This is a genomic window from Bordetella sp. BOR01 (genome assembly GCF_019218885.1).
In the GTDB taxonomy this organism is placed as follows: Bacteria; Pseudomonadota; Gammaproteobacteria; order Burkholderiales; family Burkholderiaceae_B; genus Bordetella_A.
The window spans coordinates 1,355,613-1,411,502 of record NZ_JAHUWT010000003.1 but is presented as its reverse complement, the minus strand read 5'-3'; the positions used below and the strand labels follow the sequence as shown (position 1 = coordinate 1,411,502).

Genomic DNA, 55,890 nt, shown 5'->3' with positions numbered 1-55,890 from the left:
TTGAACGGGCGTGGGGCAGTGCCGATCCCAAGCCGCCGCTGCCCTTTCGGCGAGGTATCACAGAGACGCGTCAGGCCCCGTCCGCAAGGGGATATCCGCTTTCATCCGGCCGGGTGCGCAGCAAGGCCTGCTTGAGCCGCATTGCCGGTTCGAAGCCGGCGGCTTCTTTCAGCGTGAAAAACGATAATTGCGTGCGCCCCGTATCCAGTTCGCCGCCGCGTAATGCGCGGATGCCGTGGCTATCCCGGTATCGGGCGATCAGGCGGTCGGGGCCGATGCTGACGAACGGGCCGGCGGCCACCATATGCACGCCCGTATGGATCGACGTGCACACAAGCTGCGGGCGCGGCGCGGCCAGGCCGCTGTTCAGGAACAGGCGCTGGAAGGCCGCATAGGTGCGCGAGCCGCGATGCGGCACCACCCAGGGGCATCCGGCCAGTTCGGCCATGCGGACCTGCTTGCGCGTCGCCAGGGGATGGGCGGCCGAGGCGAACACCTGCATCCGGCCCGACCACAAAGGCTCGACATGAATCCTGTCCAGGTTCACGGTGGACGCGATGGTTTCGTCCAGCCAGCCGATCACGCAATCGAGCTCGCCGGCCGCCAGCGCCGCGATCAGTGTCACGGCCTCGGCCTCTTCGATGTGCATATAGGGCAGGGCATCCTGCGCCAGCAGGCGTGCCAGTGCCTGGGGCAGCGAGCTGAACCCCACCAACTGCACGCACCCCACGCGCAGCATGGGCGCGCCTGCGGGCTGCTGGGCCGCGCCGATGGCGGCATTGACGGTGGCCATGGCAATGACCAGGCGGTCGCGCGCATGGCGCCCCGCCATGGTCAGCCGGCCGCCGCGCGCATCGCGCTCGACCAGCCGCGCGCCGAATACGTCTTCCAGCTCGCGCAGCAACAGGGTGACAGCGGGCTGGCTGATGCCCAGCTCGCGTGCCGCGGCACCCAGCGAGCCTTCGCGGTCGATCACTTCAAGCAGGCGCAGGTGCCGCAGGCGCACGCGGTCCAGCCGGTACGCGGCAGACCGCGAGACCGACCAGGCATCAGGCTGGGAAGGATGCAGGCCACTCATACGAAAATTATATGAGCTAATGAGATCTTCATAATTGATGCTTAACGCTGTGCTGCTGATAATCCTTGCGTATACCGCCGCAGCCTTCAACAGGCCCGACCAGATGGCGGCAACCACAAGGAGACACCATGCGCGTACCCCCACCCCCCACACGGCGCCAGTTCCTGCAAGGAACGGCGCTGGCCACCATGGCCCTGGCGGCGGGTGTGCGGGCAAATGCCCAGCCCGCCTATCCCGGCCAGCCCATCCGGCTGGTCGTGCCCTTCTCGCCCGGCGGCGCGGTGGATATCTATTCCCGCATCATGTCGCCCGAACTGAGCAAGGAACTGGGCCAGACCATTATTGTGGAAAACCGCCCGGGTGCCAGCGGCAACATCGGCGCCGAACTCGTCAAGCGCGCGGCGCCCGACGGCTACACCCTGCTGGTGGGCAACATCGCCATCCTGGGCATCAACCCGGTGGTCTACAAGAACAACCCGATCGATCCGCTGGCCGACCTGGCGCCCATCACCAAGACGGTGAACGTCAATTACGTGCTGGTGGTCAACCCGCAGGTTCCGGCGCGTACCGCTGCCGAACTGATCGCCTATGCCAAGGCCAACCCCGGCAAGCTTACTTACGGGTCGTCAGGCACCGGCAGCATGCAGCAGATGGCCGCCGAGCTGTTCCAGTCGCGCACCGGCACCAAGCTGCTGCACGTGCCCTACAAGGGCACTGGCGCCCTGGTGGGCGACCTGGTGGCGGGACACGTGGACATGATCTTTGCCGACCAGGGCTCGATGATGCAGCAGGTCAATGCCGGCAAACTGGTGGTGCTGGGCGTGTGCGGCCTGACGCGCCGGCCCGAATACCCCGACATCCCCACCATTGCCGAAGCGGCCAATCTGCCCGGTTTCGAGGCCGTGGCCTGGCAGGGGCTGGCCGGCCCGGCCGGCTTGCCCGCCCCCATCGTCGACAGGTTGAACCAGGCCTTCAACAAGATCCAGGCCGAGCCCGCCATCAAGGCGCGCCTGGCCGAAGCCGGCCTGACCACTGACGCGGGCACGCCCGAAGCGTTCCGGCAGTACATCGGCGACGAGCTGAAGAAGTGGCGCAAAGTGGCGACCGACATCGGTATCTCGGTGGAGTAAGCGGCGCACCCCATGACCGTACAGAAAGTCGAATGCTGGGTGTACCGCGCGCCCATAGACCAGCCCGTTGCCGCGGCCGTGGGCAGCATGACCAACCGCCCCGCCGTGTTCCTGCGCATCAGTGCCCGCGACGGCGCCTGGGGCTGGGGCGAGGTGTTCTGCAACTTTCCCACCGTGGGCGCCGAGCATCGCGCCCGCATCGTGCGCGAGATCATCGCGCCGCTGGTCGAAGGCACGCCCAGCGACCAGCCCGCCGCCACCTGGAACCAGTTGACGCAGCGCCTGCGCCGCATGGCCCTGCAGGCCGGCGAACCCGGGCCGTTGGCGCAGGCCATTGCCGCCATCGACCAGGCGCTGTGGGACATGCAGGCCCGGCGCGCCGGCCTGCCGCTGTGGCGCCTGCTGGCCGATACGCCGCAAGCCGATGGCCGCGTGCGCCTGTACGCCAGCGGGCTGGGGCCCGAGAACGTCGCCGGCACCGCGCTGGCCCGGCAGGCGCAGGGCTATACCGCATTCAAGTTCAAGGTGGGCTTCCAGCCCGATAAAGACATTGCCGACTTCCAGGCCATGCGCGACGCGCTGGGCCCGCAGGCGCAGATCATGGTCGACGCCAACCAGGCCTGGGAAGCCGACACCGCCGCCCAGCGCATTGCCGCGCTGGAACGCTATGACCCCTACTGGATCGAAGAACCGCTGGCGGCCGACGAACCCCTGGATGTATGGCGCAAGCTGGCCGACAGCACCCCGATAGCTCTGGCGGCGGGCGAGAACATCCGCGGGCAGGCGGACTTCGAAGCGGCCGCCAACAATGGGCATCTGCGCTTCCTGCAACCCGATGTCGCCAAGTGGGGCGGGATTACGGGCTGCCTGGCGGTGGCCCGTCATGCCGAACAGGCGGGGCTGGTGTTCTGCCCGCACTGGCTGGGCGGCGGCATCGGACTGGCCGCATCCATGCAACTGCGCGCGGCGCTGGGCCCGGCGGGCCTGGTCGAAGTGGACGCCAACCCCAATCCGCTGCGCGAGCGGGTCTGCCCGCTGGGCAAGCTGGAAAATGGCTGGCTGCGGCTGCCCGATACCCCTGGCATCGGCATCGAGCCAGACCTGGCGGCACTGGAACCCTACCGCGTGGCCTAGGTATCGAGCCTGGCCCGCCGCCTGGAACTAGAACGACTTGAGCGCCGTGCGGCTGTACTGGTTATTGGCGTCGACCAGGGTCGAGAGCAGCTTCATGAAGATTTCCTGGTTGCGCGGCGTCAGCGGCTCGAGCAGGCGCTGCTGGGCGCGCGCCATGCCCCCTTGCAGCAACCCCATGATGCGCAACCCTTCCTGGGTGATCACCGCCTGCCGCGAGCGCTTGTCGTTGGGATTGACGCGCCGCTCGACCAAGCCGCGCTCCTGCAGCCGCTTGATCACATCGGCCGTGGTGGTGCGGTCCAGGCCCAGTTCCATGCCGATGGCGGTCTGGTCCAGCCACGGGCTGAGCGACAAGGCGGTCAGCACCCCGTATTGCACGGGCGTGACGTTCTGCGTCTTGCACTCTTCGTAGAACAGCGCGTAGTGGATCTGGTTCAGGCGGCGCACCAGGTAGCCAGGGCGCGACCACAATACCTGCTTGGCCGGGTCGAACACCGTATTGTCGGCAATCCGGGTCGTCCCGCGCGCCTTTCTGGCCTGGTGGTTGTCTCGTTCCGGCATGGGAAACATCGCCTTATATTGTTAGTACACTGAATATTACACCACCACCATGACAAGGCCAGGACCCGCTATTTGCGCCAGAACATAGGCATGAACAACACCACGACGGTCAGCAATTCCAGCCGGCCGATCAGCATCGCGAACGTGCACACCCAGGTCTGGAAATCGGTCAGCACCTGGAAAGTGCCCATCGGCCCCACCGGCCCCAGGCCCGGGCCGGTGTTGTTGACACTGGCAAGCACCGCCGAGAACGCCGTGATGGGTTCCAGGCCCGACACCAGCATCAGGCTGGTCAACACGCCGATCGACAAACCATACACCAGCATGAAAGCCAGCACCGATGCCATGACGCGCTGGTCGACCAGGCGGCCGCCCATGCGTATGGGGCTGACGGCATGCGGGTGCAGCATGGTGACGAGTTCGTTGCGGGCCTGCTTGACCAGCAGCACCGCACGCACCATCTTGATGCCGCCGCCGGTGGAGCCCGCCGATGTCACGAAGCCCGACAGCAACAGCATGGTCAGCGGCGCCACCAGCGGCCAGGCGGCGTAGTCGACGTTGGCAAAACCCGTGGTGGTGGCCACCGAAATCGTGTTGAACATGCCGTAGCGCAAGGCCTGCAGCGGCTCGGTATAAACGCCGCGAACATACAGGTAGCCCGAGATCGCCAGCCCCGCGCCCAGCATGATCACAAGATACGGCACGGTTTGCGGGCACACCAGGTAGGCGCGCAGGCGCCCTTGCCGCAGGGCGCTGAAATGGGTGGCGAAATTGATCCCGGCCAGGGTCATGAAGACCATGGCCACGACTTCGACAGACACCGAATCGAAATAGACAAAGCCTTCGTCGCGCGTGGAAAAACCGCCCAGGCCCATGGTGGTGGCGGTATGGCACCAGGCATCGAACCACGTCAGCCCCACCCCCCGGTAGGCCACCAGGCACAGCAGCGACAGGCCGAAATACACCGCGTACAAGGCCTTGGCCGTGCTGGCGATGCGTGGCGTCAGGCGCTCGTCTTTCATGGGGCCGGGTGTCTCGGCCCGCACCACCTGGTGGCCGCCCACGCCCAGCAGCGGCAAGATCGCCACCGCCAGCACCAGGATGCCCAGGCCGCCGATCCAGACCAGGGTGGCGCGCCACAAATTGATGGACGCGGGCAGTTGATCCAGATTGGTCAGTACGGTGGCACCGGTGGTGGTCAGCCCCGACATGGCCTCGAAATAGGCGTCGGTGAAGGACAGCGGCAGCCCGGCCCGGTCGAAATAGATCAGGAACGGAATGGCCGCCAGCAACGGCAGGCAGGTCCATACCACCGACACCAGCAGGAAGCCGTCGCGGGCATGCAGTTCGCAGCGCCCGCGCCGCGTGGCCAGCCAGACGGCACCGCCGCCGCCCAGGGCCAGCAGGAAGCCATCGAGAAAGGCGGTGAAGCCGGCGTCGTCGCCCACATAGGCCACCAGCAGCGGCAGCAGCATGGTCAGCGCGAACACGACCATGGTCAGGCCGGCCACGTAGAAGGTTGCCAGTAGCCGCCTCATGCGATCCGCCTAGCGTGCGTGGCCGGTTGGCGCATCAATGGATCCGTCCGCAAGTCAGAAGAAAGAGGCCGATACCTGGAACAGCTTCTCGACGCGCCGCATCATCTGGCGCGACGGCACGAATACGATGACGTGGTCATCGGTCTGGATGACAGTGTCGTCGTCGGGCATCAGGATTTCATCGCCGCGAGCCAGGGCGCCGATGCTGGCCCCCTTGGGCAGCCGGATGTCGCCCACCGCGCGCCCCACCACCTTGGAACTGCTGCGGTCGCCATGCGCCACGGCCTCGATGGCTTCGGCCACGCCCTGGCGCAGCCGGTGCACGGCGGCAATGTCGCCGCGGCGCACGTGGCGCAGCAGTTCGCTCATGGTGGCCTGCGATGGCGACACGGCAATATCGATATGGCTGCCCTGCATCAGTTCGCCATAGGCCTGGCGGTTGATCAGGGCAATGACCTTGCGCGCGCCCAGCCGCTTGGCCAGCAGCGACGACATGATGTTGTCTTCGTCGTCGCTGGTCAGCGCCAGCCAGGTATCCATGTCGCCGATGTTCTCGCGTTCGAGCAGTTCTTCATCGGTGCCGCTGCCGTGCAGCACCAGCACGCTGCTGGGCAGTTCGGCCGCCAGGTATTCGCAGCGCTTCGCGTCGCGCTCGATGATGCGCACGCTGTAGCTTTCGTCGGCCAACTGGCGCGCCAGGCGCAGGCCGATGTTGCCGCCGCCGGCGATCATGACGCGATGCACGGATTTCTCGGCCTCGCGCAACTGCCGCACTGCGCGGCGGGCGTGGCGGGAATCGACCACCAGCACGACCTCGTCGCCGGGGGCGATGACGGTGCCATGGCCGGCCTGCAAGGGCCGGCCGTCGCGCACGACATCGACCACGCGGGCGGCCACGTCGGGCCATACGTCGCGCAGCTGCGCCACGGGATGGTGCGCCATGGGGCTGCCATGCCCGACCCGTACCGTGACCACGCTGATGCGGCCATCGGCGAATTCCACGACCTGCAGGGCCTCGGGGAACTCGATGAGGCTGTGCAAGTAGGTGGTAACGCTGCGCTCGGGACTGATCAGCGCATCGATACAGAAGCCTTCTTCGCCCATCAGCTCGGGATGTTCGGCGAAATCGGGCATGCGGATGCGGGCGATGCGCCGCGGCACGTTGAATAGCTGCCGCGCGATCTTGCAACCCACCATATTGGCCGCATCAGAGGCCGAACAGGCAATGAACAGGTCGGCATCGGCGGCGCCGGCGGATTCCAGCACGGCAACCTGGGTGCCATCGCCATGCACCACGCGCAGGTCGAAACGTTCCTGCAAATAGCGCAGATGATCGACGTTGGTGTCGATGACCGTGATGTCGTTCTGTTCCGACACCAGGTTTTCGGCCACGCTGGTACCCACGCGGCCGGCCCCCATGATGAGGATCTTCATGTGCCTCGCTTGCGCGCGGATTCGATGCCCAGTTGCTTGAGCTTGCGATACAGGTGGGTGCGTTCCAGCCCGGTGCGCTCGGATACACGCGTCATGCTGTGGTTCTCGCGCGCCAGGTGGTATTCGAAATAAATGCGTTCGAACTCGTCGCGGGCCTCGCGCAGGGGCTGGTCCAGGGGGATGGAGCCCAGCTTGCCGCTGGACAGCGGAGCGGCCTCGGCCACGGCCGGTGCGGCGGCCAGCGCGGTGGGGGGATCGAGTTCGTCTTCGAGCGCCACCGCCAGCGCGGCCGGGGCCAGCGGCGTCGCGGCTGGCGTGGCATGCGACACGCGCCCGCGCGCCAGGCCGGCGGCAATGGTCTTGAGCAGGCGCTGCAGCGTGATCGGCTTTTCGAGGAAATCCATGGCGCCGATGCGCGTGGCCTCGACGGCCGTGTCGATGGTGGCGTGGCCGCTCATCATGATGACAGGCATGTCGAGTAGGCCCTGCGAGCCCCATTCCTTCAACAAGCTGACCCCGTCGGTGTCGGGCATCCAGATATCGAGCAGGACCAGATCAGGGCGCATGCGCAAGCGCGCTGCGCGCGCTTCTGCCGCGTTTTCAGCCAATTCGACCGTGTGACCTTCGTCGTAAAGAATCTCCGACAAAAGTTCGCGAATGCCGACTTCGTCGTCAACCACCAGAATTCTGGCCATAAACCATCCACCTATTGCGTAGCCGCATTATCCTTTTCTTGCGCGGTCACGTCCATAGTAACGGCCCTGGACGCCAGCCGGGTCAGCAGTATCGAGACCCGCGCCCCGCCTTCCTTGCGGTTGGCAAGATCGATTCTGCCACCATGCTCTTCGATGATTTTGCGCACAATGGCCAATCCTAACCCAGTCCCGTGGGCCTTTGTGGTGACATACGGCTCGAAAGCCCGCTGCATGACCTTTTGCGAGAACCCAGGGCCAGTGTCGGCCACGGTGAAGCGCACCGCCGGCTGCGCCTCGCCTTCGCCATCGGGGCCGCCCATCAACTGCGTCACTACGCGCACGCGCCCTTGCTCGCCCTGTTCGGCGATGGCATCGCGCGCATTTGATAGCAAATTGTGGATGACCTGCCGCAGTTGGGTGGGGTCGCCTTCGATGTTGGGCAGGCCGGGCTCGAGCTCGACATCCAGGTTCAAGGCCGGCGTGCCCGGGCGTGCGGCCGTCTTTTCGCCGGGTTCCCAGCCATAAAGCGCCAGCACGTCGGCCACCAGGGCATTGAAATCGATCGATTGCATCACGGCCGGCGGCGTGCGGGCATATTCGCGGAAATCGTCCACCATCTGCTTGAGCGAGCCCACCTGGTTGACGATGGTATTGGTGGACCGCTCGAGCATCTGCCGATCGGCCGGCTGCAGGCGATCGGCCAGTTTCATGGCCAGCCGCTCGGCCGAGAGCTGGATCGGCGTGAGCGGATTCTTGATTTCGTGCGCCAGACGGCGTGCCACCTCGCCCCAGGCCACGGTGCGGTTGGCCGAGATGACTTCGGTAATGTCGTCGAACACCACCAGATAGCCGTTGCCGCGGCCATCCACGCGCAAGTGCGTGCCACGGGCCAGCAGCGTCAGGGGTTGCTGCACTTCGCCGGAATCGGCCGCGGGCGCCAGCGTGATCTCGAATTGCTGCTGCCAATGCAGGCGTTCCGAGCCCACCGCGGCATGCTGGGCAAAGGCCTGGCGCACGACCTGGATGAACTCCAGCATGCCGTCCACGGTTTCCAGCGGCCGCCCGATGACCGAACGCAGGTCGGCCTGCAAAATGGACTGCGCCCCCTGGTTGACCGTGGTGACGCGGAACCCTTCGTCGAACACCAGCACCCCGGACGACAGGTTCGACAGCACGCTTTCCAGGTAGACATTCGAGCGCTCGAGCTGGCGCCGGTTGCTTTCGACCATGTGGCGCGCCTCATCGAGCTGGCGTGTCATGGCATTGAAAGAACGGGTCAGCTGGCCCACTTCGTCGCGCTCGGGCGGCTCGGGCAGCGGCCGGTAATCGCCCACGCCCACCGCCTGGGTACCCGCGGCCAGCCGCAGCAGCGGCCGCACCAGGCGCTTGGACAGCGACAGCGCCACCGCGATGGCGGCGAACACCGCCAGCAACAGCGTCAGGGTCAGGGTGATGCCGTACAGCTTGCGCAGGCCCAGCCGCGACAGGGCCAGTTCTTGATAGTCGCGGAACCCTTGCTGCACGCGATTGGCGTTGTCGGCAATCTGCTCGGGCACGGGCTGCAACAATTGCAGCCAGCGCGGCTCGGACGGCAGCGCGGTCAGGCTTTCGAACCGCGCGGGCGCGCTCAGCGGGATCACCACGCGCAGCAACAGCCGGTCTTTGCCGCCGGCCACGTCGATGTCATCGGCCTCGGCAGCCGAATAGCCGCGCCCCAGGCGCAACTGGTTCAGCACCGTGGCGGGCGGGATCTCGGGCAGCAACTGGCCGTACTGGTCGGTGGAAAACGCCACCAGGCGGCCGCTACCCGTAAAGACCATGACATCGCGCACCCCGCTGGATTCGCGCAGCCGGGTCAGGGCCAGCGGAATATCGCGGTCGGCCGTGTTGTTCAATTCGGCCGCCATGGCGCGCGCCTTGGCATCCATGTCGGCCAACAGCGAATCGAGCGCCGCGCGCCCCAGGTTCAGGCCCGATTCGAGCGCGCTGTCGACCCGCACGTTGAACCAGGACTCGATCGAGCGCGACATGAACTGCACCGACACGGTGTAGATCAGCGCCCCCGGCACCACGCCGATCAGGGCGAAGGCCAGCGCAAAGCGGGCTGTCAGGCGCGCGCCGAACTGGCGGCGCCGTATCTGCCGCAGCAGCCGCGTGGTCAGCGCCGCCACCCAGATGAACAGCGCCAGCGCGAAAACGCCGTTCAGGATCAGCAGGGTGTCGTAGTAACGGGCGAAGCGCGAGGCATTGCCGGTGGACCAGGCCAGCAGGCCCAGCAGGGCCAGTCCGCTGATCGCCCCGATGATCAGCGCAACGCGCAGCAACATCCTCATGAGGGATCCTGGGGCTCGGCCAGCGAGAACGAGAAGTCGGTCCACGGAGTGGCCAGCGACCACGAGCTGCTGTTGAGCGCGTTGACCTGGAATGGCCGCGCCAATTGCGAGGTGTCCAGGCGCAGGCGCATTTGCCCGCTATAGGACACGTCGTAATCGAGCTCGGAAACATCGACCAATTGCCAGCCCCGGATGTGGCGCACCATGTCCATGGCCTGGTCCAGCGAGGCTACCGGCAGGCTCAACTGGCCCGCGCCGGCCCGCCATTGGCGCGTCAGGGCGTTGTAGACCACGCGCCAGGTCAGGGTGGCGTCGACCACGGTATCGTCGAACCACCACCAGCGCGACCGGCTGATGACGACATCGGCCGTGAAATACAGGGGCAGCCCGCGTTCGGCCGCGTCGCGCAATTGCTCATTGAGCTGGAAATCGACTTCGGCGTTGATTTCCAGCTTGCCGTCGCGGATGAGGGGTTCGATACGCGTCACGCGCGGTTCATCAGCATAGGCCTGCCCGCCCGCCCCCAGGGGAAGCAGCAGGAATGCCAGCAGTAGCGCACAACATAGGCGGGAAATCATCGATATTGGTAACTCGACAGGGGTATTCAGCTATTCTTGGCGATTCATGACTGCTTGGCAAACAGCGCATAGAAAAAGCCGTCATGCTGGGCCCGGGGTGTTGCGCCAATAGCAACAGGCAACAATTGGCCGGGGGCATCCAGGCGCCTGGCGTCGGCATGGCGGCGCGCAAAGGCCTCGGCCTGCCGCACACCTTCGGCCGGAAACACCGAACACGTCACATACAGCAGCCGCCCCCCCGGGGCCACGGTGCGCCACAGCGCATCCACGATGCGGGCCTGCAGCGCGGCCGTGCGGGCCACATCGGGCGCGCGGCGCAGCCAGCGGATGTCAGGATGGCGGCGCACAATGCCCGACGCCGTGCAGGGCACATCGGCCAGCACGGCATCGAACGGCCGGCCATCCCACCAGGCATCCAGGTCGGCCGCGTCGGCGGCCGCCAGCGTCACGCGACCCGAGCTCAACCCCAGGCGGTCAAGGTTCTGGCCCACCCGCTGCAGGCGCGCGGCGTCGGCGTCCAGGGCCAGCAGGTCCAGGTCGGCCAGTTCCAGCAGATGGGCGGTCTTGCCGCCTGGCGCGGCGCAGGCATCCAGCACGCGCTGGCCGTCGCGCGGCGCCAGCAGCGGGGCCGCCAGTTGCGCGGCCGCGTCCTGCACCGACCACCAGCCCTCGGCAAAACCGGGCAGTTGCGTCACCGGCCGGGCCTGGGCCAGCACCAGCCCGGCCTCGCCCACCGGCTCGGCCGCGATGCCGGCGGCCTGCAAGGCCTGGCGCACCTGGTCGCGCGTGGCGCGCCGCGGGTTCACGCGCAGGATCAGCGGTGCCGGCACATTGGCCGCGGCCAGGATGGCCTGCCATTGGTCGGGGTAGGCGGCGCTCAGCTGGTCGACCCACCAGCCCGGGTGGTTCCAGCGCACCTCGGGCTGGCCGGCCACGGCGGCCTCGAGCGTCGCGCGTTCGCGCAAGAAGCGGCGCAGGCTGGCATTGAGCAGGCCCTTGTAGGCCGCCAGGCCGCGCTGGCCGGCGGCGGCCGCCACGGCCTGGTTCACCACCGTGTGCGGTGCATAGACCGGCATGCCGGGCACGGCGGGGGCCTCTTCGGCGAGGCCGTCTTCGTCCTGCGGCATCCACAGCAAGGACAAAGACACTTGCAGCAGCGCGTCGAACAAGGCCCCCGGCGAACGCTGCACCAGGCTGCGCGCGATGGCGCCGGCCCAGCCCAACCGGCGCATGGCATGGAACGACACTGCCTGCGCGGCGGGGCGCAGCGCCTGGGGCACGCCGGCCAGGGCGTCGGTCAGTGAACGGCCGTCTTCCACCGCCTGCACGGCGCCGGCGGCGGCCAGCAGCACGGCTGACAGCGCCGGCCGGGGCGGCGGAGAATCAGAAAGACCTGAAGCAGGGGAAAGCAGGGGCATGGAAAGCTACGCGGTGATGCAACCCCGCTATGGTAGCCGCTGACTGGACGAATCCGCCGCGACGCCTCACACTGGAGGCGCCCCTTGCAAACCCGCCAGCCTGCCGTTGTTCGCCATGACGCTTGCCACCCTGCTGTTGTTCGCCCTGGCCTCGGGCATCACCATCGCCACGCCCGGCCCCACCGTGCTGCTGGCCATGAGTAACGGTTCGTACCACGGCGTGCGCGCAGCCGCCTGGGGCATGGTGGGTGCCGTGCTGGCCGACATGATCCTGGTGGCCGTGGTGGCCTCGGGGCTGGGCGTGCTGCTGGCGGCCTCGGAAGCCGCCTTCCAGGTACTGAAATGGGCCGGCGCGGCCTACCTGGCCTACCTGGGCTGGCGCCTGCTGCGCACCGATGCGGCCGCCGCCCTGCCGGGCCGGCACGGCACCGCCGCCCCGGGCGTGCAGGCCCTGTTCCTGCGCAGCTTCCTGGTCGCCATCACCAATCCCAAGGCGCTGCTGTTCATGTCGGCGTTCCTACCGCAGTTCATCCAGCCGGCCGCGCCGCTGCTGCCGCAGTACCTGGCGCTGGCGGCCATCCTGGCGGTGCTGAACCTGGCCGCCATGCTGGCCTACGCGCTACTGGGCGCGCGCATGATGCGGGCCCTGAACAGCGGTGGCCTGCGCTGGATGAACCGCTTGTGCGGCGGCGCGCTGATCGGCATGGCCGCCACCCTGGCACTGTACCGGCGCAGCGGGCCGTAGCCCCCGCCGGCCTGGGGTCGGCAAAGCGCATCTCTACCTGAACTCAAAGGCTCATCAGCATCTGCTCGATCAAGGGCTTTGAATAGGATGGATTTGTCCGCAGAAGGTTTTTACCTGCAGGGGCCATCCTAGAATGAGGACACATGATGACCACCGGCGCACAACTGGCTACGCCCAATAAGCGGCGTCCGCCTTTACGCTCGGCGCGTATTTGTATAAAATTTTATACATATTTGGCGTATGCAGCACGAGAAGGAGATTCATTGGGTTGGATCCGCCTACGACGACCTCGTTAAATTCCCCGACGATCCGCGCCGAGATGCCGGTTTCCAGTTGAGCAAGGTCCAGGCGGGCCTGGAGCCTGAGGACTGGAAGCCGTTCGATGACGTGGGTGCCGGAACGCGGGAGATCCGCATCCGCGACGCGAGCGGCATCTTCCGGGTGATGTACGTCGCCAAGTTCGAGGAAGCCGTGTATGTCCTGCACTGCTTTCAGAAGAAGACACAAGCGACCAGCACGCGGGACAAGGACATCGCCACGGCGCGCTATCGTGCCGTGGTCAACGCAAGAAGAGACAGGCCATGAAAATCGACACCGACATTCGCCATGTCACGAAACCGGGCACGAACCTGTTCCGCGAACTGGGGTTCCCGGCCGAGGAAGCCGCGCGGCTGCAAGCCGCTTCGCGCCAGCAAATCAACGACACGCGGCTGCTCAAAGAGCAACTGATGTCGGAGTTGGCCGAGTGGATTGCGCAGCATCACTTGAAGCAGGCCGAGGCCGCCGAGATCCTGATGGTGTCGCGCCCGCGTGTGTCTGATGTGGTGAACAAGAAGACAGCGAAGTTCACCATCGACACGCTGGTAGAGATGTTGAGCCGGGTTGGGAAACCGGTTCGGCTGGCGATTGGCTGACACACGCCACGGCCTTGTTAGAAATGACCGGTCAGATAAATGCTTGGCTGCCTGCGTCAGGTAGGGGCTAACGCGGTATCCAACCCAATGTCCGCGACATCACACAGCCCGGAATTCTGCGACAAGCTAAAATTTGAGTTTGGCTTCGTATCTCTGGGCACCCCACTTCGCTCGGTCCGGGCCACACACGGAAGCCCACATGAAAACCCCTTCTAATTCAACGGATCACAAAAACCATACTCCAAAAGTGGGTTTCGTCAGCCTCGGCTGTCCGAAAGCCCTGGTCGACTCCGAACGCATCCTGACCCAGCTGCGCACCGAAGGCTACCAGGTCACGCCCGAATACAACGACGCCGACGTGGTGGTCGTGAATACCTGTGGCTTCATCGACAGCGCCAAGGCCGAATCGCTGGAAGCCATCGGCGAGGCCATCGCCGAGAACGGCAAGGTCATCGTCACCGGCTGCATGGGCGTCGAAGAATCCGTCATCCGCGATGTGCACCCCAGCGTGCTGGCAGTGACGGGCCCGCAGCAGTACGAAGAAGTCGTGCGCGCGGTGCACCGCGCCGCGCCGCCCAAGACCGACCACAATCCGTATGTCGACCTGGTGCCGCCGCAGGGCATCAAGCTGACGCCGCGCCACTACGCGTACCTGAAGATATCCGAAGGCTGCAATCACCGTTGCAGCTTCTGCATCATCCCGTCGATGCGGGGCGACCTGGTCAGCCGGCCGGTGGGCGATGTCCTGAACGAGGCCGAACGCCTGGTCAAGGCGGGCGTGAAAGAACTGCTGGTGATCTCGCAAGACACCAGCGCCTACGGCGTCGACTTGAAGTACCGCAGCGGGTTCTGGAATGGCCGGCCGGTCAAGACGCGCATGACCGAGCTCTGTGCGGCCTTGTCCGAACTGGGCGCCTGGACGCGCCTGCATTATGTGTATCCCTACCCGCACGTCGACGAGGTGATCCCGCTTATGGAACAGGGCAAGATCCTGCCCTACCTGGACATCCCGTTCCAGCATGCCAGCCCGCGCATCCTGAAGGCCATGAAGCGCCCGGCCTTCGAAGACAAGACCCTGGCGCGCATCAAGCGCTGGCGCGAGCAATGCCCCGACCTGACGCTGCGCTCGACCTTCATCGTGGGGTTCCCGGGCGAAACGGAAGAAGATTTCCAGTACCTGCTCGACTGGATGAGCGAGGCGCAACTGGACCGTGTCGGCTGTTTCCAGTATTCGCCCGTCAATGGGGCGCCCGCCAACGAACTGGCCGGCGCGGTGCCCGACGACATCAAGCAGGATCGCTGGGACCGCTTCATGGCGCACCAGCAGGCCATCTCGGCGGCACGCCTGCAAACCCGGGTGGGCCGCGATATCGACGTCCTGATCGATGAAGTGGACGCCGATGGCGCGGTGGGCCGTTCCAGCGCCGACGCGCCCGAGATCGACGGTAACGTGTATGTCAGCAGCGAACGCACGCTGCGGCCGGGCGATATGGTGCGCGTGCGCGTCACCGGCGCCGACGAATACGACCTGTACGGCGACTCAGTCTGAGGCCGGATGCCTCAGTGTCAGGCTGCCTGCGGCCGCCTGACACCGGCACACCGCTTTAATTCTTGGCGAGGAAGTCCGACAAATCGTCGGCGTGCTCTTCCTCGACCGCTAGAATCTCTTCCAGCAGCCGGCGCGTGGTGGGGTCTTTGTCGCCCACGTAGTCCACCATCTGGCGATAGCTGTCGATGGCAATACGCTCGGCGATCAGGTTTTCCTTGATCATTTCCTTCAGCGTATGGGCCTCGACGTATTCCGAATGGCTGCGCTCCAGCAGGCCCACCGGCGACAGGTTGGGCTCGCCGCCCAGTTGCACGATGCGCTCGGCAATGCGGTCGGCGTGGCTGAGTTCCTCGGTGGCATGCTCGGCGAACTCGGCTGCCACGGGCTCGGCGTTCAGGCCGCGGGCCATGAAATAGTGGCGCTTGTAGCGCAGCACACAGACCACTTCGGTGGCCAGCGCCTCGTTCAGCAGCTTCAGCACCGTTTCGCGATCGGCGCGGTAGCCGTCGGTGACGGCACCCGATTCGATGTCCTGGCGCGCCTTGGCGCGGATCGCGGCCACGTCCATGTTGAACGAAGCGCCTTTGGCGGACTTGATTTGGGGGGTAGCTTGTTGCATATCGCTGGCTCCTTGTTATGTGGCATAGGGCAAGACGACTACGGCGCCCAGTGCGCCTGCCAACCCAGTGTATAGACCCCGCCGTGCCCACGCTGTGTCCAAACATTGCCCCGCCCGTCCTGGGCGGGGCCGCCAAGTTGCGTAAACTAGTTACTGAACGCCAGGCAGGCGTTCGATGTATTTTGTAACGGGTGCATATCTTTCGATCATGAAACTACAGAACATCTGCGTTTATTGCGGTTCCAATGGCGGCCGTATTCCCGCGTACGCCGATGGCGCGCGCGAGCTGGCCCGCGAACTGGTGCGGCGCGATATCGGTTTGGTATACGGCGGCGCCAGCGTGGGCATCATGGGCATCGTGGCCGATGCGGTCATGGCCGAAGGAGGCCGTGTCATCGGCATCATCCCCGAGCCGCTGATGCGCAAGGAACTGGGCCATGGCGGCCTGACCGAGCTGCACGTGGTGCAGTCCATGCACGAACGCAAGACCATGATGGCCGAACGGTCCGATGGTTTCGTGGCGCTGCCCGGTGGCGCCGGCACCCTGGAAGAAATCTTCGAGACCTGGACCTGGGCCCAGCTGGGCATGCACCAGAAGCCGTGCGGCCTGCTGAACATCGCCGGCTACTACGACCAGTTGGCCGGGTTCCTGGATCATTCTGTGCAAGAGTCGTTCATGCGCGCAGAGCATCGCGCCATGCTGGTCGTTGAAAGCCAGCCCGCCGCATTGCTGGACCGATACGCCGCCTACCAGCCGCCCACCGTGTCCAAGTGGATCGATCCGGGCGAACACTGACACCGAAACTTCGTCCATCGCGACCTTCGCCATCCATGCCAACAGCCACGGTCACCCCAGCCAGTACGGCGTCCTTGATGCGAAACTATCTTCACGCCAAGGACGAAAACCGCCCTCTCTATATGGCGCGCGCCTTCGCCGCCGACGCAGTGCTGAAAATGACGCTGCGTACCCAGGCCATCGCCTTTCCGCCCGAGGCCCGCGGCCTCGACGCCATCACCGAAGCCCTGGTGCGCACTTTCGGCCAGACTTACGAGAACGTGTTCACCTTCTACCTGGACCATCCGGGCGAAGACGCGGTGTTGCCGGACTACATCTGTGACTGGTTCGTGGGCATGACCGAAAAGGCCACCGGCCAGGTACGCGTGGGCTGTGGCTGCTACGAATGGGAATTCCAGGCCTCGCCGCACCTGGCACGCCGCCTGACGATCACCATCGAAGCCATGCAGAGCCTGCCCGCCGACACCGCCCCGGCCGTCTTTGGCTGGTTGACGGCGTTGCCTTACCCCTGGACCGATGCGCAACGCGTGGTCAACAGCGCCCCGCCCATCGAGGCCCTGGCGCCGGTGATGCACTGGATCCGCCGCGCCGACCGCGATGCTTACCCGGTGGACGGAACTGCTTGAAATACGATCTTGCGGCATTCGATTTCGACGGCACGCTGGCCGACACCCTGCCCTGGTTCGAATCCATTCTGGATGGCGTGGCCGACAAATACGGCTTTCGCAAAGTCGACGCGGCCGAACGGGCCCGGCTACGCCAGCGCAGCGCCCACGAGATCCTGAAATACCTGGGCATCCCATTGTGGAAAATGCCGGCCATCATGGCGCACGTGCGCCAGTTGATGCGCGAGATGGATCCCGGCGTGCGATTGTTCGATGGCATGGCCGACGCCCTGACGCAGGTGCGCGCCACGGGCTTGCGCCTGGCGGTCGTGAGCTCGAATTCGGCCGCCAACGTGCAGCGGGTGCTGGGCCCGCAGGCCACGCAGTGGTTCGACGACTTCGAATGCGGTACCGATATGTTCGGCAAGGCCGCCAAGCTCAAGCGCCTGCTGGCGCGGCACCGGGTGGCACCGCAGCGCTGCGTCCTGGTCGGCGACGAAATGCGCGACATCGATGCCGCGCGCAAGGCCGGCGTACGCGCGGCCGCAGTGGCCTGGGGCTACAACCACCCCGACGCGCTGAGCACCCACGCCCCCGACGACCTCATCCTGACCGTGGCCGCCCTGCCGGCCATCCTGACGCGAGCCTGAGCCTGAACCCGACCATGCATATCGACGACGCCCATCGCATCACCGACCCCGACGCCCTGCTGGCCCTGTACGGCCAACCCAGCGAAGCATCGATCATGAAGGAAGTGGATCACGTGCATCCGCACTACCGCGCCTTCATCGAGGCAGCGCCGTTCGCCGTGCTGGCCACCGTGGGCCCCGCCGGGCTGGACGCATCGCCCCGGGGCGATCCCGCCGGCTTCGTGACCGTGGCCGACGACAAGACCTTGCTGATCCCCGACCGGCGCGGCAACAACCGCATCGACAGCCTGCGCAATATTCTGGCCGATCCGCGCGTGGCGCTGCTGTTCCTGGTGCCCGGCGTGGGCGAGACCCTGCGGGTGAACGGCCGCGCCAGCATCAGCACCGATCCGGCGCTGCTGGCGTGCTTCGCCATGCAAGACAAGCCGCCCCGCTCAGTGCTGGTTATCGAAGTGGAAACCGTGTTCTTCCAGTGCTCGCGCGCGCTGGTGCGTTCGGCGCTATGGGACCCTGCCACGCAGGTCGAGCGCAGTGGCCTGCCCACCGCGGGACGCATCCTGGCCGACCTCAGTGCCGGCACGTTCGACGGCGAAGCGTATGACCGTGCCCTGCCAGGGCGGGTGCGCGATACCTTGTATTGACAGGAATCCGGAAGCGGCGCGACTGGGCGGTACGCAGCGCCCCATCAAGCGGCAGGCTGCCAGCCCCGCACGAACACGTCCACGGGCTGGCGCTTGCCGCCGGCTTTCTGCAATTCCAGCAAACGCAGCACGCCCGCGCCGGTGGCGATGTCGATGCCTTCGGTGCCTGCGTGCAGCACGCTGCCCGGGGCAGCGGCCACCGGCGATTCCAGCGCTTGCGCGCGCCACACTTTGACGGGATCGTCCAGCCCGGGCAGGCGCAGCGTGGCGCCCGGTACCGGATTGAACGCGCGCACCCGCCGCGCCAGCAGCGTGGCGGATTGGGTGCAATCGAGCGCGGCTTCGGCCTTGTCCAGCTTGGCGGCATAGGTCACGCCGTCGGCGGGCTGCGGCCGGGCCGGCAAGCGCCCGGCCTGCAAGGCCTGCAGTGCCTGCACGATGGCCTGGCCGCCGGCTGCGGCCAGCGCGTCGTGCAATTGCGCCGCGGTGTCTTCGGCCCCGATGGGCACGCGGTGCTCGAGCAGCATGTCGCCCGTATCCAGGCCCTGGTCCATTTGCATGATGGTCACGCCGGTTTCCGTATCGCCTGCCTCGATGGCGCGCTGGATCGGTGCGGCGCCGCGCCAGCGCGGCAACAGGCTGGCATGGATGTTCAGGCAGCCGCGCGGCGGCAGCGCCAATGTCCAGGAAGGCAGGATCAAGCCGTAGGCGGCCACCACCATGAGCTCGGGGGCGGCCTGTTCCAGTTGAAGCCGGGCCTGCGCGGCGTCATCGGGATAGCGGCCGTCCAGCCGCAGGCTGCGGGGCTGGGCCACCGCGATGCCGGCCGCCAGGGCGGCCTGCTTGACGGGGCTGGGCGTCAGTTTCAGGCCACGGCCGGCCGGCCGGTCGGGCTGGGTCAGGACCAGGGGGATATCGTGGCCGGCGGCCAGCAGCGCATCAAGCGCGACACGGGCGAATTCCGGCGTTCCGGCAAAAACCAGGCGCATGGGGATCAGGCCCGCAGCGCTTCGCGCTCGGCCTTCTTCAGCTTGGTCTTGATGCGGGTCTGCTTCAGGTTGGATAGGTATTCGACGAACACCTTGCCATCCAGATGGTCGAGCTCGTGCTGCACGCACACCGCCAGCAGGCCGTCGACCTCGGCCTCGTACGGCTTGCCGTCGATGTCCAGCGCCCGGTAGCGGATACGCGCGGCGCGTTCGACCTCGTCGTAGATGCCCGGCACCGACAGGCAGCCTTCTTCGTACGTCTGGCGCTCGTCGCTTTTCCAGGTGATCTCGGGGTTGATCAGCACGCGAAGTTCGGTGCCGGCCTCAGAGACATCGATGACCACCACGCGCTCGTGCACGTCGACCTGCGTAGCCGCCAGGCCGACGCCGGGCGCTTCATACATGGTGTCGGCCATGTCGCGCACCAGTTTCCGGATGCGGTCATCCACCACCGCAACCGGCGTGGCCTTCTTGTGCAGGCGCGGGTCGGGATAATGAAGGATAGGAAGCAAAGCCATGGCGAACGAAAATGGGGAAGCTGATGGGCCAGCAAAGGCTTAATGATAATTCATTAGAAGTTTGATTTCTAATAGTTTCCGGCTAATCCGGCCATTGCCGGGCGCAGGCTGCGGGCGGTTTTGGTCCCGCCGCCGCCTGCGCCGCGCGGGCCTCGTGCGACACTAGCGCACCGCCTTGCAAGACCCTTAGCCAGAACCATGCCGCTTACGCATTCCCACGCCGAACTGTCCGCCTGGCTGCGCCTGTCGCTGGAGCCCGGCCTGGGGCCGGCCACCGCCTACCCGCTGTTGTCGGCGCTGGGCCTGCCGGAACAGATCTACGCCTTGGGCGCGGCGGCCCTGGCCCGCCATGTGCCACAAGACCTGGCGCGTCAATTGGCGGCATCGGCCCCCGCCGACATGCAGGCGCAGATCGATCTCGCCCTGCAATGGGTAGAGCAGCCAGGCCGGCATGTGCTGACCCTGGCCGATCCGGCTTATCCGCAAAGCCTGCTTACCACCGCCGACCCGCCCATCCTGCTTTACGTCAATGGCAACCCGGCCCACCTGAGCCGCCCGGCGCTGGCGGTGGTGGGCGCGCGCAACGCCACGCCGGGCGGCTGCGACAATGCCCGCGCGTTCGCGCGCCACCTGGCCAGCCACGGCTGGTGCGTAGTCAGCGGCCTGGCGCAGGGCATCGACGCGGCGGCCCACGAAGGCGCGTTGCAGGCCGGCACCGAAGGCGCGGGTACCGTGGCCGTCATGGGCACCGGCATCGACCGCGTGTATCCGGCGCGTCACCGCGAGCTGGCCCACCAGATCGCCGCGCAGGGCGCGCTGGTTTCCGAATTGCCGCTGGGCATGGGCGCGCTGCCACATCACTTCCCGCGCCGCAATCGCCTGGTGGCCGGGCTGGCGCGCGGCGTACTGGTGGTCGAGGCAGCCCGGCAAAGCGGTTCGCTGATCACCGCGCGGCTGGCCGGCGAAAACGGCCGCGAAGTCTTCGCCATTCCGGGCTCGATACACTCGCCGCTGTCGCGCGGCTGCCATGCCCTGATCCGCCAGGGTGCCAAGCTGGTCGAAACCGCCCAGGACATCACCGACGAACTGGGCGGCGGGCAGCCCGCCATGCGCCAGGACACGCCCGCCGCCCCCGCGCCCGCCGGGACCGACACCCCGGTGCTGCAGGCGCTGGGTTACGACCCGCTGCACCTGGACGCCTTGCAGGCACGCACCGGGCTGGACATCGCGGCGCTGAATGTACAACTGCTCGAGCTCGAACTGGCCGGGCGCGTGGCCCGGCTCGATGGCGGACGGTTCCAGCGCCTGAAATAGCGGCGGCGCTACTATTATGGTTACCCCTCTCGGCGCGTCCGCCCGGCGCGACCCGCCTTTACTACAGGAAGAGACATGTCGCTGCCTACCCGAGTCAAGATCGTCGAGGTTTCGCCCCGCGACGGCCTGCAGAACGAAAAAGAACTGATCTCCACCGACATCAAGGTCGAACTGGTCGACCGCCTGACCGCTGCCGGCTTTCCCAATATCGAGGCCACGTCGTTCGTATCACCCAAGTGGGTGCCGCAAATGGCCGATGCCACCGACGTCATGGCCCGCATCCAGCGCAAGCCGGGTGTGATCTATTCGGTGCTGACTCCCAACATGAAGGGCCTGGAAGGCGCGCTGGCGGCCAAGGCCAACGAAGTGGTGATCTTCGGCGCGGCCAGCGAGGCGTTTTCGCAGAAGAACATCAATTGCTCCATCGCCGAATCCATCGCCCGCTTCGAGCCGGTGGCCCAGGCCGCGCGGGCGGCTGGCGTGCGCGTGCGCGGTGCCATCAGTTGCGCGCTGGGCTGTCCGTACCAGGGCGAAGTGCCCGTCGATGCGGTGGTAGACGTGGCGCGTCGCCTGATGGCCCTGGGTTGCGACGAAATCGACGTGGCCGACACTATTGGCGTGGGCACGCCGCAACGCGTGCGCAACGTGATGGCCGCGGTAACCCAGGTGGCCGACCCGGGCCGCGTGTCGGCGCACTTCCACGATACCTATGGCCAGGCCCTGGCCAATATCCTGGCGGCGCTTGAAACCGGCATCAGCATCATCCACACCTCGGTGGCCGGCCTGGGCGGCTGCCCATACGCCAAGGGCGCCACCGGCAACGTCGCCACCGAAGATGTGCTGTACATGCTGCGCGGCCTGGACATCGACACCGGGATCGATCTGGATGCCGTGGTCGACACCGGCCAGTGGGTGTCGGCCCACCTGAACCGCAAGGGCGGCAGCCGGGCGGGCAATGCCATCGCGGCCAAGCGCGCGGCCTGAGCGCGCCAAAGCCACGTAGAATGCGCGCCAGGCACGGCCATCCGGCCGCCGCCTGCATTGCGCCATCGGGAATCGTCCGCCATGACTTCACTTTTTTCTGCCCCCTCCACGGACGAACGCGACGCCCTGCTGCGCGAGATCGGCCCGCTGCCGCTATCGGGCCAGGCCTGGCCCGACTGGGTGCGCATCCTGGCCTGGGTGATCCTGGCCATCATCGGGGTGCAGATCGTGTCCTCGGCTATCCGCCTGGCGCCCGGGCAGGTCAGCACTGTGCTGGGGGTCATCGTGGTGCTGTGCTTCCTGGGGCTGGTGCTGGTGTCCTGGCACATGCAGAAGTCCATCACCACCATCGACGAGACCGGCCTGCGCCAGACCTGGATCACGCGGCGCGAAGTCGCCTGGCAGGAAGTGCAGTTCGCCAAGTTCGTGCCGCTGCTGTTCTCGAAGCGGCTGGTGGTGTTCACGCAGCGCGGCCGCCCGGTGGTGTTCCAGGGCGGCACGCGTGAACTGCAAATTGCCTTCGCGAAGATTTCGCTGCTGTACCGGCGCAAGCGCTAGCGCCGCGGGCGCCCGGTAACGGGCGCCCCTGTCAGGCTGCCAGCGACACCGATACCGGCGCGTTGGCCTCGCAGGCATCCAGCGCCTGGGCCAGGCGCTGGATGCCCTGGGTGATCAGGCCTTCGTTCATCGTGGCAAACGACATGCGCATGGCGTTCAGGTCGGCCTGCTGCGGGTCGGCGTAGAACGCCTTGCCGGGCACGTAGACGATGCCTTGCTCGATGGCATACGGCAGCAGCCGCGTGGCATCGACCTCGCCGTTCAGGCGCCCCCAGAAGAACATGCCGCCCTCGGGCTTGCGGAACGTGACGCGGCCAGCCAGGTATTGGTCCAGCGCTTGCGCCAGCGCGTCGCAACGGGCCCCGTAGGCGGCGCGGATGCGCGGCACGTGCTGCTGGTAGCGGCCGTTGGCCAGGTACTGCGCCACCACTTCCTGGATCCAGGCCGACGAAGCCATGTCGTCGGCGGCCTTGGCACCCACGCAGCGGCGGCGCACCTCGGCCGGGGCCACCAGCCAGCCGATGCGCAATGCCGGCGCCATGGTCTTGGACATGGTCGAGATATACACCGCCCAGTGGCGTGCCTGGCCTTCGGCCAGCGCGGCAATGGGCGGCACTGGTTCTCCCGCGAAGCGCAATTCGCCATAGGGGTCGTCTTCGACGATCAGGAACTGGTGCTTGACGGCCAGTTCCAGCAGGCGCAGGCGGCGCTGCCGGCTGATGGTGGCACCGCACGGGTTCGAGAACGACGCCACCACACAGACGATCTTGGGCTTGAGCCGGGTGGCCATGTCGTCCAGCGCGTCGATATCGATGCCGTCCGGCCCGGACGCCACGGGGTGGACCGTGGCGCCGGTGTAGCGCAGCGCCTGCACCGAATTGGGAAATGCCGGGCTTTCGATGAAAGCATGGTCGCCCGGCTGCAGCATCACCCGGCTGACCAGCGCCAGCGCCTGCTGCGATCCGCCGGTAACGGCCAGTTCGGTATCCGGGTCGCACACCAGCCCCCGCTCGGCCGTCAGGCGTCCCAGTTCGGCGCGCAGGCTGGCCTGCCCGTCGATGTTGGAATACTGCAGGCAGGCCCCCAGGCGGGCCAGTACCTGGTTCGACGCGGTGGTCAGGCCGTCGATGTCGAACAGTTCCTGGGCGGGATAGCCGCCCGCCATGGAAATGCTGCCCGGGCGCATCGCATACGACATCAGCGAGCGAATGGGCGAGGCGGCGGGCGTTTGGAAGGGGGTGGCGAACGCGTAGCTGGGTGCTGCGGAAGACATGATGGAAGGCGGGGCCGGCTAGGAAGAAGAGAGCATCGGCGTGGCGGCGGGTACCGTGACTGCGCCGACGGCATAGAACTTTGGAATATAAGCAAATGCCAGACGATTCTATGCCTGCCCCCAAAGGCGGTCAACGCACTGGCGGCCCGTTGCCCCGGCCGGGTGCGCGGGCGGCGATTATGATGGGCTTTTTGTATGGAATCCCCCACAGGCATGAGTTCCGACGACGCTATGACAGCCCGCGTGGCACAGTTGCGGCAGCGCATCGAGGCGGCTTGCGCACGATCCGGCCGCGCACCGGACAGCGTAGCGCTGCTGCCGGTCAGCAAGACGTTCGGGCCGCAGGCGGTGCGCCAGGCGGCCGCGCTGGGCTTTCGCCGGTTCGGCGAGAACAAGACCCAGGAAATCCGCCAGAAGGCCGGCCCGCTGGCCGACCTGGATATCCAATGGGTAATGATCGGCCATCTGCAAACCAACAAGGCCAAGGATGCCGCGCGCGACGCGGCCGAAGTGCAATCCCTGGACCGCCTGGACCTGGCCTATGCCTTGCAGCGCCGGCTGCAGGCCGAGGACCGCGCCCTGGATGTGCTGGTGCAGGTCAAGACCTCGCCCGAGCCCAGCAAACATGGGCTGGATATCCAGGCAGTGCCGGACTTCCTGCGCATCGTGGCCAGCGAATGCCCGGCCCTGCGGGTGCAGGGGCTGATGACGCTGGCAATGCAGTCCAATGACACCGCGGCCGTGCGGGCGTGCTTTCGGGCGTTGCGGGAATTGCGCGACCGGTTGCGGGCAGAGAGCATGGCCGGCGTGCGGCTGGATCGGCTATCGATGGGGATGAGTGGGGATTTCGAGGTCGCTATTGAAGAGGGGGCGACTGAAGTGCGGATTGGTAGTGCGGTGTTTGGGGCGCGGGGCTATGTCTAGTTGCGTTTGAGGGCTTGTTCTGGTGATGGGGTGGCGTGAGCGCCTTGCCGCTGGGACGTGTCGCGTTTTTGCATCCTGGGCGCCGCTTTTGAGAAGAAGAAAAGCGGGCGGGGCCGGCCCATTCCAGCCACCCTGCGCGGCTGGAATGGGCCATTCGTTTGATGGATGCGTGAGGCGGGCCGTGCTGGAGGGGGTGCTCAGTGCTTCATGTTCATGCCGTGCATGCCGGGGTTGTGGCCGATGGGCTTGACCTTGAATTTGACGGCGACTTCGCCGGCGTTCTGGAACTTCAGCGTGGCGGGCACTTCGGTGCCCTCGGCGAACGGCTGCTTCAGTTTCAGGAACATGACGTGGTAGCCGCCCGGCGCCAGCTTGACCTCGCCATTGGCCGGCACCGCGATGCCGTCGGGCAGGTGGCGCATGCGTGCCACGCCGTTTTCGGTTTGCACCGTGTGCAGTTCGACCCGCTCGGCCGCATCCGACGTGACGGACAGCAACTGGTCGGCGGTCTTGGCGTCGTTGTCGATTTCCATGTAGCCGGCGCCGTTGGCCTGGCCGGGCGCAGTGGCCCGCACCCACAGGTCGTCGATCTCGATCTGGCCAACCTTGAAATCGCTGGCCCAGGCCGACGTGGCAGTGCACAGGCCCAGCGCGGCGACCAGCGCCCACTGACGGATTTTCATGAGAGACACCTCCGATGCTGCCGGCCCGCGATCGAGCCTGGCGGGTTAACGCCGCCGGACCAGGCTGCCGGCGGCCGCCAGGACCGAATCGGTCAAGGCTTCCATAGCCTGCGAGTTTACCCGCCAGTGCTGCCAATAGAGCGGCACGTCTTCCGTGGCGCGTGCGCGCAGGGGCACCAGACGACCAGCATCAAGGTCGTCGCGAATCATCGGCAGCGGATTCATGGTCCAGCCCAGGCCGTCCAGCGTGGCCTGCACGAAGGCGCGCGACGAAGGCAGCCACCACACCGGCGGCTGCCACGCGGCATTGCCCATCACCTTGCGCGCGAAGCGCGCCTGCAGCGCGTCTTTGCGGTTGAATACCAGCACCGGCGCGCTGGCCAGCGTGCGGGCATTGACGCCCTGCGCGAAGTGCCGCGCATGGAACTCCGGCGTGCAGCTGGCCACATAGCGCATGCTGCCCAATGCGTGGATGCGGCAACCCTGCACCGGGTCGGCCAAAGCCGTCACGGCGCCCAATACCGAGCCGTTGCGCAACAGGGCGGCGGTATGGTCCTGGTCTTCGGATTGCAAGTCCAGCGTAGCGCGGCTGTGCGCGGCGAACAACCGGGCCGCGTCCATGAACCAGGTTTCCAGGCTGTCGTGGTTGACCGCCACCGCGATGCTGGCGTACGGCACGGCATCGCCTTCCAGGCCCAGGCGATCGAGCGCGTCGTGCTCGAGCAACGCGGCCTGCTCGGCCAATTGCACCAGCACTTGCCCATCGGGCGTGGCCACGGCCGGCACGGTGCGCTGCACCAGCAGGCGGCCAATGCGGGCTTCCAGTGCCTTGATCCGCTGCGAGACGGCCGACGGCGTCACATTCAGCGCCGCCGCGGCACGCTCGAAGCTGCCTTCGCGCACCACCGCGGCCAGCGCCCGCAGATTGCCATGATCGAGTTTCATACATTAGATATTCTTAATCAGCTTAAATAAAATTAGCTGTATTTCATATTCCAGGCAAGTCAGAATGCAGTCTCTGGCCGCGGCGAATTGCCGCGGCGCTGTTTTTTTCGGACCGCCTGGCCATGTTCACGCTTGCTTCGTTTCCCACCTTGTTGACTGCCTGGGCCAGTGGCACCGCCACGGGCCTGGGGCTGTTCGCGGTGGTGGGCGCGCAGAGCGCGTTCATCCTGCGGCAGGGGCTGATGCGCGCGCACTTGCTGAGCGTGCTGGCGCTGTGCGCGGCAATAGACGCGGTGTTCATCTTTGCCAGCGCATGGGGGCTGCAAGCGGTGGCCGCGTGGTTCCCCTGGCTGACGCACGCCATATTGTGGTTCGGCGTGGCGTTCCTGGCCTGGTATGCACTGCAGTCGGCGCGGCGCGCGCTGCGGGCGCAAGGCGGCCTGGTGGCGGCGCGCGAGGCGGTGCCGTCACGCCGCGCGGCGCTGCTGGGCGCGGCGGGCTTCACCCTGCTGAACCCGCATTTCTGGCTGGACATCATGGTGGTGGGGTCGCTGGCGCACGGCTTCGACCAGGCCAGGCTGGCCTTCGCGGCCGGGGCGCTGACGGCCAGCCTGCTGTGGCTGGCCGTGCTCGGCCTGGGGTCGCGGCTGTTCGCCCCGTGGTTTGCGGATCCGCGAGCGTGGCGCATCCTCGACGGTGTCATCGCCGTCCTGATGGCGGCGCTGGCGGCGCGGCTGGCCTATAACGGGCTGGGTTGATACGCCGCTGGCGCCTGGGTGGCACCCCTGGTCCTGATGCCTTTTGTCTTTGTCCGGCATTTGATATCATAACTGATATATCAAATCAGCATAATAAAGATAAGGAGACATCAGAGATGAAACGGAACCTGGCGGTATCGCGGCGAGAGGCGTCGCAAATGCTCCTGGCCCTGGGCCTGTCGGCGCTGTCGCCTGCGTTGTACGCTCGTCCTGAATGGCCTGGCCAGCCGATTCGGCTGGTTCTAGGCTGGCCTCCCGGCGGGGGCGCCGATGTCATGGCTCGCATCGTGTCCCAGGCGCTCAACGAACGAATCAGCCAGCCGGTATTGATTGAAAACAGATCGGGCGCCAGCGGCAACATCGCGACAACCCAGGTCGTGCGGGCCCCGCCCGATGGCTACACCTTCCTGCTTGGTCCGTCCACCCAAGTAACGGCCAACCCCTTTCTTTTCAACATGGATTCCAGTGCGGTGAATAGCCTGGAGCCGTTTGCCGCCCTGGGACGATTCCAGCTGTATCTCATTCTTAGAAAGGACTTTCCCGCGCAGAACCTCAAAGAGCTGATTGCCCATGCTCAGGCCAACCCCAGAAAAGTGACGTATGCCTCAGCCGGCCCCGGGTCTCCGCCCCATCTGGTGGCGGAAATGTTCTTGAAACAGGCGGACGTGACTGCGCTCCACGTTCCCTACCGCGGCTCGGCGGCGGCATTGCAGGCGGTGCTTGCCGGCGAAACTGATTTCGCCATCGATCCGGGAATCTCTTTTCCCCACGTCCATGCAGGAAATCTCAAGCTCCTTGCCATTACCAGCAAAGAACGCAGCGCCGCCTTTCCCAATGTACCGACCATGATCGAAGCGGGGCTCTCCGCGATGGATTTCGATACCTGGATCTGTCTTTGGGCGCCCCGGCAGACGCCGCCGGAAATTCTCAAGCGGTTTTCCAACGAACTGCGGGAAGTCCTGGGCACGGAGTCAGTCAAGGCGCAATTCTCAAAACTCGGCGGAGAGGCCCGCTACATGGATGGCGCTGATATTAGCCAGACCCTGCACCGAGAGGCCGATGCGTTTTCGACACTGATCAAGGAACTGAATCTGAATCTGGCCTGAATCCGGCCACACGCCCTGTTGTATTGGTTGGCCACAGCCATGTGGACTACATCAAAAGGATGAAGAGTGACAACGACAACCAAACAAGTAGCGGAATACGTGCATGGCATGAACGTCGAACAGTTCGATGCCGAGGTGGTGAACAAGGCCAAGGCACTCTGTGTCAGCGCCCTGGGGATGACTGTCGCAGGTTCACGCATCCACGCAGGGCAAGTGCTGGCAAGCTACGCGCGCGGCCACGGCGGGCATCCGCATAGCAGCGTTCTGGGCGCCGGATTCCGTACCTCGGCGGAACTTGCCGCCTTCGTCAATGCCACGGCCGCGCACAGTACCGAGCTGGAAGACGACAGCTGGCCCGAGTCCATGTACACCTGCCATATCATTCCCGCCGTGTTCGCCTTGGGCGAAGAGCTCAAATCAACAGGGAAGGACATTCTCGAAGCCTTCGTCCTGGGATACGAAGTCCAGGCACGGCCCGGCATGATCCTCACAGACAGCGGCGCCACCGGCAGGGGATGGCTGACGGCCCCTCATCTGGGCACCATCGGCGTGGCCGCCGCCGCGGCAAAGCTGTTCAAACTGGATGCCAAGCAAACTCAGATGGCGATCAGCCTGGCCGTTTCCCAGGCCAGCGGCTCGACGCGGCAGATGGGCACGGGCGCCCATCTTTACGAGGCTGGGGTCGCCGGCAGAAACGGCATCAATGCGGCGAGGCTTGCCAAGTTGGGACTGACCGGTGTCCCCGACATTCTGGAAGGTGTCAGAGGATACTTCGACGCACTGGCAGGCCAGCCGGATATCGACTTCGAGCTTGGCACCGGCAAAGATTTTCGCGTGATGCAGATCGGCTTCAAGAAGTACACCGCCTGTTATCTCATGCAACGCATCATCGACGGTGTGATTGAGTTGGTCAATCAGCACGATATCGCCGCCGACGACGTAGAAACCGTTGCCGTGGAAGTGAACCCGACCTTCCCCGAGATCATCAAGTTTCCGGAACCGAAAAATGGGGAAGAATCGCGGTTCAGCCTGCATCATTGCGTGGCCGCCGCACTCATGCGCGAGGAAATTTCGGTCCATACTTTCACCGATGAAGGGGCCCGTGATTCCCGGCTGAAAGCGCAGTGGCACAAGACGAGAATAATCGTCAACCCAAGCTGGGAACGGGCGATATTGGGGAAAATGAACCCGTTGACGATCACCACCAAGGACGGGCGCCAATACCATAGAGTATGCGTTACATCGCATGGCGATCCGGAAGATCCCCTTTCCGACGATGAGGTCAAGCACAAATACCTGACTTGCGTCGAGGGCATCATCTGCACAGAGCACGCACATCGCGGCGCCGAGCTGATATTCGAGCTCGATACCTTGAACGATGTATCCGAGCTCATGCGGCTGTTGACCTTCCCCTCTTCTAAAGACGGAACGCATACTGATTGCAATGGTGACATGCATGGCTGACAGCAATCGAACCGGGTTCGTGGGCCTGGGCAACATGGGCGGGCCCATGGCGACCAGTATTGCCAAGGCCGGAAGGCACCCGATGGTCTACGATCTGCGCAAGGAAGCCGTCAGGACGCAGGTGTCGCACGGCGCGGTCGCGGCAACATCCCTGGCCGAATTAATACAGGAATGCGACATCATCGGAACCTGCCTGCTCCACGATCACCAAGTGAAAGAGGCATTCCTGGGCGAGAACGGCATCGTCGCCCTGGGCCGCCCAGGGCAGATCGCCATGATCCACAGCACGGTCCTGCCCCAGACGGTGCTTGCGATCGCCGCTGCCGCAAAAGAAAAAGGAATCGGCATCGTCGACGCGCCGGTCAGCGGGGGCGGAGCACGTTCTCGGGAAAGCGCCCTGGAAGGCACCCTGACCCTCATGGTCGGCGCGGAAGATTGGGCGTGGGAAAAAGCGCGGCCGATTCTGGAAATCGTCGGAGCGAATGTGATCCGGGTGGGGGCTCCGGGTGCAGGCCAGGTCGTCAAGCTGGGCAATAACATCATGGCGCTCTGCAACCAGGTCCTGCATATGGAGGCCATCCGCTTTGTCCAAGCGTATGGCGTGACCCGAGAAGCACTGGATACAGTCGCAAGAGTCAGCTCGGGCGACTCCTGGGCTGTCGCCAATTACGAATTCTTCGACAAATTTGGTGTCGACCACACGATGGCTGGCCCAGAGTTGTCGCATGTGCTCGGAAAGGACATTCGCTATGCCGTCGCCGTAGCGCAAGAACAGGCGACTTACCTGCCTGCCGTCGCCCTCTGCTCACAACTGTTGCCTGGCATGTTCGAGGAACGCTGGGCCAACAACAAGCGCCGGGGATCGCAATAACTCACCAGCCGCCCGCTACTCATACGAACGCACATCGTCGATCACCTTCCCGTCGTTGGGCAAGCTGCCCGCGTCCACCCATTGCACGTCGGCCCGCAGCTTGGTGATGTCTCGCACGGATTCGGCGATACGCTCGGCCAGTTCGTCGGATTGCCCCTGCGCCTCGACCTGCAGCACCATCCGGTCTGAGCCCATTTGCCCGCTGACCACCAGCCGCGCCCGGCCGATATCGGGGTGGCGGGCCAGCACCTCGGCCACCTGCGACGGATGCACGAACATGCCGCGCACCTTGGTGGTCTGGTCGGCCCGGCCCATCCAGCCCTTGATGCGGATATTGGTGCGGCCGCACGGCGACGCACCCGGCAAGATGGCCGACAGGTCGCCCGTGCCGAAACGCACCAGCGGATAGTCGGGATTCAGCGTGGTAACGACGACTTCGCCCACTTCGCCGTCAGGCAACGGCGTGCCCGTACCGGGGCGCACGATTTCCAGGATGATGTCCTCGCCCACCACCAGGCCCTCGCGCGCCTCGGTCTCGAAGGCGATCATGCCCAGGTCGGCGCTGCCATAGGCCTGGTAGCCATCGATGCCGCGCGCGGCCAGCCAATCGCGCAGCGACGGCGGAAACGCCTCGCCCGACACCAATGCGCGCCGCAGCGAGGGCAAGCGCACCCCCAGTTCGTCGGCCTTTTCCAGGATGATCTTCAGGAAGCTGGGGGTACCCGTATAGCCGCTGGGCGCCAGGTCGGCAATGGCGCGCACTTGCTGCTCGGTCTGGCCGGTGCCCCCGGGGAACACGGTGCAGCCCACCGCATGAGCCGCGGTTTCCATCATCGACCCGGCCGGCGTGAAGTGATACGAGAAGCAGTTGTAGGCCAGCTCACCCGACCGGAAGCCGGCCGCATACAAGGCGCGCGCAAAACGCCAGTAGTCGGCGCGCGCGCTCTCGGGTTCGTAGATGGGGCCGGGTGAGGCAAACACGCGCACGGCCTGGCCCCAGCCGATGGTGGAGAATCCGCCGAAAGCCTTGGCGGGCCCGGCCGGGCCCGTGCCCGCGCGGCTGCGCTGCTGCCGTTCCAGCAGTTCGTGCTTGCGCAGTACAGGCACGCTGGCCAGCGCCTGGCGCGTAGCCACGCCGCGCGGGTCGATACCGCGCAACTGCTCGGCAATGGCATGGGCGCCCTCCATGGCGCGTTCGACAGCGCCGGGCAGCGCCGCCATCAGGTCGCGTTCGCGCTGCTCGGGCGCGCGGGTTTCCAGTGCATCAAAAAACGCAGGCATGGGATCGCACTCTTCGGAATGCCGGATAGGCGGAATAAGGGGCCGAAAAAATCAGGCCAGCCAGCGCTTGCGACGCCGGTAAAACTTGTGGTCGCGGAAGTTCTTGCGCTCGCCGCTGGAAATACCCAGGTAGAACTCCTTGACGTCTTCGTTGCGCCCCAGCTCGGCCGCCGCGCCATCCATCATGACGCGGCCGTTCTCCAGGATGTAGCCATAGTCGGCATAGCGCAGGGCAATATTGGTGTTCTGCTCGGCCAGCAGGAAACTGACCCGTTCGCGCTGGTTCAGGTCGCGCACGATCTCGAAGATTTCCTCGACGATCTGCGGCGCCAGCCCCATCGACGGCTCGTCGAGCAGGATCATGTTCGGGTTGGCCATCAGCGCGCGGCCGATGGCGGTCATCTGCTGTTCGCCGCCCGAGGTATAGCCGGCCTGGCTGGTGCGCCGCTGCTTCAGGCGCGGGAAATACTGGTAGACGCGCTCGAGCGCCGTCGCCATGTCGCCGCGGTTCAGGTCGCGTGTATAGGCGCCAGTCAGCAGGTTCTCTTCGATGGTCAGGTGGGCAAAGCAGTGGCGGCCCTCCATGACCTGCACCACGCCGCGCCGCACCAATTCGGCCGGCGACAACCTGTCGATGCGCTGGCCGCGATACTGGATAGAGCCCTTGGTAACGTCGCCGCGCTCGCCCTTGAGCAGGTTCGACACCGCGCGCAGCGTGGTAGTCTTGCCGGCGCCGTTGGCGCCCAGCAGCGCCACGATGCGGCCTTCAGGCACTTGCAGCGACACCCCTTTCAACACCAGGATGACGTGGTTGTAGATGACTTCGATGCCGTTCACATCGAGCAGCATCTGGTCGGGTTGGACAGCGGTGGCAGCGGTCATGGCAATTCCTGCGCGGAAGGCCGCCGGCGCCAGGGCGCCGGCGGCCGGTTCACATCAGCCTTCGCACTTGCGGGGCGTGATGTTCTTCTCTTTGGCGTACTTCGCCGCGGCTTCCTGCACCAGCGCGCGCGTTACCGCCTTGTCGGACTGGTACCAGTCGGACACCACCTTGAACTCCTTGCCGTCCCATTGCACGATGCGAGCCCAGTCGTCGCCCATGTGGTTGTCGCACGAGGTCTTCACCGGCCGCATGATGTCGCCGAAGCCCAGCTCGTTCAGGCGTTCCTGGGTGATGTTCAGGTTCTCGAACCCCCAGCGCACCTGTTCCGGCGTCATGTGCTTGCCCTTGCCGAACTTTTCCTGGGCAGCGCGGATGGCCTCGACCTGCAGCATCGAGATCATCATGCCGCGCGTATGCGCGATAGTGTCCAGCGTGTTGCCGCCCGATGCGTCGCTGCCCTGGCCCTTGTCGTAGACGTACTTCTTCAAGTCGTCGTACACCTTGCCGGTTGCCGAACTGTTATGGATGGTGATGGCGTTGTAGCCCTTGGCGACCGTGCCCAGGTCCTTGACGTCGCCTTCCGAGCCGGCCCACCAGATGGCGTACATCTTGTCGCGCGGGTAGCCGCTGGCTTGCGCTTCGCGGATGGCAGTGGGCGTCATGATGCCGGCGCTCCACAACAGCACGTAGCTGGGACGCGACTGGCGGATCTGCAGCCAGGTCGATTTCTGCTCTACCCCCGGCGCGGTCACCGGATACAGCAACAGCTCGAAGCCTTGCGCCGCGGCGCGCTTCTGCAACAGCGGGATCGGCTCTTTGCCGTAGGGCGAATCGTGATAGACCAGGGCGATCTTCTTGCCCTTGAGCTTGTCCATGCCGCCTTCTTTCTTGGCGATGTCCTGGATCATCACATCGGCCGCCGTCCAGTAGGTGCCCAGCAGCGGGAAATTCCATTCGAACACGCTGCCGTCCACCGACTGCGACAGCCCGTAGCCCATGGTCTCGACCGGCACCTTGTCGGCCACGGCCTTGTCGGTAACCGCGAAAGTGATGCCGGTGGACTGGGTATCGAAGCCCGACGCCCCGCCGCCCTTGGCCTTCAGGCGCTCGTAGCATTCCACGCCGCGGTCGGTGGCGTAGGCGGTTTCACATTCTTCGTACGTGATCTTCACGCCGTTGACGCCGCCATCGCGCGCATTGACCAGTTTCAGGTAGTCGAGCTTGCCATCGGCCCACGGTATGCCCAGCGGCGCGAACGAACCGGTGCGATACACCAAGAGCGGAACGAATTGCTCTTCGGCCGCCAGCGCCGGCGCAGCGGCCGCAGCCAGGCCGCCGGTGACGGCCATGACGGCCGCTGCCCACTTCAGGTTAAGACGCTTCATCTCCATTTACCTCCTGCTTGGTGCGTTTGACACCGGGATTGGCCCGGTCTGAAGCCGGGTAGTCGAATGACCGCCGCGCCGCTTGTGCCGGCACGGCGGCCGGGAATCAGTGCGGGAAAGGCCAGATGCGCAATTTCTCTTTGCCTATGCTCCACAGGCGGGCCAGCCCGTGCGGCTCGGCAATCAGGAAGAACACGATCAGCGCGCCGAACACCATGTGCTCGATATGCGCGGCGGTATCCACCGACAGCGACAGGCCCAGCAAGTGGGGCACGTTGGTCAGTGCCACCGGCACCAGCACGATGAACGCCGCGCCGAAGAAGCCGCCCATGATGGAGCCCAGCCCGCCGATGATCACCATGAACAGCAACTGGAAGGAGCGGCCCAGGTCGAAGGCCAGGGGCTCCCACGAGCCCAGGTGGATATAGCCCCACAACGCGCCGGCCACGCCCACGATGAACGAGCTGACCGCGAAGGCGGTGAGCTTGGCGTACATGGGGCGGATACCGATCACCGCGGCCGCCACGTCCATGTCGCGGATCGCCATCCATTGGCGGCCGATGGCGCCGCGCACCAGGTTCTTGGCCAGCAGCGCGAACACCACCACGATGGCCAGCACGAACAGGTAGCGTTGCAGCGACGTCTGCACCGGCAGCCCGAAGGCCGTCAGTGCCGGCACCGACACGCTGCCCGACGACGAATAATTGGTAAAGAACTGGATGCGCAGGAATGCCCAATCGACGAAGAACTGGGCGGCCAGCGTGGCCACCGCCAGGTACAGACCGCGGATGCGCAGGCTGGGGATACCGAACAGCACGCCCACCAGCGTGGCGAAGCAGCCGCCCAGCAAGATCTGCAGCAGCAGCGGCATGCCGGGAAAGCGCACCCCGAAATTCCAGGCCGCGTATGCACCCACTGCCATGAAAGCACCGGTGCCCAGCGAAATCTGGCCGCAATAGCCCACCAGGATATTCAAGCCCACGGCGGCCAGCGACAGGATCAGGAACGGGATCAGGATGGCGCGCAGCAGGTAGTCGCTGGCCAGCAAAGGCACGGCCACGAAGGCCACCGCCAATAACAGGCCGATGAAGATGCGGTCCTGGCGGATCGGGAAGATCTGCTGGTCGGCGCGATAGCCGGTCTTGAATTGGCCGTTTTCGCGATAGAACATGGTGTAGACCTCGTCAGACCCGATCGATGATTTTCTCGCCGAACAACCCTTGCGGGCGGAACAGCAGGAACACAAGCGCCAGCACGTAGGCGAACCAGATTTCGATGCCGCCGCCCACCAACGAGCCCAGGTAGACTTCCGACAGCTTTTCGCCCACGCCGATGATCAGCCCGCCCAGGATGGCGCCCGGCACCGAGGTCAGGCCGCCCAGGATCACCACCGGCAACGCGCGCAGCGCCGCGGTCGACAGCGTGAACTGCACCCCGAACTTCGACCCCCAGATAATGCCGGCCACCAGCGCCACCAGCCCCGCCACGCTCCAGACAATCACCCAGATGCGGTTCAGCGGAATGCCGATCGATTGCGCGGCCTGGTGGTCATCGGCCACCGCGCGCAACGCCCGGCCGGTGCTGGTGTACTGGAAGAACAGCGCCAGCGCGGCTACCAGCAGCGCGGCCACCACGGCGGCGGTCAGGTCTTCCAGGTTGATCAGGATGCCGCCCTCGAACATCGATTCCAGGATGAAGGCCGGGTCTTTGGGCATGCCCACGTCGATGCTGTAGACCGAACTGCCGAAGGCGATCTGGCCCAGCCCGTCCAGGAAGTAGCTGATGCCCAGCGTGGCCATCAGCAGCGTGGTGACTTCCTGGTTGACCAGGTGGCGCAGCACGTAGCGCTCTACCGCCACGGCCAGCAAGAACATCAGCGCGGCGCTCACGATGAAGGCCAGCACGTTGGCCAGCAGCAGGTTCTCGAATCCCAGCCAGGCGGGAATCCATTCGGAAAAACGCGCCATAGAAAGGGCAGCCACCAGCACCATGGCGCCCTGCGCAAAATTGAATACGCCCGATGCCTTGAAGATCAGCACGAAGCCCAGGCCGATCAGGGCATACAGCATGCCGCTCATCAGGCCGCCGAACAGGGTTTCCAGGAAAAATCCCATGTCTCTTCCGCCTTCTTAGTGCGACACGCCCAGGTAGGCCTGGATGACAGCTTCATTGGCGCGGACTTCGTCGGGCTTGCCGTCGCCAATTTTCTTGCCGTAGTCCAGCACCACCACGCGGTCCGAGATATCCATCACTACGCCCATGTCGTGTTCGATCAGCACGATGGTGGTGCCGAACTCGTCGTTCACGTCCAGGATGAAGCGGCTCATGTCCTGCTTTTCTTCGATGTTCATGCCGGCCATGGGCTCGTCCAGCAGCAGCAGGCGCGGCTCCATGGCCAGCGCGCGGCCCAGGTCCACCCGCTTTTGCAGGCCGTAGGGCAGGCGGCCCACCGGCGTCTTGCGATGCGCCTGGATCTCGAGAAAGTCGATGATGTTCTCGACGAATTCGCGGTGGCGGATTTCTTCGCGCTCGGCTGGCCCCCAGCGCAGCGCCTGCGCCAGCAGGCCGCATTTCATGCGCAGGTTGCGGCCGGTCATGATGTTGTCCAGCACGCTCATGCCCTTGAACAGGGCCAGGTTCTGGAAGGTGCGCGCAATGCCCATTTCGGCGGCGCGGCGCGGGTTCATGCGGGAATAGCGCGTGCCTTCGAACTCGATGCCGCCCTGCTGCGGCGTATACACGCCGTTGATGACGTTCAGCATCGAGCTCTTGCCGGCGCCATTGGGGCCGATGATGGCGCGGATCTCGTGTTCGCGCACGTCGAACGAGATATCGGTCAACGCCTTCACCCCCCCGAACGCCAGGGAGATATTCTGCAGGTCGAGCATGACCTTGCCGATGCGCTGGTCGCGGTCTGGGTGAGTCATCGTCTACGCGGCCTGGGCGGTAATAGGAGGAAAGGTCTTGACCGGCCGGATCTTCAGGTCGGCGGCGATCTTGCCGGCGCGCCCATCCTCGAATTTCACTTCGGTCTCGATGTATTGCGATGACTGCCCGGCGAACAGCGCCTCGACCAGCACCCCGTACTTCTGGGCAATGAAGGCGCGCCGCACTTTGCGGGTGCGGGTCAATTCATCGTCATCGGGGTCGAGTTCCTTGTGCAGGATCAGGAAACGGGCAATCTGCGAGGCGGCCAGCTTGGAGTCGCCGGCCAGGTCGGCGTTGATCTGCTCGATGCACTCGCCCACCAGTTGGTAGACCTCGTCCTTGGCGGCCAGGTCGGTGTAGCCGGCATAGGGCAGGCCGCGGCGCTCGGCCCAGTTGCCCACGGCTTCCAGGTCGATGTTGACGAAGGCGCAGACGTGGTCGCGGTCGGCACCGAAGGCCACGGCTTCCTTGATGTGCGGGAAGAACTTCAGCTTGTTCTCGAGATACTTGGGCGCGAACAGGCTGCCATCGGCCAGCTTGCCGACGTCTTTGGCGCGGTCGATGATCTTGAGCTGGCCATCGGTGTCCAGGTAGCCGGCATCGCCGGTGTGATACCAGCCGTCGGCGTCGCGCGCCTCGACCGTGGCTTGCGGATTGCGGTAATACTCTTTGAACAGGCCGGGGCTCTTGACCAGGATCTCGCCATTGTCGGCCACGCGGATCTCGACCCCGCTGACGGGCGGCCCCACGGTGTCGTCGCGCACATGGCCGTCGGGCTGCACGCACACGAACACTGAGGTCTCGGTCGACCCGTACAACTGCTTCAGGTTGATGCCGATGGATCGGTAGAACACGAACAGGTCGGGGCCGATGGCTTCGCCCGCCGTGTAGGCCACGCGCACGCGGCTCATGCCCAGGGCATTGCGCAGGGGGCCGTAGACCAGCACATTGCCCAGGGCATAGCGCAGGCGGTTCCAGGCGCTGACCGGCTCGCCATCCAGGATGCACACCCCCACCTTGCGCGCCAGGCCCATGCAGGCGCGAAACATCATGCGCTTGATGGCGCCGGCGTCTTCCATGCGGATCATCACATGCGTCAGCAGCCCTTCCAGCACGCGCGGTGGCGCGAAATAGTAGGTGGGCCCGATATCGCGCATATCGATCGCTACGGTATCGGGAGACTCGGGATGGTTGACCGTGAAACCGCTGACCAGCAGCTGCGTATAAGAAAACATGTTCTGGCCGATCCAGGCCGGCGGCAGGTAGGCCAGCACGTCTTCCTGGTCGGTCAGTTGCTCCATGTCGGCCACCGCGCGGGCGCGGTCGATCAGGGCATGGTGGGTCAGCACCACGCCCTTGGGCTTGCCGGTGGTGCCCGACGTATAGAACATGGCGGCGGCGTCGTGCGGCTGCACGGCGGCCACGGCCTGGTCGTAGAAACCGGGATGCGCCTCGGCATGCTCGCGGCCGGTGGCCTCGAGCTGCTCGTACGAGCGCAGCATCGGGTCGGCGTAGTGACGCATGCCGCGCGGGTCGTCATAGACCACATGGGCCAGCGCCGGGCATTGCTCGCGCACGTCCAGCATCTTGTCGACCTGTTCCTGGTCTTCCACGACGGCCACGGTAATGCCGGCATCCTGCAGCACGTAGACCATTTCCTGCGCCACCGCGTCCTGGTACAGCGGCACCGGGATCGCCCCCAGCGCCTGCGCGGCCATCATGGCGATATACAGGCGCGGGCGGTTCTCGCCGATGACGGCGACGTGCATGCCCGGGCCTATGCCCAGCGCCGCCAGGCCATGCGCCGTCAGCCTGACATGGCGCGCAACATCGCTCCAGGTCAGGGTCTGCCAGATGCCCAGGTCTTTCTCGCGTATCGCGGGCCGCGCCCCACGCACACTGGCATGCTGCTGCAGCAGGCCAGGAAAGGTATGGGGCATGGCCGGCGAAGGGCCGGCTGCAGGCTGTACTTGCGCCACGTTGTCTCCTCCGGTTTGGGGGCCGCCCCGTGTGGCGCTCAAGCTGGCGGCATGAACACCGGGGCGGCACTTGACCAGTTCATCTTCGATATCGGCAGCCGTTAAGGTATAAGGTTGGGTGGCGACCGACTGTCACGATTGCGACATTCCAGGAACATTTAGGGTATTCCCGATGCAGCTAGCCGATTCCCTGCACCTTGCCGCTGCCTGGTTCCGCGTCCTGACCGACGAGCAGCGATCGCGCGTCGAGCGGGATATCGCGGTCCAACCCGCCCAGGCTGGCACGATCATAGAACGCAAGGGCGAACTTGCGCAGGTATGGATCGGCGTCCTGGCCGGGCTGGTAAAGGTCTCGGTGGGCAATGCCGAAGGCAAGGTTGCCTCGCTGACCGGCGTGCCGGCCGGCGGCTGGATCGGCGAAGGCTCGCTGCTCAAGCGCGAGGTGCGCAAATACGACGTGGTGGCGCTGCGCGATTCGGTGGTGGCGCGCCTGCCGGCGGCTACCTTCGACTGGCTGCTGGACACCAGCATTCCCTTCAACCGCTATCTGCTGCATCAACTGAACGAGCGCGTGGCGCAGTTCATCGGCAAGGCCGAATACGACCGCCTGCTGGACCCGGACGCCCGCGTGGCGCGCTGCCTGGCGGAATTGTTCAATCCGCTGCTGTACCCCGGCATGGGGATGCGGCTGGCTATCACGCAGGAAGAGGTCGGGTACCTGGCCCGGGTGTCGCGGCAGCGGGCCAATCAGGCGTTGGGGAAGCTGGAAGAGGCCGGATTGCTGCGGGTGGAATATGGGGCGGTGCGGGTGCTGGATTTGGAGGGGTTGAAGGGGTACGGGGGGGATGTGGTGGCCGGCGAGGGGGGGTGATCTCTCTCTTCGCTTCGATATGGCTGGGTGTTTTGTTCTTAGGGCGCCGTAGCGGCAGGCCGCCCTGCGTTGCCTTTGCGGTCAGATGGTGGCTTGCGCAGAGTGTGGGGGGCTGGAGCTTGCGTCGGCAAAAAATATCCCGCAACATCAACGCATTGCCACATGGCCCTGAACGCGTCACCTCATGTTTGCAGAAGCGCAGTCCGACCCGTCGCTGTCCAAGGATGCCTACGAAGCCCATGAAGCACGCCTGCGCGTGGCGCTGCTGAAGGCCCAATACCGCCAGCTGGAACGCGCCGACCGTGCGCTGTTGGTGGTGGTGGCCGGTATCGACGGGGCGGGCAAGGGAGCCACCATCAATCTGCTGAATGAATGGATGGATCCGCGCCACATCAAGACGATGGCGTTCGGGCCGCCCGAAGCCGACGAACTCGAGCGGCCGCCGATGTGGCGCTACTGGAACGAACTGCCGGCCAAAGGGCGTACCGGCATCGTGTTCGGATCCTGGTATGTGCCGCTGCTGCAAGAGGCGGTGCGCAAGAAGCCCCGCCAGCGACGCATCGAGGCGCATGCCGAGGCTATCCGCCGCTTCGAGGCGGTGCTGGTCGCCGAGGGCGTGCAGATCATCAAGCTTTGGTACCACTTGTCGGCGCAGGCGCAGGCCGAACGCACCCAGCGCCTGCTGGCCAGCCCCGAGACCGCCTGGCAGGTAACGCCGGCCGATCGCAAGGTGCACAAGAAATACCACCGGCTGTGCGATGCGGGCCGCCTGGCCATCGGACTGACCCAGGGCGCGCATGCGCCCTGGACTGTCATTCCCAGCGCTGATGACCGGCTGCGCGCGGTGCGCAGCAGCGAAGCCGTGCTGGCGGCGCTGCGCCGGCGCGGCACGCCGCGCGTAACGGCCGAGTTCGCCAGCCCGCCGCCCGCGGTGGCGCGCCATGCCCCCCGGCTCGATCGCATCGACTATCAAGCCAAGCTCGACAAAAACGACTATGAATCCATGCTGGGACTGCTGCAGGGGCGGCTGGCCAAGGCGGCGCGCTCGGCCGCATTTCACAAGCGCAGCCTGGTACTGGTGTTCGAAGGGCAAGACGCCTCGGGCAAGGGCGGCACCATCCGCCGCGTCACGCATGCGCTGGATGCGCGGCAGTTCGATATCAGCCCCATCGGCGTGCCGGCGCCGCACGAACTGGCGCGGCCCTATCTGTGGCGGTTCTGGCGCCGCCTGCCGCGGCAAGGCCGCATCGCCATCTTCGATCGCTCCTGGTATGGCCGCGTCCTGGTCGAGCGCGTCGAAGGCCTGGCCACACCCGCCGAATGGCGCCGCGCCTATGCCGAGATCAACGACTTCGAACACCAGCTTGTAGGCCATGGCGCCATCGTGCTGAAGTTCTGGCTGGCCGTCACGCCCGATGTGCAGCTGCAGCGGTTCCGCGAACGCCAGCACTCACCCTTCAAGCATTTCAAGATCACCGCCGACGACTGGCGCAACCGCAAGCAATGGGCCGGCTACGCCGCCGCCACCAACGCTATGCTGGCGCGCACCGACACGGCCCGGGCCCCCTGGCATGTGGTGCCGTCCAACGACAAGCGCCATGCCCGCGTGCAGGTGCTGCGACACATCGTCGATGCCCTGGAAGACGCTCTCTGACCCCTCTGCCCACACGTCCCACGTCCATACGCCCAAATGCCCATGAAAACTGCTGCAAAACCCTCTGCCGACATCCGCCCCGTAGGCGCCGCCAATTTCGAGGCCTGGCTACCGCTGTGGAAGGGATACCAGGCGTTCTACAACGTCGACATCGCCGACGCCGTCACGCGCACCACCTGGGAACGCTTCCTGGATCCGGCCGAACCGATGCATGCGGCGCTGGCCTACGACAACGGCCGCGCGGTGGGCCTGGTGCACTGGGTGCTGCACCGGTCGTGCTGGACAGCCGGCGACTACTGCTACCTGCAAGACCTGTTCGTGGCGCCCGACGTGCGCGGCGGCGGCCATGGCCGCGCCCTGATCGAACATGTGTATGCCCAGGCCCGGGCCGTCAATGCCGCCCGCGTGTACTGGCTGACGCACGAAACCAACCACACCGCCATGCAGCTCTACGATCGCATCGCCGACCGCCCCGGCTTCATCCAGTACCGGAAGGCGCTGTGAGCACGCGCGACCCCGACTGCCCTTTATGCCGCGAAGACGGCGGCACCTTGCTGTGGCGCGGCGCGCACCTGCGCGTCATCGAGGTAGACGACGCCGACTACCCCGGCTTCACCCGCGTCATCTGGAACGGCCACCTGCCCGAAATGACCAGCCTGTCCACGCACGGGCGCGACTTGCTGATGCGCGCCGTGTACGCCGTGGAACAAGTCCAGCGCGACATCCTGGCGCCCGACAAGATCAACCTGGCATCGCTGGGCAACATGGTGCCGCACCTGCACTGGCACATCATCCCCCGCTGGCGCGGCGACCGCCATTTCCCCGACGCCATCTGGGCCCCGCCACGCGTCCCTCCCGGCACCGAACCGCCAGACTGGCACACCCGCCAGGCGCGCACCCACCAGTTGCTACCCCGCTACCGCAACCGCCTGCCGGAAGCCCTGAACGCCCTGCTATGGCATTGAAATAAACCCGCGCACACCCGACACCAAGAGCTACCACTGATACCCCACCCCCACGGCCCCCCCCATGTCACCGCGCGACGACCCGTTGGCCGCGGCCTTCACCACCCAGCTACCGCTGGACGACACACGCGACACGCCCAGCGCATAGCCCGATTCGCCGTTCCACGCGCCTCCGGCCAACGACACCATATTGCGCCCGGGCAGATACGCTTGCGGCAGGCCGGCCGTGGCCATGGCCGCCGCGACCCCGGCCCGCAATTCGCGGTCCATGCTGTGCACCTGCGATCGCAGGCTGGACAGGCCCCGTTCGGTGTTCTGGGTCACGGATCGCAGTTGCCCCACATTGGCCGCATCGGTATCGGCACTGCCGGCGGCCACGCCGGTAATCTGGCGGCCGCCCACGTTCAGCTCGCCAGTCGATGACTGCGGGCTGGCCATGCCATAAGCCTGGTAGTCGGCCCGGGCGCCGCGCACGGCCTGGGAACCGGCGCCCAGCGCCACGCTGTTGGCCGCCGATGCCTGGGCGCTCGTGCCTATCGCCACGCTGTCGCTGGCGCCTCCCACCGCGGCGCTGCCGATCGACACCGCGCGGTCGGCCGTGATGCCGCGCCCTGCCTCCGATCCGATCGACACGTTGCCGCTGCCCTGCACGCCCAGGCCCGCGCCCGTGCCTTGCGCCACGTTGTTCGAGCCCCGGACCCCGCGGCCGGCACCCAGGCCGCTGGCCTGGTTGTTGCTGCCCGTGACATCGCTGCCGGCGTACGAGCCCGTGGCCAGGTTGTTGTCGCCCGCAACGGCCTGGCCGCTGTTCATGCCGCTGGCCTGGTTGCCGTTGCCCCGCACCTGCTGCCCGGCATTCTGGCCTGCGGACTGATTGTTGTTGCCGGCCACATCGCGGCCTGCGTCCTGGCCGATGGCCTGGTTGGAATCGCCGGTGACGTTGCGCCCGGCGTTGGACCCCATGGCCGTGTTCTGGTTGCCGCGCGTATCGGTGCCGGCCCAGAAACCAAGACCGTTGTTGTAGTCGCCGGTGACGTTCTGCCCGGAGCTGCGCCCAAACGACTGGTTCCAGCCACCCTGCACATTGGTGCCCGCGTAGTAGCCAATGGCCTGGTTGGCATTCTTGCCGCCCACATTCGAGCCTGCGCCCTCGCCGATGGCCACGTTCCAGTTCGTGCTGACGTTCTGTCCGGCGCCGTTGCCCAGCGCCTGGTTGTTGCTGCCGGCCACGTTGCGGCCCGCATTCGAGCCGATGGCGGTGTTCTGGCTGCCGGTCACGCCGGTGCCGGCCCAGAAACCCACCGCGTTGTTGTAGTTGCCGGTGACATCCTGCCCGGCACTGCGGCCGATCGACTGGTTCCAGCCGCCCTGCACGTCCTGCCCGGCATTGAAGCCGATGGCCTGGTTGGCATTGCCGCCCGACACATTCGAGCCCGCCGCTTCGCCCACCGCCAGGTTCCATTGTGTGGAAACATCCTGGCCGGCATTGTTGCCCACGGCGTAGTTGCTGCCGTCCCACTGTACCGGCTGTGCCTGCGCCAGCCCGCTGGCAACCGCCCATATCGCGGCCGCGATGGCCGAGTGCGCCCCCGGCCCGCGCGGGGCCGTCTTGATGCGTTTCATGTCTAGCCTCGGAAAGTAAACGTATGCAGGTGCCGCGACGCAAGCACGCGGGCACGCACGCCGTCGGGCGTGCGTCGCGGCGCCCAGGGTTCAGAGGGTGGTGGCCATGGCCGGGTCGCTGACCGTGTGGCTGCCGGTTTCGACACGGCCTGCAAAGCGGCGCGCCAGTCCGTCGGCCTCTAGCGTGAAGTCGTACCAGTTGCCACTGTCGGCCAAGACCCAATGCTGTTCGGCCACCTGGCCGGCCGGCACGTCCAGCGCCCAGGGCCCATCGGTGCGGTAGGCATTGGCCTGCAGCGTGACGCGGGCTGCCGCGGTGCCGTTGTTGGCCACCTTGGCATAGACACTGCCTTCTTTCACGTCGTAGCAGACCTGCGCTTCCACCTTGGCGCCCGTGCCGCTATTGCCGCTGAAGGTACGGACGAAGCCGTTGGTACCGTATACCCACAAGTCGTAGTCGCCGCCGTCGGCCGGCGCATCCCAGTCGTCTTCCAGCATCTTGCCGGCCTCGACCGTGTAGCGGCGCGGGATCAGGTCCAGGTGATTCTTGTCGTACACATGGAACACGGCGCCAGCCTTGCCGGTGTTGCTGAAGATCAGCTTCACGCGGCCATCGTCGCCCACCCGGGCGCTGACATGCAATTCATACGGCAAGGCGCGCGAATAACGGGTACCGGGCTCTTGGTACAGCGGCTGTGGTGTCAGGGGCGGATCGGCACGCGGCATGGTGCGCTGCTGGGCCTCTTGGGCAGCGTAGTCGCTATTGTCGGGCAGGGTGGGAAACGACGGGTCATTGGGGGTTTCGAAATCGAAGGCCGAGGTCAGGTCGCCGCACACGGCGCGATGCCAGGGGCTGATGCTGTCGACCGTGATGCCGAAGCGCTTCTCCAGGAAACGGCCCACCGACGTGTGGTCGAACGCTTCGGAACTGACCCACCCCCCGCGGCTCCAGGGCGAGATCACGTACATCGGTACGCGCGGGCCCAGGCCCCAGGGGCGCGTGGTGCCGCTGATGGTGTCGTCGGCCTTCAGGTACTTGCGCGCCGGATCCGAGAAGTACTCGCCATCGAGCGCCACGGTGGACTTGCCCATCAACTTGCCGTCGGCATCGTAAGAAGGCACGGCGGGCGGCGGCAGGTGGTCGAACAGGCCATCGTTCTCGTCGAACGTGATGAAGAACGCCGTCTTGGCCCAGACTTCCGGATTGGCCGTCAGCGCGTCCAGCACGCGCGAAATGTAGTCGGCCCCCTGCGAGGTGCTGCCGCCGCCGCCCGGATGCTCGGACTCGGGCGGCGAGGGCAGCACCCACGACACCTCGGGCAAGGTGTTGTTGCGCACATCGTTGGTCAGGGCTTCCAGGCTGTAGTGGCTCATGCCCTTTTCGTACAGCGGCGAGCCTGGCTCGGCCGTGCGGAACGATTCGAACGCCAGGCCGCCGTGCATGGCGCCTGTCCAGTTATTGTTCGGGTCTTGGTAAAAGCGCCAGCTGACGCCGGCCTTTTCCAGCAGGTCGGGCAGTGTCGGCCACTTGAACGACGAGCCCTGGTAGGTGTAGCCGGGCTCGGGCAGCGCGCCGGTAATCCAGCAGCGCAGGTTGTTCGGCTCCGAATCGGAATCGGTGCAGTTGATGCCCAGGCGGCCCAGTTCCGGATTGAAGTTCGAACCCGACCAGAACACGATGCGATTGGGATCGGTGCCGGTGGTAATGGAACAGTGGTAGCCGTCGCAAATCGTGAATGCCTCGGCCAGCGCATACTGGAACGGAATGTCGGTGCGCCGGTAGTACCCCATGGAATGCACATTCTTGTACTGGGGCCAGAAACCGAACTTGCCCTGGTTCCAGGCGGCCTGCGCGTCAGAGAACGAATGCGGCGTGCCCGGCACGAAAATGGCGTTCATCGATTCGCGGTCCAGGTGATAGGGCGGCACTTCTTTCGTGCCGTCCGACTGGAACCACACCGACTTGCCGCTGGCCAGCGGAATGGGAAACCGGTCGCCGAAGCCGCGCACGCCGCGCATGGCGCCGAAGTAATGGTTGAAGGCACGGTTTTCCTGCATCAGGATGACCACGTGCTTGACGTCCTGGATGGTGCCGGTTTCGACAGCCGCCGAAATGGCCAGGGCGCGTTGAATGGAAGCGGGCAGCAGGGCGGCCGCCGACAGGGCGCCCATGGCGCCGGCCGATTTGCGCAAGAAGTCGCGGCGGGCCGCATGGCGGGGCGCACTGTCGCCAGGCGCAGGAAAAATAGGCTTGGTCATGAAGGTCTCACGCGGAATGGGAAGAAGGGGGGCATGCAGCTCGCGATTGGGGGCGGCCCCGCTCAGGGCGCACAGCGCAGTTGCGCCGATGGGCCCGGGTTCTCGGGCGTTTCGGGTTGGCTGGAAGAATCGTCGTCGTCGCTGCCGCTGCCGCAGGCAGTCAGCAGGCATAACAGCAGGCTGGCCGCCAGGGCGGCCCAGGGGCGGGAAGATAGCGAGTTCATGTCGGGGTCCTCTTGCGGGTGGGATGCAGCAGATGGGATGCAAGATTAGGCAGGCAAGATGACAATGAAATGAATGATGCTCAAATATTATTTATTACAAAATGAGCTTTATTCAGCTAAACTGGCTGTGTTGTTGTCGTCCCGATCTCGCCCGCATGACTGCCTACGATTCGCCTTCCCTGGCCTGCCCCGCCGCATCCGCACCCAACCCTGAAGACACACCCTGGCACGCCGGCCAGCCCAGCTTGATCCTGGACCTGGACGGCACGCTGATCCGCGAACATGAACCCATTGAAGGCGCGGCCGAGCTGCTGCGCGCTTTTCACGGGCGCTTCGTCATCGTGTCGAACAATTCCACGCATACCGCGCACCAGATGGCGCGGCGCCTGCGCGGCATGGGGCTGCCCGTGCGCGCCGGCGACCTGGTGCTGGCGGGCGAACAAATGGTGCAATACCTGCGCGCCCACCATGCGGGCGCGCGCATACTGATGCGCGCCACACCGGCCCTGAAACGCCAGGCGGCGGCACGCGGGTGCCGGCTAGTGGAACGCGATGCGGATGTGGTGGCGCTGGCGCTGGACAAGACCTTCGACTATGCGGCACTGGCCGCCATGGCCCGCGAGCTGGCCCGTGGCGCCAAGCTGGTGGCCAGCAACATCGACCGCACCCATCCCGGCCCCGACGGGCAGATCGTGCCGGAAACCGGCACGCTGCTGCAGGCGGTAATGGCCTGCACCGGCAACCGGCCCCGGCACGTATGCGGCAAGCCCGGGCCCGCCATGTTCGCCGAGGGGTTGCGCCGGCTGGGAAGCACGCCGGCCGCCACGCTGGTCATTGGCGACAATCCCGCCACCGATGCGGCGGGCGCTGCACGCGCCGGCCTGCGATACGTGCTGCTGGGAACCGGCCCGCAAGCCATGGCCGCCACGCCGGCGCAACTGCTGGCGCGCGATTGCACCGCGCGCTCGGGACTGCCGGGGCGCGGTGCGGCCTAGTACCGCTTGAGCGACAGCACGTTGAACGTGCTTTTCAGCGTGGCCACGGATTTGTCGTAGTTCGACAGCGCCAGGCAGGCGATCAGCGCATCGATGATGGCCAGTTGCGCCAGGCGGCTGGTCATGGCCTCGGTGCGAAAGCGCGTTTCGCGGGCGATGGTGTGCAACAGCACATCGGCAAAGGCCTGGATCGGCGACTTGCCAAAATTGGTAATGCAGATAGTACGCGCGCCGGCCTCTTTGGCCAGGCGCGTGGCCAATACGGTTTCGTGGGTGCTGCCCGAATGCGAGATCGTCAGCACCGCCACGTCGGGGCCGGTCAGCGATGCGCTGATCGCCTGCACGTGCGAATCGGTAACCGCGGTGGCGTTCAGGCCGATGCGCAGCATGCGGTAGTGGGCGTCTTCGGCAATGGTGGCCGAGCTGCCTATGCCATAGATCTCGATGCGACGGGCCTGGGCCAGTATCTGCACGGCCTGCTGCAAGGCCTGGGTGTCGAGCACCGAGGCGGTTTCCTGCAGTGCCTGGATGTTGCTCTGGAAGATCTTGGCCACCACGGTGCCGGCGCTGTCTTCGGGAGCCAGGTCTTCGTGGATGTACTGCACCGGCCGCACGATTTCCTGCGCCAGCGCGATCTTCAATTGCTGAAAGCCGGTTGCGCCCACCATCTTGCAAAAGCCGATGACGCTGCCTTCGCTGGATTCGGTTTTCTCGGCCACCTCGCTGACCGACATGTGCACCACTTGGCCGGGATTGCGGATGACGAATTCGCCGATACGCTGCGTGGCCGGCCCCATGGTCGGCAGCAGGCCTTCGATGCGCGCCAGCATGGCGGCCGGGGCCGCTTGCGGGGCAACAGGTTCGGCGCTGGAGGCTGCGGGCTTCTTGGTAGTGGCCATGGACGTGACGGTCTGGAGTGCGGCCATTTTCTCACAGCCGCATGACCGTCACAGGGATTCAGCCCGGCTTGCCGTCGACGCGCGGACGCGCCAGGCGCGGCGCGTAGGTCAGGGCATACAGCGCGAAGCCGATCACCCAGCACAGCGCCGCGCCGTAGACCCAGTGCAGGTAGCCGGCAGGCCACAACAGCGGCCCCCCTACGCGCAGCAGCGTGGCCACCACGATCAGCCAGTACGCGGCCACCTCGGAACGCCCCGCCACCAGCCGCCGGCCGGTATGGCCCAGCGCCGTGCGCGTGATCATGGCAATGATGGCCGTGCCCACCACCCCTACGGCAAACGCATGTTCGGCCACGCCGGGCATCACCCAGCCCAGTGCGCTGGCCGCCAGCAGCAGGAAGCCCGCCGGCAGCCAGGCATAGGCCAGGTGCAAGATCCACAAGATGGGCCGGTTGCCTACGGCATAGCCGCGCCAACCCGCCACGCGCACGGCCAGCAGCACGCCCGTCAGGGCCGACAGCGGCGCCACCACCCAGCCGGGCGCCGCCAGCACCCAGGCAACCAGCGCCGCGATCGTGGCCGCCACGATGGGCTTGCCCAGCCGCGGATGGGCTTTCAGGCGAAAGCCGGGCACGGCATTGGTGGTGAACATGGGCAGCACGCGCGCGCCGATCACCGTCACGAACAGCACGGGCAGGGCCAGCCCGGCCACGCAGGCGCGCAATGCCAGGGCCGCATCGCCTTGCCAGGCATAGGCGTGGTACGCCAGGTTGAGGGCGGCATACACCCACAAGGCCAGCGCAATAGGATAGTTGCGGCGGTTGCCCGCGCGCATCAGCACCCGGGTGAACGCCAGCGCCGCCAAAGGCAGGAACAGGCCATCGAGCAGTGCCGCCAGGGGCGGCGGGGCGAACCACATGGCCAGCCGGCCAGCCAGCCACAGCGCCGTCAGGGCGGCCAGGGCACCGCCGGCGGGCGTTTCCACGCCGGTCCAGGCACGCCCGGCGGTAAACAGGAACCCCACTACGATCACTGCCGCAAAGCCGAACACCATTTCATGCGCATGCCACAGCAGCGCCAGGCCCATTGAGCCGGCCGGCGGCGGCACCACCCCGGCCAGCTGCGCCGCCCAGATGGCGATCGCCAGGGCAGCGAATATCGCGCCGCCCAGGTAGAACGGGCGGAACCCCAGCGCGAACAGGGCCCAGCCCGACGGCGGAGGCTGTTGCGGTTCGCTGGGCCGGTGCAGGGCAGACGGGGAAATGGAGATTTGGGCCATGGCGTATTGAACTGAAGGAAAATACCGTGCAGAAAGCACGGTTGCGAACGAGTCTACCCCTGCTGCGCAACGGCATTGGCCTTAAGGCCCGGCCGGGCAGCCTATTGCAAGAACGTTTGCGGTTTCGCAATATCCACCGTCGCGAATATCTTACGAAGATTGGGTTATTTGGCGAGCCCCGGCAAGCTCGCTACTCTGTCGGGTTCGATACCAGGCCGGCATTGTCGCGGGCCTGCGCCTACGGGAAGCACACCATGAAGATTGCAAAAGTAATGATCGGCGCCGCACTGCTGCTGAGCGCCATGGCCGGCGCGCAAGCCGCCACCCTGGATGTCGTGAAAAAGCGCGGCGAACTGCGCTGCGGCACCACTACAGGCTTTGCCGGCTTCTCGGCACCGGATGCAAAAGGTGTGTGGCGCGGCCTGGATGTGGACCTGTGCCGCGCCATCGCCGCCGCCGTCTTTGGCGATGCCGCCAAGATCAAGATCGTGCCCCTGAATTCCCAGCAGCGCTTCACCGCCCTGCAGTCGGGCGAGATCGACGTGCTGACGCGCAATACCACGGTAACCCAGCAGCGCGACACGGCGCTGGGCATCATCCACGCAGGCATCAATTTCTACGATGGCCAGGGCTTCCTGGTGCCCAAGTCGCTGGGCGTGAAAAGCGCCACCGAACTCAATGGCGCCACCATCTGCCTGCAAACCGGCACCTCGAATGAGAACACCCTGGCCGACTGGGCCCGCGCACACAAGGTCGACTACAAGCCGGTCGTGATCGAGACGTTCAATGAAGTCGTCAACGCCTTCGCCACCGGGCGCTGCGATGTATTCAGCACCGACGCCTCGGGCCTGGCCTCGATCCGCATCTCGAAGCTGCAGAATCCGGACGACTACCTGGTGCTGCCCGAGATCATCTCGAAAGAGCCCCTGGGGCCTTTCGTGCGCCAGGGCGACGATGCCTGGCTGAATATCGTGCGCTGGTCGCTGTCGGCCATGATCGAAGCCGAGGAATACGGCATTACCACGGCCAATGTCGATGATCAGGCGCAAAGCCCCAACCCCAACATCCGCCGCATCCTGGGCGTCACGCCCGGCGCCGGCGCCAACATGGGGCTGGACGAAAAATGGGCCTACAACATCATCAAGCAAGTCGGCAATTACGGCGAAAGCTTCGACCGCAACGTGGGCGCCGGCAGCCCCCTGAAAATCGAGCGCGGCCTGAACGCCCAATGGACCCAGGGCGGCCTGATGTACGCCCTGCCGATTCGCTGACGTGCAAATCCCATCCTGCGCCAGCACGCTCCTAGTTGATGCTATACCCGCGCCCCTTGAAGCACGCCCCCATGGCGCGGCTGTACGACTCGGTGGATACGCTGGTGGTGTATTCGCTGATGTTGCCGGGATCGAAGCCGCTTTGGTTCATGGCCCAGCGGCTGCATTCCTGGCGGTCGCGCGCCTGCTGCGCATCGCTTTGTCCCTTGGCCGGATACGCGATCACATCCAGGCTGGACGACGCCACGCGCGGTGGTGCCGAATACGTCACCCGCGGTGCCGGATACGCCACCGCGGGGGCCGGGTAGACAACTGACGGAGCCGCATATACCGGTGCGGCGTACTGCACGGGCGGGTAGTACACCGGCGGCGACACATACGTGACACCGCTATAGCCGTAGCCGTAGCGAGGGCCGCTGCTCAGGGCCAGCGCCACGCCCGTGCCCAGCAGGGCCGCGCCGCCGATCCACCAGCCGCTGTTGTAATAGCCGCCGTGATAGCGGTGCCCGCCATGCGCCATGGCCTGGCCACTGAGTGTTGTCAGCGCGACGGCGACCGCGGCCGCGCGCCAGAATCGGGACTTCATGTTCGTCTTTCCTGAAAACCGCTGGCCGGCGGCGCCTGCAATAGGAATAGGTGCCTGGCCGGAACAGCCTTGTTTACTTTACTCCCGGGCCACACGCCTGTCTTGCGCCAGGGGCATGGTGCGGTGCAGAAAGAGATTCATGCTGTTTCAGGCCGCGCGGCCTGCCTTGTCCGCGCATTACCCCGGCGCGCCTGCCGCTATGCAAGAATCCCGCCCATGGCATATGACAACCGCTTGCAGAAAAACTCCCTGGCCGAGCAGGCCGCCCGCCTGCCGCACGCCTGGCAGGCCGCCTTGCAAGGCCCTCCGGTGGCGCGCGCCCTGGCCGATGTCACCGCGTACGTCGAACAGCGGCTGGCCGCCGGTGCCGTGGTGTATCCCGCTACGCCGTTCCGGGCGCTGGACGGCCTGTCGCCGGCCGACGTGCGGGTGGTGATACTGGGCCAGGATCCCTACCATGGCCCCGGCCAGGCCCAGGGCCTGGCGTTCTCGGTACCCGACGACTGCAAGCGCCCCCCCAGCCTGCGCAACATCTTCAACCAGATCGCCCAGGACTGCCCCGGCACCGCACTGCCGCAGGGCAATGACCTGTCGCGGTGGGCGCGCCAGGGCGTGCTGCTATTGAATACCTGCCTCACGGTAGAAGATGGCCAAGCCGCCTCTCACGCCAAGCGCGGCTGGGAAACCGTGACCGATGCGCTGATAGGCCTGGTGGCGCGCGATCCATCGCCCAAGGCGTTTTTACTGTGGGGCGCCCATGCGCAGGCCAAGCAAGCGTTGCTGCCCAGCAACAGTGGCCACCTGATCCTGACGGCCAACCATCCCTCGCCGCTGTCCGCCCGGCGCCCGCCGGTGCCCTTCCTGGGCTGCGGCCATTTCGCGCGGGTCAACGCCTGGCTGGCCGGACAAGGCAAAACCCCTATTGACTGGACCACAGAAAATACAACCTATATACGTCAAACAGAATTCGGGTTATGATCGCGGCACTGCACAAATTTGTTCCGGCATAAATCCCGCGTCATTGCGCGGCTACTTATGCAGTTCGTTGGGTCAGCATTCCGACCCCATGCCGGACATCATCGATTCCTGACCTCCTTTCCTTTCGCCTCGCGCTCCATGCAGTGCGCCGCGCGCACGGTTGATTCGGTCGGCACGATGCTCCATCAACCGTCGCCCGGATCCGGCCGCTTTCCTTCGGCTTTCCCGGCACATGCGCCGCTATGCGCGGCAAGGACAAGTGATGTCTTTTGAAACCCTGGGTCTTGCGCCCGCTCTGCTGTCGGCCCTGCAAGACGCCGGCTTTTCCGCCCCCACCGCCGTCCAGGCTGCTGCCATCCCCCAAGCGCTGGCCGGCCATGACCTGATGGTGTCTTCGCAAACAGGCAGCGGCAAGACCGCCGCCTTCATGCTGCCCGCCCTTCATCGCATTGCCGGCCAGCCCGGCAACAAGGGCGTCGGCGTGCAAGTACTGGTGTTGACCCCCACCCGCGAACTGGCCCTGCAAGTCACCGAAGCCACCAGCTCGTACGGCCGCAACCTGGCCGGCCTGCGTACCGCCACCGTAGTGGGGGGCATGCCCTACGGCGCCCAATTGAAGGCCCTGTCGCGTCGCGTCGACGTGCTGGTGGCCACCCCCGGCCGCCTGATCGACCACCTGAAGGCCGGCCGCGTCAAGCTGAACACCGTGCACACCCTGGTGCTGGACGAAGCCGACCGCATGCTGGACATGGGCTTCATCGAAGATATTGAAACCATCGTCGGGCGCCTGCCCCAAGAGCGCCAGACGCTGCTGTTCTCGGCCACCCTGGACGGCACCGTGGCCAAACTGGCCGCGCGCATGATGCGCGAACCGCAGCGCATCGAATTGGCGAGCCAGAAAGAAAAGCACACCAACATCACGCAAAGCCTGTTGTACGCCGACGACGCCAGCCACAAGATGCAGTTGCTGGATCACGTGCTGCGCGATGCCAAGCTGGACCAGGCCATTGTGTTCACCTCCACCAAGCGCGGCGCCGATGACCTGGCCGACCGCCTGGCCGACCAGGGCTTCGCGGCCGCCGCCCTGCATGGCGACATGAACCAGCGCCAGCGTACTCGCACGCTGACCCAACTGCAGCGCGGCCAACTGCGCATCCTGGTGGCCACCGACGTGGCAGCCCGCGGCATCGACGTGCAAGGCATCAGCCATGCCGTCAACTTCGACCTGCCCATGCAGGCCGAAGACTACGTGCACCGCATCGGCCGTACCGGCCGCGCCGGCCGCGATGGCCAGGCTTTCACGCTGGCCACGCATGCCGAGCGCCACAAGGTGCGCCGCATCGAACACTACATTGGCCGGTCGATCACGCCCGAGACCATCGTCGGCCTGGAACCCAAGCGCACGCCGCGTCCCCATACCGGGGCTCCCGGCCGTAGCGGCAAGCCGTTCGGCAAGCGCCCCGGCGGCTTCGGCGGCGACCGTCCGCAGTTTCGTGAAGGACGCGGCGGCCATGGCGGCCTGCGCACCGACGCACCGCGTGAAGGCGGCTACAAGCCCCGCGAAAGCGGTGCTCGCAGCGAATTCCCGCCGCGCGAAGGCGGTTTCCGCAGCCGTGACGACCGGCCGGCTCGCCCGGCAGGCGACCGCGAATTCCGTCCGGCGCGTGCCTTTGGCGACCGCCCCCAGCACAGCGACTGGCGTGCCGAACGCGACGCCCGGCCCGCAGCCGGCGGTTACGAGGCGCGCCCGCAGCGCGACAGCGCCCGACGCGGCGAGTTCCAGCCCCGTGGCGAATTCCAGGCCCGCGGTGACTTCAAGCCTCGTGGTGAATTCCAGCCGCGCCCGGCACGCACCGAAGGCGATTCCCGTGGCGCCGAGCACCGTCCCAGCGGCTTTCGCCCGACGTCCAAGCCGTTCGCGCAACGCGCCGGCGGCCCCGCCAAGCACTACGGCAAACCCGGCGGCGCCCGCCGCGGCTAAGCGTATGACAGGGGTGGCATGGGACAATAACGCCCATGCCTCGCCCTGCCGCCGCCTCTTTACCTGCCCTTGATCCCGACAGCGCGCGCCACAGTGCGCGCGTGGCCGCGCACCTGCGCCAGGCCATTGCCGACCACGGCGGATGGCTGCCCTTCGACAGCTGGATGGCGCAAGCGCTTTATGCGCCCGGCCTGGGCTATTACACCGCCGGCAATATCAAGCTGGCCTCGCCCCAGGCCACTGCGCAAGGCATTCCCATCGCGCCGGGCGATTTCGTCACCGCCCCTGAACTGACCCCGCTGTTCGGCCAGGCCGTGGCGCGGCAGGTTGCCCAGATCCTGGCCGACACCGGCACCCACACCGTCCTGGAGTTCGGTGCCGGCACCGGCGCCCTGGCCGACAGCGTGCTGGCTGCCCTGGACGCGCTGGGGGTGGCCGCGCAGTACCGCATCCTTGAAGTATCCGCCGACCTGCGGGCACGCCAGCAGGCGCGCCTGGCGCCTTATGGCGCCCGCGTGCAATGGCTGGACGCACTGCCCGAGCGCTTTGCGGGCTGCGTGCTGGCCAACGAAGTACTCGATGCCATGCCGGTATCGCTGTTTCGCTGGGGTGAGGACGGCACCGTGCAAGAGCGCGGCGTTACGCTGGACCCGGCCGGCGAGTTCGCCTGGCAAGACCGCCCCGCAGGCGGCCCCCTGGCCCGCGCCGTGGCCGGCCGCATGCCGCCCTTGCCTGGCTACGTCTCCGAAATCAATCTGCAGGCCGAGGCCTGGATGCAGGCCATGGGCGGCTGGCTGGCGCACGGTGCCGCGCTACTGCTGGATTACGGCTTCCCGCGCCGCGAGTACTACCACCCGCAGCGCGCCAGCGGCACCCTGATGTGCCACCTGCGCCACCACGCCCATGCCGATCCGCTGACGGCGCCTGGCGTGCAGGACATCACCGCCCATGTCGACTTCACCGCCATGGCCGACGCGGCGCTGGACGCGGGACTGCAGGTGCTGGGCTATACCTCGCAGGCGCGGTTCCTGATGAATGCAGGGC

The 55,890-nt window shown here is 66.0% G+C and carries 54 protein-coding genes (1 of these 54 cut by a window edge); 27 read left to right on the top strand and 27 right to left on the bottom strand.

Translation table 11 applies throughout. The features are described 5' to 3' along the window. Nucleotides 1-70 precede the first annotated feature (70 nt). Nucleotides 71-1,078 (bottom strand): LysR substrate-binding domain-containing protein, encoded by a 1,008-nt coding sequence (locus KW845_RS21590; protein WP_218371364.1) that lies wholly within the window; start codon nt 1,076-1,078, stop codon nt 71-73. 128 nt (nt 1,079-1,206) lie between these two features. On the opposite strand from KW845_RS21590, the gene KW845_RS21585 reads away from it, so the two are divergent. Both KW845_RS21585 and KW845_RS21580 read left to right on the top strand, forming a co-directional pair. Next, nucleotides 1,207-2,208: a tripartite tricarboxylate transporter substrate binding protein gene (locus KW845_RS21585; protein ID WP_218371453.1), complete on the top strand. Its 1,002-nt coding sequence runs from the start codon at nt 1,207-1,209 to the stop codon at nt 2,206-2,208. 12 nt (nt 2,209-2,220) lie between these two features. After that, entirely contained in the window at nt 2,221-3,342 is a 1,122-nt protein-coding gene (locus KW845_RS21580; protein ID WP_218371363.1) for a mandelate racemase/muconate lactonizing enzyme family protein, read from the top strand. Nucleotides 3,343-3,369: 27 nt separating this feature from the next. Here the strand turns inward: KW845_RS21580 and KW845_RS21575 are convergent, their stop codons facing one another. From KW845_RS21575 to rsmB, 7 genes are all read right to left on the bottom strand, one after another. Further along, nucleotides 3,370-3,837, bottom strand: a complete 468-nt coding sequence (locus KW845_RS21575) for a MarR family transcriptional regulator (protein WP_218371452.1) — start codon at nt 3,835-3,837, stop codon at nt 3,370-3,372. Between the two features lie 134 nt (nt 3,838-3,971). Continuing rightward, a complete protein-coding gene (locus KW845_RS21570; RefSeq protein ID WP_218371362.1) occupies nt 3,972-5,441 on the bottom strand; it encodes a TrkH family potassium uptake protein in 1,470 nt (489 codons plus the stop codon). Nucleotides 5,442-5,495: 54 nt separating this feature from the next. Next, on the bottom strand, nt 5,496-6,875 hold the full coding sequence (trkA, locus tag KW845_RS21565) for a Trk system potassium transporter TrkA (RefSeq protein WP_218371361.1): 1,380 nt from the start codon (nt 6,873-6,875) through the stop codon (nt 5,496-5,498). After that, nucleotides 6,872-7,570: a response regulator gene (locus tag KW845_RS21560; protein WP_218371360.1), complete on the bottom strand. Its 699-nt coding sequence runs from the start codon at nt 7,568-7,570 to the stop codon at nt 6,872-6,874. The genes trkA and KW845_RS21560 overlap by 4 nt, the downstream gene beginning before the upstream one ends. A gap of 11 nt (nt 7,571-7,581) precedes the next feature. Further along, complete coding sequence (locus KW845_RS21555) at nt 7,582-9,903, bottom strand: ATP-binding protein (protein WP_218371359.1); 2,322 nt, start codon at nt 9,901-9,903, stop codon at nt 7,582-7,584. Then, nucleotides 9,900-10,481 (bottom strand): DUF4390 domain-containing protein, encoded by a 582-nt coding sequence (locus KW845_RS21550; RefSeq protein ID WP_218371358.1) that lies wholly within the window; start codon nt 10,479-10,481, stop codon nt 9,900-9,902. The genes KW845_RS21555 and KW845_RS21550 overlap by 4 nt, the downstream gene beginning before the upstream one ends. A gap of 44 nt (nt 10,482-10,525) precedes the next feature. Next, a complete protein-coding gene (gene rsmB / locus KW845_RS21545; RefSeq protein WP_218371357.1) occupies nt 10,526-11,899 on the bottom strand; it encodes a 16S rRNA (cytosine(967)-C(5))-methyltransferase RsmB in 1,374 nt (457 codons plus the stop codon). 115 nt (nt 11,900-12,014) lie between these two features. Between rsmB and KW845_RS21540 the strand changes: the two genes are divergently transcribed. From KW845_RS21540 to rimO, 4 genes are all read left to right on the top strand, one after another. Next, nucleotides 12,015-12,644, top strand: a complete 630-nt coding sequence (locus tag KW845_RS21540) for a LysE family translocator (RefSeq protein ID WP_218371356.1) — start codon at nt 12,015-12,017, stop codon at nt 12,642-12,644. 240 nt (nt 12,645-12,884) lie between these two features. Continuing rightward, nucleotides 12,885-13,229: a type II toxin-antitoxin system RelE/ParE family toxin gene (locus tag KW845_RS21535; protein WP_218371355.1), complete on the top strand. Its 345-nt coding sequence runs from the start codon at nt 12,885-12,887 to the stop codon at nt 13,227-13,229. Then, a complete protein-coding gene (locus tag KW845_RS21530; protein ID WP_218371354.1) occupies nt 13,226-13,558 on the top strand; it encodes a helix-turn-helix domain-containing protein in 333 nt (110 codons plus the stop codon). Before KW845_RS21535 ends, KW845_RS21530 begins: the two co-directional genes overlap by 4 nt. 199 nt (nt 13,559-13,757) lie before the next feature. Further along, nucleotides 13,758-15,107: a 30S ribosomal protein S12 methylthiotransferase RimO gene (gene rimO, locus KW845_RS21525; protein ID WP_218371353.1), complete on the top strand. Its 1,350-nt coding sequence runs from the start codon at nt 13,758-13,760 to the stop codon at nt 15,105-15,107. Nucleotides 15,108-15,162: 55 nt separating this feature from the next. On the opposite strand, the gene KW845_RS21520 is transcribed toward rimO, so the two are convergent. Continuing rightward, nucleotides 15,163-15,726 (bottom strand): bacterioferritin, encoded by a 564-nt coding sequence (locus KW845_RS21520; RefSeq protein ID WP_218371352.1) that lies wholly within the window; start codon nt 15,724-15,726, stop codon nt 15,163-15,165. A 208-nt stretch (nt 15,727-15,934) separates the two neighbouring features. Here KW845_RS21520 and KW845_RS21515 point away from each other — a divergent pair, with 208 nt between their 5' ends. Genes KW845_RS21515 through KW845_RS21500 form a run of 4 tightly spaced genes read left to right on the top strand, consistent with a single transcriptional unit; the run spans nt 15,935 to nt 18,418 of the window. Beyond that, entirely contained in the window at nt 15,935-16,522 is a 588-nt protein-coding gene (locus KW845_RS21515) for a TIGR00730 family Rossman fold protein (RefSeq protein ID WP_218371351.1), read from the top strand. Between the two features lie 35 nt (nt 16,523-16,557). Continuing rightward, a complete protein-coding gene (locus KW845_RS21510) occupies nt 16,558-17,148 on the top strand; it encodes a hypothetical protein (protein WP_218371350.1) in 591 nt (196 codons plus the stop codon). After that, a complete protein-coding gene (locus KW845_RS21505) occupies nt 17,145-17,777 on the top strand; it encodes an HAD-IA family hydrolase (RefSeq protein WP_218371349.1) in 633 nt (210 codons plus the stop codon). The genes KW845_RS21510 and KW845_RS21505 overlap by 4 nt, the downstream gene beginning before the upstream one ends. A gap of 14 nt (nt 17,778-17,791) precedes the next feature. Continuing rightward, nucleotides 17,792-18,418 carry a pyridoxamine 5'-phosphate oxidase family protein gene (locus KW845_RS21500; protein ID WP_218371348.1) on the top strand — a complete coding sequence of 209 codons (627 nt, stop codon included), beginning with the start codon at nt 17,792-17,794 and terminating at the stop codon, nt 18,416-18,418. 44 nt (nt 18,419-18,462) lie between these two features. Here the strand turns inward: KW845_RS21500 and fmt are convergent, their stop codons facing one another. Beyond that, entirely contained in the window at nt 18,463-19,407 is a 945-nt protein-coding gene (gene fmt, locus KW845_RS21495; RefSeq protein ID WP_218371347.1) for a methionyl-tRNA formyltransferase, read from the bottom strand. Nucleotides 19,408-19,412: 5 nt separating this feature from the next. Then, nucleotides 19,413-19,925 carry a peptide deformylase gene (gene def, locus KW845_RS21490; RefSeq protein ID WP_218371346.1) on the bottom strand — a complete coding sequence of 171 codons (513 nt, stop codon included), beginning with the start codon at nt 19,923-19,925 and terminating at the stop codon, nt 19,413-19,415. A 198-nt stretch (nt 19,926-20,123) separates the two neighbouring features. Between def and dprA the strand changes: the two genes are divergently transcribed. From dprA to KW845_RS21475, 3 genes are all read left to right on the top strand, one after another. Continuing rightward, nucleotides 20,124-21,239, top strand: a complete 1,116-nt coding sequence (gene dprA / locus KW845_RS21485) for a DNA-processing protein DprA (protein WP_218371345.1) — start codon at nt 20,124-20,126, stop codon at nt 21,237-21,239. 75 nt (nt 21,240-21,314) lie between these two features. Next, nucleotides 21,315-22,223, top strand: a complete 909-nt coding sequence (locus KW845_RS21480) for a hydroxymethylglutaryl-CoA lyase (protein WP_218371344.1) — start codon at nt 21,315-21,317, stop codon at nt 22,221-22,223. 81 nt (nt 22,224-22,304) lie between these two features. Further along, nucleotides 22,305-22,781 (top strand): hypothetical protein, encoded by a 477-nt coding sequence (locus KW845_RS21475; protein ID WP_218371343.1) that lies wholly within the window; start codon nt 22,305-22,307, stop codon nt 22,779-22,781. A gap of 31 nt (nt 22,782-22,812) precedes the next feature. Here KW845_RS21475 and KW845_RS21470 read toward each other — a convergent pair whose 3' ends face one another. Beyond that, entirely contained in the window at nt 22,813-24,054 is a 1,242-nt protein-coding gene (locus tag KW845_RS21470) for a PLP-dependent aminotransferase family protein (RefSeq protein ID WP_218371342.1), read from the bottom strand. A gap of 213 nt (nt 24,055-24,267) precedes the next feature. Between KW845_RS21470 and KW845_RS21465 the strand changes: the two genes are divergently transcribed. Beyond that, on the top strand, nt 24,268-24,978 hold the full coding sequence (locus tag KW845_RS21465; protein WP_218371451.1) for a YggS family pyridoxal phosphate-dependent enzyme: 711 nt from the start codon (nt 24,268-24,270) through the stop codon (nt 24,976-24,978). Between the two features lie 197 nt (nt 24,979-25,175). Here KW845_RS21465 and KW845_RS21460 read toward each other — a convergent pair whose 3' ends face one another. Then, nucleotides 25,176-25,661, bottom strand: a complete 486-nt coding sequence (locus tag KW845_RS21460; RefSeq protein WP_218371341.1) for a copper chaperone PCu(A)C — start codon at nt 25,659-25,661, stop codon at nt 25,176-25,178. 45 nt (nt 25,662-25,706) lie between these two features. After that, nucleotides 25,707-26,606, bottom strand: a complete 900-nt coding sequence (locus KW845_RS21455) for a LysR family transcriptional regulator ArgP (RefSeq protein ID WP_218371340.1) — start codon at nt 26,604-26,606, stop codon at nt 25,707-25,709. A gap of 122 nt (nt 26,607-26,728) precedes the next feature. On the opposite strand from KW845_RS21455, the gene KW845_RS21450 reads away from it, so the two are divergent. The 4 genes from KW845_RS21450 to KW845_RS21435 all read left to right on the top strand — a co-directional run bounded on the left by KW845_RS21450 (nt 26,729) and on the right by KW845_RS21435 (nt 30,805). Beyond that, nucleotides 26,729-27,364, top strand: coding sequence for a LysE/ArgO family amino acid transporter (locus KW845_RS21450; RefSeq protein WP_218371339.1), 636 nt, complete (start codon nt 26,729-26,731; stop codon nt 27,362-27,364). A gap of 116 nt (nt 27,365-27,480) precedes the next feature. After that, on the top strand, nt 27,481-28,470 hold the full coding sequence (locus KW845_RS21445; protein ID WP_218371338.1) for a tripartite tricarboxylate transporter substrate binding protein: 990 nt from the start codon (nt 27,481-27,483) through the stop codon (nt 28,468-28,470). Between the two features lie 66 nt (nt 28,471-28,536). Further along, entirely contained in the window at nt 28,537-29,934 is a 1,398-nt protein-coding gene (locus KW845_RS29745) for an MmgE/PrpD family protein (RefSeq protein WP_370628265.1), read from the top strand. Next, nucleotides 29,927-30,805 (top strand): NAD(P)-dependent oxidoreductase, encoded by an 879-nt coding sequence (locus KW845_RS21435; RefSeq protein WP_218371336.1) that lies wholly within the window; start codon nt 29,927-29,929, stop codon nt 30,803-30,805. The genes KW845_RS29745 and KW845_RS21435 overlap by 8 nt, the downstream gene beginning before the upstream one ends. Before the next feature lie 15 nt (nt 30,806-30,820). Here the strand turns inward: KW845_RS21435 and KW845_RS21430 are convergent, their stop codons facing one another. The 7 genes from KW845_RS21430 to KW845_RS21400 all read right to left on the bottom strand — a co-directional run bounded on the left by KW845_RS21430 (nt 30,821) and on the right by KW845_RS21400 (nt 39,222). Then, entirely contained in the window at nt 30,821-32,086 is a 1,266-nt protein-coding gene (locus tag KW845_RS21430; RefSeq protein WP_218371335.1) for a phenylacetate--CoA ligase family protein, read from the bottom strand. Between the two features lie 51 nt (nt 32,087-32,137). Then, a complete protein-coding gene (locus KW845_RS21425) occupies nt 32,138-32,968 on the bottom strand; it encodes an ABC transporter ATP-binding protein (RefSeq protein WP_218371334.1) in 831 nt (276 codons plus the stop codon). Nucleotides 32,969-33,022: 54 nt separating this feature from the next. Next, nucleotides 33,023-34,360, bottom strand: a complete 1,338-nt coding sequence (locus KW845_RS21420; protein WP_218371333.1) for an ABC transporter substrate-binding protein — start codon at nt 34,358-34,360, stop codon at nt 33,023-33,025. Between the two features lie 100 nt (nt 34,361-34,460). Continuing rightward, entirely contained in the window at nt 34,461-35,525 is a 1,065-nt protein-coding gene (locus KW845_RS21415; RefSeq protein ID WP_218371332.1) for a branched-chain amino acid ABC transporter permease, read from the bottom strand. A gap of 13 nt (nt 35,526-35,538) precedes the next feature. Beyond that, nucleotides 35,539-36,468: a branched-chain amino acid ABC transporter permease gene (locus KW845_RS21410; protein ID WP_218371331.1), complete on the bottom strand. Its 930-nt coding sequence runs from the start codon at nt 36,466-36,468 to the stop codon at nt 35,539-35,541. A gap of 15 nt (nt 36,469-36,483) precedes the next feature. After that, complete coding sequence (locus KW845_RS21405) at nt 36,484-37,281, bottom strand: ABC transporter ATP-binding protein (protein WP_218371330.1); 798 nt, start codon at nt 37,279-37,281, stop codon at nt 36,484-36,486. Nucleotides 37,282-37,284: 3 nt separating this feature from the next. After that, nucleotides 37,285-39,222 carry a long-chain fatty acid--CoA ligase gene (locus KW845_RS21400; RefSeq protein ID WP_218371450.1) on the bottom strand — a complete coding sequence of 646 codons (1,938 nt, stop codon included), beginning with the start codon at nt 39,220-39,222 and terminating at the stop codon, nt 37,285-37,287. A gap of 211 nt (nt 39,223-39,433) precedes the next feature. Here KW845_RS21400 and KW845_RS21395 point away from each other — a divergent pair, with 211 nt between their 5' ends. From KW845_RS21395 to KW845_RS21380, 4 genes are all read left to right on the top strand, one after another. After that, complete coding sequence (locus KW845_RS21395) at nt 39,434-40,132, top strand: Crp/Fnr family transcriptional regulator (RefSeq protein WP_218371329.1); 699 nt, start codon at nt 39,434-39,436, stop codon at nt 40,130-40,132. Nucleotides 40,133-40,316: 184 nt separating this feature from the next. After that, nucleotides 40,317-41,786: a polyphosphate:AMP phosphotransferase gene (gene pap, locus KW845_RS21390; RefSeq protein ID WP_218371328.1), complete on the top strand. Its 1,470-nt coding sequence runs from the start codon at nt 40,317-40,319 to the stop codon at nt 41,784-41,786. Between the two features lie 42 nt (nt 41,787-41,828). After that, nucleotides 41,829-42,290, top strand: coding sequence for a GNAT family N-acetyltransferase (locus KW845_RS21385; RefSeq protein ID WP_218371327.1), 462 nt, complete (start codon nt 41,829-41,831; stop codon nt 42,288-42,290). After that, the gene (locus KW845_RS21380) at nt 42,287-42,751 is read left to right on the top strand and encodes an HIT family protein (RefSeq protein WP_218371326.1); all 465 of its coding nucleotides are present in this window, start codon (nt 42,287-42,289) and stop codon (nt 42,749-42,751) included. The genes KW845_RS21385 and KW845_RS21380 overlap by 4 nt, the downstream gene beginning before the upstream one ends. A gap of 30 nt (nt 42,752-42,781) precedes the next feature. Here the strand turns inward: KW845_RS21380 and KW845_RS21375 are convergent, their stop codons facing one another. From KW845_RS21375 to KW845_RS21365, 3 genes are all read right to left on the bottom strand, one after another. Continuing rightward, the gene (locus KW845_RS21375) at nt 42,782-44,374 is read right to left on the bottom strand and encodes a YadA-like family protein (protein WP_218371325.1); all 1,593 of its coding nucleotides are present in this window, start codon (nt 44,372-44,374) and stop codon (nt 42,782-42,784) included. Nucleotides 44,375-44,464: 90 nt separating this feature from the next. Beyond that, nucleotides 44,465-46,633 carry a phosphocholine-specific phospholipase C gene (locus KW845_RS21370; protein ID WP_218371324.1) on the bottom strand — a complete coding sequence of 723 codons (2,169 nt, stop codon included), beginning with the start codon at nt 46,631-46,633 and terminating at the stop codon, nt 44,465-44,467. Nucleotides 46,634-46,695: 62 nt separating this feature from the next. After that, the gene (locus KW845_RS21365; protein WP_218371323.1) at nt 46,696-46,857 is read right to left on the bottom strand and encodes a hypothetical protein; all 162 of its coding nucleotides are present in this window, start codon (nt 46,855-46,857) and stop codon (nt 46,696-46,698) included. Nucleotides 46,858-47,012: 155 nt separating this feature from the next. Between KW845_RS21365 and KW845_RS21360 the strand changes: the two genes are divergently transcribed. Then, nucleotides 47,013-47,852: an HAD-IIA family hydrolase gene (locus KW845_RS21360; protein ID WP_218371322.1), complete on the top strand. Its 840-nt coding sequence runs from the start codon at nt 47,013-47,015 to the stop codon at nt 47,850-47,852. On the opposite strand, the gene KW845_RS21355 is transcribed toward KW845_RS21360, so the two are convergent. Continuing rightward, a complete protein-coding gene (locus tag KW845_RS21355) occupies nt 47,849-48,778 on the bottom strand; it encodes a MurR/RpiR family transcriptional regulator (RefSeq protein WP_255592775.1) in 930 nt (309 codons plus the stop codon). The two genes, KW845_RS21360 and KW845_RS21355, sit on opposite strands and share 4 nt — an antisense overlap. Nucleotides 48,779-48,809: 31 nt before the next feature. After that, nucleotides 48,810-50,030, bottom strand: a complete 1,221-nt coding sequence (locus KW845_RS21350) for an NnrS family protein (RefSeq protein ID WP_218371321.1) — start codon at nt 50,028-50,030, stop codon at nt 48,810-48,812. 254 nt (nt 50,031-50,284) lie between these two features. On the opposite strand from KW845_RS21350, the gene KW845_RS21345 reads away from it, so the two are divergent. Then, entirely contained in the window at nt 50,285-51,301 is a 1,017-nt protein-coding gene (locus KW845_RS21345) for an amino acid ABC transporter substrate-binding protein (protein ID WP_218371320.1), read from the top strand. A gap of 31 nt (nt 51,302-51,332) precedes the next feature. On the opposite strand, the gene KW845_RS21340 is transcribed toward KW845_RS21345, so the two are convergent. Beyond that, nucleotides 51,333-51,887, bottom strand: a complete 555-nt coding sequence (locus KW845_RS21340) for a hypothetical protein (protein WP_218371319.1) — start codon at nt 51,885-51,887, stop codon at nt 51,333-51,335. A gap of 216 nt (nt 51,888-52,103) precedes the next feature. On the opposite strand from KW845_RS21340, the gene KW845_RS21335 reads away from it, so the two are divergent. The 3 genes from KW845_RS21335 to KW845_RS21325 all read left to right on the top strand — a co-directional run. Next, the gene (locus KW845_RS21335; RefSeq protein WP_218371318.1) at nt 52,104-52,865 is read left to right on the top strand and encodes a uracil-DNA glycosylase; all 762 of its coding nucleotides are present in this window, start codon (nt 52,104-52,106) and stop codon (nt 52,863-52,865) included. Between the two features lie 262 nt (nt 52,866-53,127). Then, on the top strand, nt 53,128-54,846 hold the full coding sequence (locus KW845_RS21330) for a DEAD/DEAH box helicase (protein WP_218371317.1): 1,719 nt from the start codon (nt 53,128-53,130) through the stop codon (nt 54,844-54,846). Nucleotides 54,847-54,881: 35 nt separating this feature from the next. Beyond that, nucleotides 54,882-55,890: the 5' portion of a class I SAM-dependent methyltransferase gene (locus tag KW845_RS21325; RefSeq protein WP_218371316.1), read on the top strand. It continues 185 nt past the right edge of the window; 1,009 of the gene's 1,194 nt are visible here — the first part of the coding sequence; its start codon is at nt 54,882-54,884; its stop codon lies off the right edge, out of view.

Excerpts from the sequence above, each read along its gene's own strand:
- KW845_RS21540 (WP_218371356.1), top strand. The coding sequence starts at position 12,015 with ATGACGCTTGCCACCCTGCTGTTGTTCGCCCTGGCCTCGGGCATCACC.
- pap (WP_218371328.1), top strand. The coding sequence starts at position 40,317 with ATGTTTGCAGAAGCGCAGTCCGACCCGTCGCTGTCCAAGGATGCCTAC.
- KW845_RS21585 (WP_218371453.1), top strand. The coding sequence starts at position 1,207 with ATGCGCGTACCCCCACCCCCCACACGGCGCCAGTTCCTGCAAGGAACG.
- KW845_RS21555 (WP_218371359.1), bottom strand. The coding sequence starts at position 9,903 with ATGAGGATGTTGCTGCGCGTTGCGCTGATCATCGGGGCGATCAGCGGA.
- rsmB (WP_218371357.1), bottom strand. The coding sequence starts at position 11,899 with ATGCCCCTGCTTTCCCCTGCTTCAGGTCTTTCTGATTCTCCGCCGCCC.
- KW845_RS21340 (WP_218371319.1), bottom strand. The coding sequence starts at position 51,887 with ATGAAGTCCCGATTCTGGCGCGCGGCCGCGGTCGCCGTCGCGCTGACA.
- KW845_RS21400 (WP_218371450.1), bottom strand. The coding sequence starts at position 39,222 with ATGCCCCATACCTTTCCTGGCCTGCTGCAGCAGCATGCCAGTGTGCGT.
- KW845_RS21385 (WP_218371327.1), top strand. The coding sequence starts at position 41,829 with ATGAAAACTGCTGCAAAACCCTCTGCCGACATCCGCCCCGTAGGCGCC.
- trkA (WP_218371361.1), bottom strand. The coding sequence starts at position 6,875 with ATGAAGATCCTCATCATGGGGGCCGGCCGCGTGGGTACCAGCGTGGCC.
- KW845_RS21465 (WP_218371451.1), top strand. The coding sequence starts at position 24,268 with ATGAGTTCCGACGACGCTATGACAGCCCGCGTGGCACAGTTGCGGCAG.
- KW845_RS21530 (WP_218371354.1), top strand. The coding sequence starts at position 13,226 with ATGAAAATCGACACCGACATTCGCCATGTCACGAAACCGGGCACGAAC.
- KW845_RS21415 (WP_218371332.1), bottom strand. The coding sequence starts at position 35,525 with ATGTTCTATCGCGAAAACGGCCAATTCAAGACCGGCTATCGCGCCGAC.
- fmt (WP_218371347.1), bottom strand. The coding sequence starts at position 19,407 with ATGCGCCTGGTTTTTGCCGGAACGCCGGAATTCGCCCGTGTCGCGCTT.
- KW845_RS21445 (WP_218371338.1), top strand. The coding sequence starts at position 27,481 with ATGAAACGGAACCTGGCGGTATCGCGGCGAGAGGCGTCGCAAATGCTC.
- KW845_RS21360 (WP_218371322.1), top strand. The coding sequence starts at position 47,013 with ATGACTGCCTACGATTCGCCTTCCCTGGCCTGCCCCGCCGCATCCGCA.
- dprA (WP_218371345.1), top strand. The coding sequence starts at position 20,124 with ATGCCGCTTACGCATTCCCACGCCGAACTGTCCGCCTGGCTGCGCCTG.
- rimO (WP_218371353.1), top strand. The coding sequence starts at position 13,758 with ATGAAAACCCCTTCTAATTCAACGGATCACAAAAACCATACTCCAAAA.
- KW845_RS21470 (WP_218371342.1), bottom strand. The coding sequence starts at position 24,054 with ATGTCTTCCGCAGCACCCAGCTACGCGTTCGCCACCCCCTTCCAAACG.
- KW845_RS21375 (WP_218371325.1), bottom strand. The coding sequence starts at position 44,374 with ATGAAACGCATCAAGACGGCCCCGCGCGGGCCGGGGGCGCACTCGGCC.
- KW845_RS21480 (WP_218371344.1), top strand. The coding sequence starts at position 21,315 with ATGTCGCTGCCTACCCGAGTCAAGATCGTCGAGGTTTCGCCCCGCGAC.
- KW845_RS21460 (WP_218371341.1), bottom strand. The coding sequence starts at position 25,661 with ATGAAAATCCGTCAGTGGGCGCTGGTCGCCGCGCTGGGCCTGTGCACT.
- KW845_RS21345 (WP_218371320.1), top strand. The coding sequence starts at position 50,285 with ATGAAGATTGCAAAAGTAATGATCGGCGCCGCACTGCTGCTGAGCGCC.
- def (WP_218371346.1), bottom strand. The coding sequence starts at position 19,925 with ATGGCTTTGCTTCCTATCCTTCATTATCCCGACCCGCGCCTGCACAAG.
- KW845_RS21430 (WP_218371335.1), bottom strand. The coding sequence starts at position 32,086 with ATGCCTGCGTTTTTTGATGCACTGGAAACCCGCGCGCCCGAGCAGCGC.
- KW845_RS21410 (WP_218371331.1), bottom strand. The coding sequence starts at position 36,468 with ATGGGATTTTTCCTGGAAACCCTGTTCGGCGGCCTGATGAGCGGCATG.
- KW845_RS21580 (WP_218371363.1), top strand. The coding sequence starts at position 2,221 with ATGACCGTACAGAAAGTCGAATGCTGGGTGTACCGCGCGCCCATAGAC.
- KW845_RS21510 (WP_218371350.1), top strand. The coding sequence starts at position 16,558 with ATGCCAACAGCCACGGTCACCCCAGCCAGTACGGCGTCCTTGATGCGA.
- KW845_RS21425 (WP_218371334.1), bottom strand. The coding sequence starts at position 32,968 with ATGACCGCTGCCACCGCTGTCCAACCCGACCAGATGCTGCTCGATGTG.
- KW845_RS21395 (WP_218371329.1), top strand. The coding sequence starts at position 39,434 with ATGCAGCTAGCCGATTCCCTGCACCTTGCCGCTGCCTGGTTCCGCGTC.
- KW845_RS21420 (WP_218371333.1), bottom strand. The coding sequence starts at position 34,360 with ATGGAGATGAAGCGTCTTAACCTGAAGTGGGCAGCGGCCGTCATGGCC.
- KW845_RS21560 (WP_218371360.1), bottom strand. The coding sequence starts at position 7,570 with ATGGCCAGAATTCTGGTGGTTGACGACGAAGTCGGCATTCGCGAACTT.
- KW845_RS21350 (WP_218371321.1), bottom strand. The coding sequence starts at position 50,030 with ATGGCCCAAATCTCCATTTCCCCGTCTGCCCTGCACCGGCCCAGCGAA.
- KW845_RS21370 (WP_218371324.1), bottom strand. The coding sequence starts at position 46,633 with ATGACCAAGCCTATTTTTCCTGCGCCTGGCGACAGTGCGCCCCGCCAT.
- KW845_RS21365 (WP_218371323.1), bottom strand. The coding sequence starts at position 46,857 with ATGAACTCGCTATCTTCCCGCCCCTGGGCCGCCCTGGCGGCCAGCCTG.
- KW845_RS21550 (WP_218371358.1), bottom strand. The coding sequence starts at position 10,481 with ATGATTTCCCGCCTATGTTGTGCGCTACTGCTGGCATTCCTGCTGCTT.
- KW845_RS21535 (WP_218371355.1), top strand. The coding sequence starts at position 12,885 with ATGCAGCACGAGAAGGAGATTCATTGGGTTGGATCCGCCTACGACGAC.
- KW845_RS21355 (WP_255592775.1), bottom strand. The coding sequence starts at position 48,778 with ATGGCCGCACTCCAGACCGTCACGTCCATGGCCACTACCAAGAAGCCC.
- KW845_RS21515 (WP_218371351.1), top strand. The coding sequence starts at position 15,935 with ATGAAACTACAGAACATCTGCGTTTATTGCGGTTCCAATGGCGGCCGT.
- KW845_RS21590 (WP_218371364.1), bottom strand. The coding sequence starts at position 1,078 with ATGAGTGGCCTGCATCCTTCCCAGCCTGATGCCTGGTCGGTCTCGCGG.
- KW845_RS21450 (WP_218371339.1), top strand. The coding sequence starts at position 26,729 with ATGTTCACGCTTGCTTCGTTTCCCACCTTGTTGACTGCCTGGGCCAGT.
- KW845_RS21500 (WP_218371348.1), top strand. The coding sequence starts at position 17,792 with ATGCATATCGACGACGCCCATCGCATCACCGACCCCGACGCCCTGCTG.
- KW845_RS21405 (WP_218371330.1), bottom strand. The coding sequence starts at position 37,281 with ATGACTCACCCAGACCGCGACCAGCGCATCGGCAAGGTCATGCTCGAC.
- KW845_RS21330 (WP_218371317.1), top strand. The coding sequence starts at position 53,128 with ATGTCTTTTGAAACCCTGGGTCTTGCGCCCGCTCTGCTGTCGGCCCTG.
- KW845_RS21435 (WP_218371336.1), top strand. The coding sequence starts at position 29,927 with ATGGCTGACAGCAATCGAACCGGGTTCGTGGGCCTGGGCAACATGGGC.
- KW845_RS21335 (WP_218371318.1), top strand. The coding sequence starts at position 52,104 with ATGGCATATGACAACCGCTTGCAGAAAAACTCCCTGGCCGAGCAGGCC.
- KW845_RS21570 (WP_218371362.1), bottom strand. The coding sequence starts at position 5,441 with ATGAGGCGGCTACTGGCAACCTTCTACGTGGCCGGCCTGACCATGGTC.
- KW845_RS21455 (WP_218371340.1), bottom strand. The coding sequence starts at position 26,606 with ATGAAACTCGATCATGGCAATCTGCGGGCGCTGGCCGCGGTGGTGCGC.
- KW845_RS21475 (WP_218371343.1), top strand. The coding sequence starts at position 22,305 with ATGACTTCACTTTTTTCTGCCCCCTCCACGGACGAACGCGACGCCCTG.
- KW845_RS21520 (WP_218371352.1), bottom strand. The coding sequence starts at position 15,726 with ATGCAACAAGCTACCCCCCAAATCAAGTCCGCCAAAGGCGCTTCGTTC.